This window comes from Streptomyces telluris, from assembly GCF_024519335.1.
In the GTDB taxonomy this organism is placed as follows: domain Bacteria; phylum Actinomycetota; class Actinomycetes; order Streptomycetales; family Streptomycetaceae; genus Streptomyces; species Streptomyces telluris.
Genome location: NZ_JANIID010000025.1, coordinates 57,672 through 115,342, shown reverse-complemented (window position 1 = coordinate 115,342; position 57,671 = coordinate 57,672). Strand labels below are relative to the sequence as shown.

Below are 57,671 nucleotides of genomic sequence, written 5' to 3'. Positions count from 1 at the left end.
GGGCATTTGCGCCGTCTGCGGGGGCGGAGTCGGAGTCGGAGGCGGTTTCCGGGCCCGGGGCGGCTGCGAGGTCCGGGGCGGCGGCCTTGAGCCGGGCGCGGTCCACCTTGCCGCCGCTGGTCACCGGGAAGTGACCCATGGGCACGAGCACCGGGACGGCCTGCGGCGGCAGCCACTGCGCACAATACGCGCGTAGATCCGGCAGGGGGAGAGGCTGACCGAGCTCGGCAGGAGTGACGTACGCGGTCAGCGCCCCCTCCTCCGCCTCGACGACGGCCTCGCCGACCGCGGGGTGGGCCCGCAGCCGCGCCTCGACCTCGTCCAGTTCGATGCGGATGCCGCGCAGCTTCACCTGACGGTCCAGCCGTCCCCGGTATTCCAGCAGGCCGTCGGCCGTCCACAGCACCCGGTCGCCGGTCCGGTACAGCAGGCCGTCCGGCTCCACCGCGGGTATCGATACGAAACGCTCGGCGGTCAACTGCGGGTCCCCGAGGTAGCCCAGGGCCAGCCCGTCCCCGCCGACGTACAGCTCGCCTTCCTCGCCGCGCGCCGCGGGCGTGCCGTCCGCCCGCAGGACGTGGCAGACGGAGGCGCCGAAGGGGCGGCCCAGGGGGACGTGCGCGGCGTCCTCGGGCAGCGGGCGCAGCACGTGGGCGGTGGAGACCACCGAATTCTCGGTCGGACCGTAGAAGTTGACCACCGTGGTACCGGGGCAGGCCGCGAGGACGGCGTTCGCCAGCCGCGGGTCCATCGCCTCGCCGCCGGCCGAGACGAACCGCAGCCCGGAGAGCGCCTCGGGGCGGGTGCGGGCCACGAGGTGGAAGACACTCGTCGTCAGGTAGGCGATCGTCACGTCCTGCGTGCGGAGCAGCCGCTCCAGGGCGTGGGGCGAGAGGAGTTCCTCCCGGTCGGCGATGACCAGGCACGCGCCGGTGATCAGCGCGCCCCAGATCTCTATCGTCGAGGCGTCGGAGGACAGCCCGTAGGCGTGCAGGACCCGGTCGTCCGGACCCGTTGGCGGCAGCTCGGGCTCGGACAGGACGAGGCGGACCACGCCCCGGTGCGGTATCGCCACCGGCTTGGGCCGGCCGGTCGTGCCGGAGGTGAAGACGACGTAGGCGCGGTCGGTCGCGGACCGGGTGCGGGCGGGCCCGGCGAAGGGCCCCGGGGCGCCGTTCCCGTGCCCGTCACCGTGCCCGTCGCAGTGCCCGTCGCAGTGTCCGTTCCCGTGCCCGTCCCCGCCCTTGTCCCCTTCGCCGAGCCCGATGTTCACGCGCAGGCCGCGCACCGGGCGTGCGCTGCCCGGCAAGGTCACGGCGGCGCGCAGTCCGGCGTCCTCCGCCATCGCCCGCAGCCGGGCCGGCGGCAGGTCCTCGTCGAGCGGTACGTACGCACAGCCGGCCTTGAGGATGCCCAGGAACGCCACCAGCGCCTCCAGCGAGCGGCTGCCGCGCACGCCGACCAGGTCGTCCGGCCCGACACCCTGTGCGAGTAATCGTTTCGCCAGAGCGTCCGAACGGGCGTCGAGCTGCCCGTACGTCAGGGTGCGCTCCCCGTGCCGGGCCGCCGGTGCGTCGGGCCGGGCGGCCGCCTGAGCGGCGAACAGTTCGGTCAGGCTGCGGTCCCGGGGGTAGCCGGCCGGGGGCGTGCCGTCCGCCAGGGATGTGGGGCGGGGGAACAGGGATGGCGAAACGGTGGTGTCGGTCATCGGGTTCTCGGGTCCTTCTCGTTCGGACTGTGTACGGGGTGTGCAGGGGTGTACGGGACGACGTGCGGGGTCACGCGGGACGGCGGCGGTCAGCCGGCGTCGGTCCCGGCCTCGGCTCCGGCTCCGGCACCGGCACCGGCATCGGCACCGGCATCGGCGAAGTCGGCGGCGAAGGCGGCGAAGTCCGCGGTGCGCCAGCGCTGGGGACGCATGCGGAAGGCGATGTCGTGCTTGAGCTGGTCCGAGGTCGCCGCCAGGTAGTCGCGCGCCTCGTCGGGGTCCAGATAACGCTGGGCCAGCGCCTCGCGCACGGCCGGGTCGATCGGGTCCTCGATCGAGGTGACGGGGCCCTCGACGCTGACGTAGCGGTACGGCCGTCGCTCGTCCTGCACGCAGAGGCTGAACCGGCCCGCGGCGCGCAGCAGCCGGGCCTTGACCGTCTCCCGGCCCGTCTCGACGACGATCTCACCGCCCGGCTCGTAGCCGTACCAGACCGGCACCACCAGGGGCGCACGGTCGCCGCCCCGGGGATCGGTGACGCCCAGGACGCCGACGTGAGGGGCGGCGAGGAATTGTTCGCGTGCGTCGTGCGGCATTGCGGGCAGCATGAAGTGAGCTCCTGTTCGGGTGATGGGGGTGGGGATGGTGATGGGATGGTGATGGGGCGGTGACAGCAAGGGGTGAGGATCGCGGAGGCGGTCCCCGCCGCTGTCCGGCTGAATGCCTGTAAATGCGGGGCGAGGGACGGGTTCTCGAAGGCGCCTCCGGCCCGGGCCGGAGCGGGGCGTCGTCTGCCGGCCGGTACTCCCGCCCTGGGTGAAGCCAGGCTCGCGTACGAGTTACGGAGCCGGCTCGGCCCGGTCCCGCCGCCCCATGGGGCGCCGGCGGTTCAGCCGCCGGCCCTGTAGGGCCTGGGGCTCAAGGTCCGGCATCTCTGTACGGCGGCGGGCCGGAAGGCGGGGTGACGGTGCGCGGCGTCCAGGCTTGCGGACAGTGCTCCCGCTCGTCCCGCACCTGCCCCTCGTACTGCCTGCTCAGGGGGTCTCCAGCTGCCACCTACACGTACTCTCACAGAAGCCTAGCCTTCGAACTACAACAGACAGGGAAGAATAGGGAGGATGCTCGACGTACTTGAAGGAACCTCTCATACCTGACGCGGCCCTGATCCACTCTGCCCGGCGTGCGTCGCGTCGCACAACCACGCCTGACGGGTATGGCTGACGGGCTACGGGTCGCGTCCTGGCGGCCTTGCATAATCGACCGTGATCGGTTCCACGGGGAAAACCGCCCTGCCGGTGACCGTGCGTGTTCGCTGGGGATGCCGGGGCAAAGGCCGTGCGCGGGAAGTGATCGCGGGAAATGATCGGCCCGCGTCGCTACAGGCCGTTCCACTCCGCCTTACGGACCGTCACCACCCCTTCGGGGTGCTGTCCGTTGTTCGGTCCCGGTTCCGGTTTTGCGGAGCGATCATGGTGAGTCAGTTTTCGGAACGAGCCGGTGCTCATCCGCAGTCGCCGCCACCCCAGGTAGCGCCGGGCGTGTGGGCCATCGCGAGGGACACGAGCCCGAACGGGATCGCCAGGACGTTGAGCCACACGCTCACATAAGCGAGGAGACCGGGCCCGGTCGACCACAGTCCTGCGGCGCACTGCCGGCGGATGCGCTTTGCGGCCGGAACGCACACGATGACGGAGGCTACGCCGAGGACCGGGCCGCGGGGCGCTCCGCTGCGCCGTCGTCGAGTGGGGCGGAAGCCGGGCAAGCCCTGACGGCGTGCACGTGTGCTCCGACCTGCACGTGTGCTCCGGCCGGTGCACACGTGGAACCGGCCGGACGAGATCCGCAGGGCTTCTCAGCCGCCGCGGCGGACCCGGGCCGCCCTGCGGGCCTCGGCGAGCTTACGGGCCTCGGTGGCCTTGCGGGACTTGCCGCCGGTGCCGCGGGAGGTGTCCTTGCTGCTGCCCAGGCCGCGGAAGGGGGTGTTGGTGTTCTTGGCCCGGGGCACGGCCGGCCCGCCGTCGAGCGGGGTGCCGGAGGGGGCCTTGGCCCCGGTGATCCGGCTCAGCTCCGCCTCACCCGAGCGCACCTTGGTGGTCTTCGCCTCGATTCCGGCGCCGGCCATCAGCTCGCTCACCTCGCGGCGCTGACCCGGCAGCACCAGCGTGACGACGCGGCCGGACTCGCCGGCCCGGGCGGTGCGCCCGGCACGGTGCAGGTAGTCCTTGGGGTCGGTGGGCGGGTCGACGTTGACCACGAGGTCGAGGTCGTCGACGTGCAGGCCACGGGCCGCGACGTTGGTGGCCACCAGGACGGTGACCTCGCCGTTCTTGAACTGCGCGAGGGTCCGTGTGCGCTGCGGCTGGGACTTGCCGCTGTGCAGGCCCGCGGCGTGCACCCCGCTGGCCCGCAGGTGCCGGGTGAGCTGGTCGACCGCGTGCTTGGTGTCCAGGAACAGCAGTACGCGGCCGTCGCGGGCGGCGATCTCCGTGGTGACCGCGTACCGGTCGGGGCCGTGGACGACCAGCACGTGGTGGTCCATCGTCGTGACCGCGCCCGCGGAGGGGTCGACCGAGTGGACGACGGGGTCGTGGAGGTAGCTGCGGACCAGGTGGTCGACGTCACCGTCCAGGGTGGCCGAGAAGAGCAGCCGCTGGCCGTCGGGGTGCACCTGGTCGAGCGCCTCCGTGACCTGCGGCAGGAAGCCCATGTCGCACATCTGGTCGGCCTCGTCGAGGACGGTGATCCGTACCCGCCCCAGGCGGCAGGCCTTGCGCTCGATGAGGTCGTGCAGGCGGCCGGGGGTGCCGACGACGACCTCGGCCCCGTCGCGCAGCGCAGCGGTCTGCCGGCCGATCGACATGCCGCCGACGACCGTGGCCATCCGCAGCCGCAGGGCGTCCGCATACGGCGCGAGCGCCTCGCTGACCTGCTGGGCCAGCTCCCGGGTGGGCACCAGCACCAGGGCGAGGGGCTGCTTCGGCTCCGCGCGCCGCCCGGCCGTCCGCACGAGCAGCGGCAGGCCGAAGGCGAGCGTCTTGCCCGAGCCGGTGCGCCCGCGCCCCAGGACGTCACGTCCGGCGAGAGCGCTCGGCAGCGTGGCCGCCTGGATCGGGAAGGGCTCGCGCAGACCCCGCTCGGTGAGCGTGCGCAGCACCGCGGCCGGCAGCTCCAGCTCGGCGAAGGAGGCGGCCGGGGCCACGGGCGGGGTGGGGGCCACGGTCCGGGCGAGGTCGTCGTGCGAGGTGTCGAGGCGGTCCGGGTGGTTCATGAAGAGCCTTCCGTAGGGGGAACGTACCGAGGAAGGCCCGGCAGGAACGAGGAACCGACGATCAACAGCCGACTGACAGCCGACGATCAGGAACGTGCAAACGTTTGATGGTAACACAAAGTGACAGCCTGCCCCGGTGCTGTGGCGTGGATCGCTCCGTCTGCACGTCTGCACGTCTGCACGCCGGGACACCGGAAAGCTCCGGAAGGCTCCGGAAGGCCCACCCGTCCGGGGAGCTGCTGGACGATCTTTGACCCTAAGGAAGAGCAGAGCGGTTGCCCGGGCCGGTCACAAGCCGGACGTCCTGCTGGTGGAGGAGCTCGGTGAGATGCCTCCCCGTGTTCCGAAGGCCGCGGGGGACGCAATGGCCCCGGTTGATGATGTGTGTGGCACGCATGAGCGAGTTGAGGGACCGCACCGAGCCCATCTGCGGCACGGTCTCGACGAGGGGCGACAGCCATGTGTCCGCTTCCCGCCAGGCGCCGGCCCGAGCCAGCGTGGCCGCCAGTTCGGCGGAGAAGAGGGAGCGGTAGGCAGGGGCCTCGCTGGTTGCCGTCGCATCGTGAAGATGGGAGGCGGCAGCTTCGAGGTCGCCCAAGTCGGCCAGGGCCAGCCCTCGGTGACCGGTGAACTCGGTGCGGTCGAACCACCAAGCCCAGGAGGGGTCACGGTCGGAGGGGCCGTCGCCCAAGAGTTCCTCGGCTGCGCTGAGGGACCGAAGAGCCTCCTTCTTCCGCCGCAGCTGGGCGTAGGCACGCGCCTCGCGCACGTAGAAGATCGCTGCTACCCGCTCCGGGAGGTCCTGCCGGGCCAGGACGGCTGACGAGATGCGCAGGGAGTTGCCCGGATGACCCAGATGCGCCTGCTGGAGACACAGCACCGAGCGAATCAGCAATTCGATGGAGCGTCGTTCCCCGGGAAGTCGGCGGGACAGTTTCAGTGCTTGGTGGTTGAGGACATGGGACAGGCGGTGCTGTTCGGCGTCGAAGAGGATCCATGCAGCCACCTGGAGGAGCTCAGTCAGCGCCTCGTGGTGGAGCGTGTGCGAAGCCTCGACGTGACGCCTGGCAGAGTTGACCGCCCGCAGCGCCTCGGGGGCCGCTCGGCGGGCCCCGGATATTCGGTCGGTCCGGAGGAGCTGTGCTGTCAATGCGGCGACGTCGAGCGAACCGGCGTCATCGCCTTGATGCGACCCGCCGGAGCTGACCCCCTCGGCCTTGGCATGGAACAGGCCCTCATCAGCATCCGACGTGTCGCTTGAACTCGCGCTTGCGTATGCGCCCGCACGGCCGTCCGGAGCGCACACGACGCGCAACGGTCCGCTCAGGCCTCAGCTGCGGCCGCGGTCGCCTCCGCGGCTGCTTCGGCCTCAGGCTCCGCTGCAGGGCCTGCTGTGTCCGGCGCCGCGTTTCCCTCGGTCGCGGGCGCGGTGTAGAACACGGAGCCCTGCTTGCGCTCGCGCTCCAGGCGGCCCTTGGCGACGAGGGCTTCCACCGTGCTGCGCACCACCGGGCCGCTCACGACACGCTCCGGGTGAGCCTGATCCAGCTCCTTGACGATCTCGCTGACCATACGCGGCTGACCGTGCCGGCCGAGAACGCCGAGAATCAGTTCACCCAGCGTGGGTCCGTCGCCCTTCCTGGCGCGCACCGCCGGTGCTGCCGGTGCTGCCGGTGCGGCCTGCTCCGTGCCTGCGCTTCCGGCCTGCGCCGACTTCTTCCGGCGGCCCGGGGAAGCAGCCGGCTTCTTCGCCCGACGTGCCCGTGGTACGGCTCCTGCAGTCGCCGTGCTGCCGGTCTTCTCCGGTGCCTCGGCCGCCTCTCCCGAGCCACCCTGCTGACCAGCGACCGTGCTCCGCATGCCGGACAGCCACGCGTGCTCGGTCTCCAGCGTCTGAAGGCGAGCGCGGAGAGCTTCCTGCTCCTTCTCGTTCTTCTCCAGGTCAGCTGCGAACTGCGCTGCGTACTGAGCCTGGATGTTGGCGCCGTCCATCTCGTCGGTCATGACCGCTCCCTCACCTGGACTGGTGTATTGCTGCGGGATGTTACCCACCCGGGCGCGGTATCAGCACCACCTGCCGCACAAGTAGACCCGTCGCCACGTCTCACCACGTCCCCAATTGGGATACAACGAGGGCATGTCGGAGCCGTACCGGAGCGGGTTGGCGGGGTTCAAGTGCTCACCGCACCGAGTCCGTACGGTGTGTGTGGTGTTGACGGTCCGCCCATGACGGATCTCGGTGGTGGGCAGGCAGGCAGGCAGGTGAGGCCGGGTATGGCGCCCGGGGCCGGGGTCAGGTTGCGGACCAGACCCGTTCGATGCGGTCCTGGCCCACCTCGTACATGACGGTTGGCGATCGGTGCGGTCGGCCGCTGGTGCGATGCCGGTGGGAATCACCGGCATCGCACGCGAGTCCGGAATCGATGATCACACCGGCCTGTCGTTCAGTAGAGCTTGTTCACCGCAGTGCGGGTCGTGTTCCTGAAGCCGCTGACAGGGGCGTCCTTGAACGTGCCCATCTGCCCCCAGTGCACGACGGTCACCGTCCGGCCGTCCCGTCCCACGGAGAAGAGGTGGACGTCGCTGCCCGTCTCGGCGCGTGTCGTCTGCACCCCTTGGACGTGGGCGCCGTCCGCCACCTGAACCCTGCCGAGGTCGCGCCAGGTGGCGCGCGTCCCGGGGTCCTCCTGCTCGACCTTGCCCGCGCAGTCCTTGACCGCCTTGTCGAGCAACCCGGCCAGCGCCTCGGCGCGCGACGCGTCGCGCTCGACCACGGTCACCTGCACGGCGCTCGTGTCGAGGTCCGTCCAGAACGCCCGGTGCCGCGAGGTCGCACCTGGCAGCGCCTCACCCACGCAGAACGGCAGCGGGTCCGGCACACCACTCGTCACCGCGCCGCCGTGCCAGGCTGCCCCCGCCCGCGGAGGCAGCTCCGCCGGGTCGAGGAACGCCGGCACACCCGGTGCCGCGGAAGCGGTCGGCGCGGCCACGACGACCGCAGCAGCAGCCGCCAGGAGGGCGAAGGCAGGACGACGACGTCTCATGAGAACTCCTCGGGAGGAACGAACAGTTGGTCTCCGATTGTCGCAAAGAAATGCCGTCCGCTCCGGCGCGACTGCGCCTGGGGCCTGTTGCCAATGCGGGAGCCGGTGCATTGCGGGGTGCGAGCAGGGGGGACCGCGCGCCGAGCGGGCCGGACGGGCGTCCGGCGATAGGTTCCGGTGCCATGACGGAACCCATCTACTACGTTGACCGCTCGTACATCCGCGAGGGCAAAATCGCGGAGGTCAAGAACGGCATGCGCGACCTGGCCACGTTCGTCGAGGCGCGCGAGCCCCAGCTGATCGCCTACCACTTCTACATCGATGACTCCGAGTCCACGATGACCGTCGTAGCCGTCCATCCTGATTCGGCGTCGATGGAGTTCCACATGGAGCTCGGCGGACCGAAGTTCCGCGAATTCGGTGCACTCATCCGCATGAGATCCATCGACGTGTACGGCCGGCCGAGCCCGGTGGTCGTGGACCAGCTCCGTCAGAAGGCCGAGATGCTTGGCGGAGGCACCGTCACCCTCCACACCCTGGAGGCGGGCTTCAGCCGGCTACATACGCCCCGGAACACCGGCTAAGGGTCTATTGCGAAAGTGGATCTTGGTCGTGAATGATCACGTCTCGTGGGACGTGGTGATCTGACAAACGACCAGTGGGCCCGGCTTGTGCCGTTGCTGCCGCAGGGCATCAAGTCGGACCGTCCGCCGGTATGGACTCGGCGGCAGTTGACAGACGGCATTCGGTGGCGGACCCGGACCGGTTCCCCGTGGCGTGACGTGCCGGAACGGTACGGGCCGTGGGACCGGCCTATGACCTGTTCCGGCGCCGGCAGCGGGACGGGACGTGGGCCCGGACCGTCACTCAACTCCAGGCGGAGGGAGATGCGAAAGGCTTGATCAGCTGGAACGTGAACGTGGACTCCACTGTCTGCCGGGCCCACCAGCACGCCGCCGGGGCGGTGAAAAGGGGGACCTCCAGAAGGAATCGCCCGGCGGGGTGTTCGTCGAGCCGGTCGGCCATGGGCTCGGTCGCTCCCGGGGTGGGCTGACCAGCGAGATCCATCTCGCTGTCGAGCAGGGGCAAAAGCCCCTGGCTATCGTGATCACGGCCGGTCAGCGAGGTGATTCCCCTCAATTCGAGACAGTCCTGGAGGCGATCCGAGTGCCCTGGCTCGGCCTGGGACGACCGCGCAAGCATCCGGACAGAGCTCGGGCCGACAAGGCGTACGACTCCCGCAAGAACCGCACCCACCTGGGCAGACGTGGAATCAAGGCGACGATCCCGGTCCCTGCGGACCGGGTCCGAAACCGGGAGAATCCCGGCTCCGCAGGTGGTCGGTCGCCGAAGTTCGACAAGACCGACTACCGCGAGCGTCACGCGGTTGAATGCGGAATCAATCGACTCGAACGTCACCGCGCGGCCGCCACGAGATACGACAAACTCGCCGTCCGCTTCGAGGCGACCGTGCTGGTCGCAGTCCTCAACGAGTGGCTGTGACCAGCACTTTCACACCAGGCCTTAGCCCCGACTGCGGATCATCGACATCAGCAGGCTGTGAGTCTCGGCGTCCGCGGCCGCTACGAGCCCACGCCCCACCTGCCCCTGACCGCTCTGGTCCGCCTCCCCGCCCTGCCCGATCGGCGCGCCGTCGACTCCGGTGACGACGCAGCCGGCGGCCCGGCACAGAGCGATACCGGCGGCGAAGTGCAAGTTCCCGGCCAGGTCGCCGCCATCGGTGACGTACGCGGCACGCTTGCCGGCCGCGACCCAGGCCAGCGCCAGCGTCGTCGACACGACGCGCGGCCGGAACCGTTCGACGAAGCCGGGGTGGGCGAGCAGGTCCACGGCCCTGAATCCGGGCGCGCCCGGAAAGGGCGGATCCAGGTTCATGTCCACCAGCCGGGTGGCCGCCGTCGGGGCCAGTCGGCTGTCGCCCTCATCGCTCCGCACCCAAGCGGTGTCACCATCGGTGAAGAAGACCTCGCCACTGAACGGATCGGCCGCCGCGGCCGGACCGTTGCGCAATGCCACGTTGACGGCGACGAGCATGTTGCCGACGGCGTAGTTGAGCGTGCCGCACAAGGGGTCCACCAACCACTGGCGCACCGCGTCGGCCGCACCGTGCTGCCCGCCTTCCTCGCCGAGCACCGCGTCCTCGGGCCGCGCGGCACGGATGACGTCGAGGATCGCCGCCTCGGCCGCCACGTCGGCGTCAGTGGCGAAGTCCCCGGCACCTTTGTCCATACGGCTGAGACGCTGCCCGTACCTGGCGTGCACGGCCTCTGCACCGGCACGCGCGGCGGCTATCGCAACGTCAACATCGTCGGCATCGTCAAGTCTCGCAGTTGAGTTGATCACGGAGGGCAGAGTAGCGGGGCCACGTACCCGGAGCTGTTGCAACCGACAGGTACGGTTCGGCCATGGATATATCCCGATCAAGTACCACCGATGAGAACGATGAGAACACCGGGCTGTCGACGGCGGGCCTCAAGAGCACCGCACGACAGCTGCTGCTGAAAGTGGGCGCAGGAGGACTGTCCCTGGAGGCCGTTGCCGAAGGCAGCGGACTTGACGTCACCGACGTGGAAGCCGTCTTCCCGCATCGCGACGACCTGCTGACCGCGCTGGTCATCGATGCCTACAACGAGTCCGGCGCCGCGATGGAGCAGGCCGACCGGACGGCCGGGGACGCCGGGGCGTCGGCGGGTGCTCGGCTCCTTGCGGTCACTCGCGCACTGCGGAAGTGGTCCTTCGACAACCCCGCAGAGTTCACGCTGATCTACGGCTCGCCCGTGCCGGACTACCACGCCCCGCAGGACACGGTCCCGCCCGCGTCCCGCACCCCTGTGGTACTGGCCGGGATCGTGCGGTCGGCGCTGGAGGCCGGTGAACTCACCCCGCCCCGGCGCACGGTGGCAGGCCCGCCACTGCTCCTCCCGGAAGCCGTGGAGCTCTTCGGCGGCGTGCCCGACGCACCGTTCTCGGACGTCATCGAACGCGGCATCGTGCTGTGGAGCAACCTGATCGGGCTCCTGGTGTTCCAGGTCTTCAGCCGCACCCACGACAGCGTCCGGGACGAGGCCGCGTTCTTCGACTTCGCCGTCGCCGTGGCGGCCGAAAGCATCGGACTCGTGGTTCCTGTGGGCGAGAACACCGACTAGATCCGGATCGTTCGCCGTGTACGCGGCCCCGTCCGGGGCCGCCGACCGCGGACCGTCCCGCGGCGAAAGGCGGCCCGGAAGCCGTCTGTTAACATGCATGCGTTCGCCTCCGGCGCCCCATCGGGTTCGCCAGGAGGCTTTTTTCATGCCTTCTGACACATCCGAACCTTCTCAAGCCCCCGAAGCCACAGAACCCACCGAACCTGCCCCCCTCCCCACCCCCGGTTACCGTGCCCTGCTCCGCAACCGCGAGTTCGCCGGCCTCTACGCGAGCTTCACCATGACGGCCGGAGCGAGCACCTTGTCGGGCTTCGCACTCGGGACGCTGGTCGACCACCGAACGCATTCCCCCTTCCTGACGGCCGTGAGCATGTACGGCGCCACGTTCGCGACGGTGTTCGGTGCGCTGACGCTGATGTCGGTCGCCGACGGCAGCCGGCCCCGCCGGACGCTCCTGGCACTCCAGGGCGTCTCGCTGGCGGGCGTTGCCGCACAGGCGATTCCGGGGCTGCCGCTGCCCGCCAGATTCGGGCTGCTCCTGATGCTGGGCTTCTTCCAGTCCTTGGGAACGGGCACACGGATGGGACTGCTCGCCGAAGTCGTGCCGGCCTCCACCTACGCGTTGGCGCGATCACTGATGAACATCACGTCCGGCGGCATGTCGATCCTCGGCTACGCCATGGGCGCCGTGCTGCTGCGGTACCTGAGCCCGCACGGAGTCTTCGGCATCGCCGCAGCGCTGACCGGACTCGGGCTGGTGGTGGTCGCCGCCACCGCCCGGGAACACTCGATCCGACTGACGCGGCGGCCCGGCCTGCGACAGACCTGGGCGACGAACGTCGCGCTCTTCTCCCACCCCGGCCAACGGGTGCTGCTGCTGAACCTGTGGGTTCCCAACGGCCTGATCGTCGGCTGCGAGGCCCTGTTGATCTCCTACTCCCCGGACCACGCCGGAGTCCTCCTGGCCGCCGGGTCGGCGGGCATGCTCATCGGGGATCTGACCGTCGGGCGACTGCTCACCGCCGACCAGCGACGCCGCTGCGCGTTCGCCCTGCGGCTACTGCTCGCCGCCCCCTACCTGCTGTTCGGCCTCCACCCGCCCGCACCGGTGGCGACGGCCGCGGTGTTCGTCGCCGACGCCGGGTTCGCCGCCACCCTGCCCCTGCAGGAGCAGCTCATGAGACTGACCCCCGACCCGGTCCGCGGCCAGGTCCAGGGCGTCGAGTCCGCCGGCCGGATGACCTGGCAGGGCATCGGCGCCGCGATCGCCGGCAGCGTCGCCCAGTACCTCACACCCGGCGTCGCGGTCACCGCTCTGGCCGCGGTATCCGTGGCCGTCACCGTTCTCTCCCGGCAAGCCCAGGATCCGGCGCGGCGGCGCTGACCGCTGCCGCCGCACTCGCCGTCTCCGCGCTGCCCGCGAGCGCGGCCGACATCCGGGACCGGGCCGGCCACGGCTGCTGAGGTCCGGCCGGCGCCGGGTGTCCGTGGACGGTCCGCATACGCGTGCTCCCTCCGCCCGTGAGCCCTTCGCGCGGTAGGAAATCCACGTGATGCCCATGGGGGAGGGAGCAAGTCCGGCAGTTGACCGGCCCGGTCCTCCGTGGTCGCCGCCTCGGAGGACCGGGTGCTGCCGGTGGCGTCAAACCAGTTCCGGCTGCGGTTCCGGCTGCGGTGCCGGTGCGGTCTTCGGTTCCCACGCCTTGGTGGCCCGTACGTAGCCGTATATCACCGAGAGCATCGCCAGAATGAGAAGCGGCCCGAATATCCACGGATTTTCGGCCATTTCCATCGGCAGATAGCGGTAGGACACCAAGAACGCGGTGAAGACCACCGCACCGTAGGCGACCAACTGGATTCCCGCCCGGTCCCAGCCGCGTACCTGCGAGCGCAGTGCCGCCTCGATCGTGAGGGTGAACACCACACCGGCGATGATGTCCGTGCCGTAGTGGTATCCGAATCCCAGCGTCGCGCCGAGCGTGGCGATCAGCCAGAACGTGCCTCCGAACCGGAGCAGGCGCGGGCCCTTGCGGGAATGAATGAAGATCGCGGTGGCCCACGCCGTGTGGAGGCTGGGCATGCAGTTGCGCGGGGTGATCTCGTCGAACGGCATCGCGTGCGGGGCGCTGAGGGGCGTCGGCGTGTTCGGCCACAGGTCGGCCACCGCCCAGTGCCCGCCGTCGGCGCCGTACGCGAAGATCGGTCCGACCACCGGGAAGATCATGTAAATGCCCGGCCCGAGGAGGCCGATCACCAGGAATGTGCGCACCAGGTGATGGCTCGGGAAGCGGCGCTCGGCCGCCACGTTGCGCAGCTGGTACAGCGTGACGAGGACCGCGGCCACCGCGAGCTGGATGTAGACGTAGTCGAGGACGTGCTCGCCGACCGTGCCGGTGGCCTCGACGATCTTGCCCGCCACCCACGACGGGTTGCCCAGCGCGTGATCGGCGACCGCCACGTACTGGTCGAGCACCGTCGGGCGGGTCTTCGACGTGATGAGCAGCCAGGTGTCGCCCGTCTTACGGCCGGCCACCAGGAGCAGGCCCAGTCCGACGGCCTTCAGCAGCAGGATCCGTTCCCGGCCGGTGCGGCGCGTGACAGCGATGACGGCAAAGCCCAATATCACCCACAGCGCGCCGTTGCCGAACATCATCTTGGCGTCGACGGCCCACCGCACCAGAAAGAAGATGATGTCGATGCCGACTGCGACCCCGGCCGCGATGAATCGCTCCCGCCAGGTGAGAACCACCATCATCAACGCCATGCTGGCGTACAACAGCGGTCCCGATTTGGGGGCGAGTATCACCTCTTTCGCCTGGTTGGTCATCGGCCCCGGAAGGCCGTAATGACGTGCGGCGATCTCCAGCGTGATGAAGAATCCGAGGGCCACCACGACCACCGTGGCCCACAGTATCGTCCGTGGTCGACGCCAGGCGGCGAACGTCATTCTGCTGTTTATTCGCGAAAACACCCGCGATGCTATAGATATCAATTATTTGGCCGATTTGTTAGTTGTCAGTTAAATATGTCACTCTTCGTGCCGGATAGCCTGTTTTCCGGTGAAGGACGGGCGATGGGCTGCTCGTCATGAGTCGGATCATGCTATCGGAGTGGTGCGGGTGGTTTTCGGGGGTTACGGGCGGTGGCCGGTTGACTGCGCTCAACTGGCCGGTGGCCTTCGTATGGCCGTGAAGTGCTCGCGGTCTTGACGGTTGCGTGATGCAGGCGTCCTTAATATCCGGCATATCGGATACACCGGATATATCGGACTCAAGAGAGGTGTCGAACTCAAGAGAGGTGGTGCAGCTGTGGTGGTTCCCCGGGCGCACGTCGACCGACGGCCGACGAGATCCGGATCCCGGCGCGGCCTATTTCCGCGGATGTAGCGGATGTAGCGGATGTAGTCGTACAGTCGCCGGAAGAGCTTGGGCAGTGCCGAGTGGAACGTGGGACAGGTGAGGCCGAGTTTCAGCAGGTGGTAGTTGAGGCTCGACCGCAGCAGATCCACCGGGACGCCGATCCTCACGATGGTGGTTCGTGATGCGGGTCACATCCACAAGTGCCCTCACGGAGCCGCCCGCCGGGCTCCCCGGGGCGCTCTTCTTCCGGTACGCGCCGTGGGGCAGGGCCTGTCAAACGGGCCGCTGCCCGGCAGCCGACCGGCCAGTGGTCCAGTTATCAGCCTGGTCGTCGGCCCGGTCCGGCCCGGCGAGGAACCCGCCCCCCCCGGAAGCCCCGGGTGGGCCAGCGCGGCTCGCCCGCCGGACACCCACGTACCACGCTGGGTGAATGGCCCGCAGACACGCCGCCGTCCTGACCGGATGCATCGCCCTCCTGAGCGCGCTGCTTCCCGCTTCTGCCACTGCTACTGCCACGGCCACCGCCACCGCGACCACCGGGCCGTCCGCCTCCCGGACCTCGGAGCAGCGCACCGTCTCCGCCTGGCTGCCGTTCTGGGAAGCGGGCGCCTACCAGGACGCGCTCGCCCACGCCGATCAGCTCCACACCGTCAGCCCCTTCTGGTACGAGGCCACCGCCGCGGACCGCATCGAGGAGCACGCCGGCGCAGGCGACCGAGCCGTGCTCGACGGGCTGCACCGGGCCGGGATCAAGGTGGTGCCGACCGTCACCGAGAGCCTGGACGCCGCCGCCATGGCACGCCTGACGGGCGACCCGGAGAGCCGCGCTGCGCACGTCGAGACCCTGGTGCGCCTGGCCACCGGCCGCCCGTACGACGGCCTCGACCTCGACTACGAGAAGATGAACGAGAAGGGCCTCGCCCCGGCCGTCGTCGAGCAGGTGCGTACGGGCTTCAACTCCCTGGTCACCGAGGTGTGCGGTCGCCTGCACGCCCTGCACAAGGAGTGCACGGCCGCCGTCTTCCCCCGTACGGCGACGCGCGACGAGGGCCCGGTCTACGACTACGCGCACCTCGGCCGCACCCTCGACCGCCTGCGGATCATGGGCTACAACCTGCACAACGCCCTGGACCCGCCCGGCCCGCTCTCCAGCCCGGCCTGGTATGAGGACATCCTGCGCTACGCGACGGCGCGCGTACCCGCGCGGAAGATCGAGATGGGCATCCCCGCCTACGGCTGGGACCACCGCGTGGGCGACTCCGCCCGCGCCACCCACCGCACGTCCCGCGAGGCGGAGGCGCTGCGACAGCGCGTCGGCGCGCCCTACGCCCTCGACCCCGGCTCCAGAACCCCGCACTTCACCTACGCCGAGGGCGGCCGGGAGCGTGAGGTCTGGTACCAGGACGCGCGGGGGATCGCCGCCCATCTGCCCGTCCTGCGCAAGTACGGAGTCGAGCACACCGCACTGTGGGCCCTGGACTTCGAGGATCCGCAACTGTGGCCCACGCTCGCCGGGTTGCCGTTCGCGTAACGCAAAGGCGAACGGGGCTCAGTCTCCGGAGGGGTTCATCCCGTGAAGGCACTCGGGGAAGCCCTTCAGCTCCGGAGTGGCTGCTGCGGGAAGGGAAGAGAGCTCCGAGGGAACACGGACGAACAGCGTCGGCCCGAAGGCATTGCAGGTCACGCCGACGGCCTGCCCGACGGCGGACGAGTGCGCCGGTGCCGGCGGGGCGGGAGAGGCGGGAGACGCGAGGGCGGCGGCAGCGGAGGCGGCCGATGCGGCCACCACGAGCAGGCCGATGCCGATGCCGGCGCGGACGCGGGCCGGCGGAGGCCGGTGGGACGAGATCATGGAGTCGAGCATGCAGCCGGGAACCGGTACGAAGCCGTAGGCGCACAGTGACACCCCTCAAGTGGGTGACGGCCCCGCCCTCTTCACCCTCCCGCAACTTTTCGGTCGCCCGGGCGCCCTCTTACGGTGATGATCTTGCCGACGGACATGTTGCACCCCGGAAGACCGGAAGGAACAAGGTTGATGTTCGTCGGGAAGCTCCGCACTGCCGCCTTCGCCGCCCTGGCGGCTCTCGCCCTGCCGGCCGCGCTACCGGGCACCGCTTCGGCGTGGGCCTCGGCTTCGGCTTCGGCTTCGGCCTCCGCCTCCGAAGCCCCCTCGCAGCGGGCCGTGCCCGGATACGAGACCTGGCAGGCCGACGTCCGGAAGGCCACCGGCCCGGCCATCCCGTGGCTCCAGGACCGCGTCGGCCGGGGTGGCGGAAGGCTCGCCGTCGTGCTGGACATCGACAACACCGCGCTGGAGACCCACTACCACCCGGGACAGCCCAACAAGCCGGTGCTCAAGGTGGCCCAATGGGCGAAGGAGCACCGGGTGTCGGTGCTGTTCGTCACTGCCCGCACCTCCTCCTCGTCCGCCCGGAAGGAGCTGAAGAACGCCGGCTACCCCGTGGACGCCATATGCACGCGCGAACACGGGGAGAGCAAGGAGGAGGGCAAGGAGCGCTGCCGCGGGGAACTCACCCACGACGGCTATACGATCACCGCCAACATCGGCAACCGGTCCACCGACTTCGCGGGCGGCTTCTACGAGAAGGCCTTCAAGCTGCCCGACTACGACGGCCGGCTGTCCTGAACTGCCGCCCGTCTCATCCGCCCCATCCGCCCCATTCGCTGTGCCCCGCTGGAGCGACGCTGCCCGTGGCTACGGGTGAAGCCTGACCGGAAGTACTTCCGTGCTGTTGCCCACGAAGCTCGGGTGCCGAGGTAGGTCGTGGTCGGGGGCGGCCAGCGCGAGGCCGGGGTAGCGGTCGAACAGGGCCTCCAGGGCGGTCGTCGCCTCCAGCCGGGCCAGCTGTGCGCCCAGGCAGTAGTGCGGGCCGTGACCGAAGGAGAGGTGGCGGGCCGCGGGCCGGCGGGTGACGTCGAAGCGGGCCGCGTCCGGGCCGTACGCACGCTCGTCACGGCCCGCGGCGGTGTACGAGGCGAGCACCGGGACGCCCCGGGGGATGACCGTGTCACCGACCTCCAGGTCGCGGGTGGGGTAGCGGAAGGGGAAGAAGCTCACCGGGCTGTCGTAACGAAGGGTCTCCTCGACCACGTCGCCCCAGCCGGACTTCCCCGCGCGTACCGGCGCCAGCTGCTCCGGGTGCGTGCACAGGGCCCGTACCGCGTTGGCGATGAGGTTGAGCGTGGTCTCGTGCCCGGCGATGACCATCAGCAGCAGGGTGCCGACCAGTTCGCGGCCGGTGAGCCGGTCGCCGTCCTCGGCCTGTGCGGCCAGGAGGGCGCTGGTGAGGTCGTCGCCCGGGGCCGCACGGCGCCGGGCGACGACGAGGCCGAGGACGTCGGCCATCTCGCGGTTGGCGGCCAGGGCGCGCTCCGGGGTGGTCGTGGTGCTCACGATCAGACTCGACAGCCGGTGCAGGCTGCCCTGCAAGTCCGTGTCCACGCCGAGCAGTTCGCAGATGACGGCCATGGGCAGGGGAAGGGCGAAGTGCTCACGCAGGTCGACCACCCCGGAGGTCCCCGTTCCACGGTCCTGCGCGGCCTCGCCGAGCGTGTGCAGCAGCCGGGCCGTGAGCTCCTCGACGCGAGGCCGTAACCCCTCGATGCGCCGAGGGGTGAACACCTGGGTGACCAGCCCGCGCAGCCGCCGGTGGTCGTCCCCGTCCGCAGTGGTCATGCCCTCGACGGTGGCGAAGGTGGCCAGCGGCCAGCCCGCCGGTATGCCGCCCTCGCGCAGCGCCGTGAAGTGGCGGGCGTTCTTGGCGACGTCGGGGTGGGCGAGGAACGCCTTGAGCTCCTCGTGCCGGGTGACCGCGAAAGCGGCGACCTCGCCGGGCAGCACCACGGGAACCGCGGGGCCCCGTGCGCGCAACCGCTCGTTGGCCGCATGCTGGCCGGCTCCTGTCGGGTCGAGGCGGTGCGGGGCGTCGGACCGCTCCGGCATCTGAGGCTCCTCGGGGTGCGGGGTGCGGAGCGCGCTGAGGGCTGCAGCGAAGGCATCGGCTGTTGCTGTTGCTGTTGCTGTTGCTGTTGCTGTTGCTGTCGCCCCAGCCCCCTTGTGCGTACCCGGTACGCCCGTGCGGCTACGCCGGTGACGGCGGACGGGATCGGCGACGCATCGGCCGGATTGACGTCTTTACACCCCTCTCCCCGGCAAGAAGAGTGACCTCTTCCATCCCGGTTGCGGGATACCGCCCGTACTGACCCAGTGCCTGGTCCTCCGGGCCGGGCCAGGCCCTCCAGGAGCCGATGTGTTACTCAACTCCTTCCGCAGATCCAGACACCACAGATCCAAACGCCGCAGATCCAGCCTGCTCAGCCGTTCCCGTCTCAGATCCCAAGGGCTCGTCCTGATCGCCCTGGTGGCGGTCATCGTCGCGCTGCTGCCCGTACTGGGCGCGCGCGGCGGCGGGGCCGCAGCCGAGGACCACGGCACCCACGGCACCCACGGCGACCGCCCGCCACGCCCGCACCACGCCGCCGCCCCCGCCTCGGCCATGGAGCCGGCGGCGCCCGTCCTCTCCAGGGCGGGCTGGACCGCCTCCGCGAGCGACGAGGAGACGGCGCAGGCCGACAACCGCGCCGCCAACGTCCTGGACGGCAGGGCCGACACCCTCTGGCACAGCCGGTGGTCGGGGAGCGCGGCGCCGCTGCCGCACTCCCTCGTCATCGACATGCACCGCACCGAGGTGGTGTCCGCGCTCCTCTACCAGCCGCGCACCGACAGTCCCAACGGCCGCGTCGGCGAGTACGCCATCCACCTCAGCACCGACGGGCAGAACTGGGGCGCGGCCGTCGCAGGCGGCACCCTGGCCGACGACACGACCACCAAGACGCTGAGCTTCGCCGCCCGCGGCGCCCGGTTCGTCCGGCTGACCGCCACATCCGAAGCGGGCAACCGCGGGCCCTGGAGCTCCGCCGCCGAGATCCGGCTGCTGGGCGACCCGGGGCTGCCCGCCTCCGTCGTCGACCTGCCGACCACCGGCTGGACGGCCGCCGCGAGCGACGAGGAGACGGCGCAGGCCGACAACCGCGCCGCCAACATCCTGGACGGAGACGCCGACACCATCTGGCACAGCCGCTGGTCGGGGAGCGTGGCCCCGCTGCCCCACTCCGTCACCATCGACATGCACCGCACGCAGACCGTCTCGGCGCTCACCTATCAACCCCGGAAGTCCGGGTCCGGGGCCAACGGGCGCATCGGCGCGTACTCCGTCGCCACCAGCCTCGACGGGGCCTCTTTCGGAAGCCCCGTGGCCAGTGGCGTGTGGAAGGACGACGACACCGTCAAGAGCACCACGTTCGCCCGGCCGGTCCCGGCCCGGTTCGTCCGGCTGACCGCCACCACCGAGGCCGGCAAGCGCGGCCCGTGGAGCTCCGCCGCCGAGGTCCGGCTGAGCGGACCCGCCGATCCCTCCGTCTCGGGTGCCTGGGACCGGGTCACCGGCTTCCCGCTCGTCCCCGTGGCCACTGCCGTCCTGCCGAACAACAAGCTGCTGGCCTGGTCCGCGTACGCCATCGACCGGTTCGGGGGCAGCAACGGGTACACCCAGACCGCCATCATGGACCTCGGCACCGGGCAGGTCACCCAGCGCCGGGTCGACAACACCGGCCACGACATGTTCTGCCCCGGCATCGCCGTGCTCTCCGACGGCCGGGTGCTGGTCACCGGCGGCAGCAACGCGTCCCGCGCCAGCATCTACGACCCGCGCACCGACACCTGGTCCGCCACCGGCGAGATGAACATCCCGCGCGGCTACCAGGCCATGACCCTGCTCTCGAACGGCGACGCGTTCGTGCTCGGCGGATCGTGGAGCGGTGCCCGCGGGGACAAGGACGGCGAGGTGTGGTCCCCGGCGACCGGGAAGTGGCGGAGGCTTCCCGGCGTATCCGCCAAGGGCACCATGACCGCCGACCCCGCCGGCCCCTACCGGGCCGACAACCACCAGTGGCTGCACGCCACTTCCCGCGGCCGGGTGCTGCAGCTCGGGCCGAGCAAACAGCTGAACTGGATCGACACCACCGGCAACGGCACCGTCACGCCTGCGGGGACGCGTGCCGACAGCCCGGACGCCATGAACGGCAACGCCGTCTCCTACGACATCGGCAAGCTCCTCACCCTCGGCGGCGCCACCGCGTACGAGAACGCGAACGCCACCCGCCGCGCCTACACCGTCGACCTCGGTGACGGCACCCGGCCGGTGAGCAAGCGTACGGGCGACATGGCCTACGCCCGCTCGTTCGGCAACAGCGTCGTCATGCCGGACGGCAAGGTGGCGGTGTTCGGCGGGCAGTCCTACCCCGTCCCCTTCAGCGACGCCACCTCGGTGATGACCCCGGAGATCTGGGACCCGGCGACGGGCGCCTTCACCAAGACGGCCAGCATGGCCGTCCCGCGCAACTACCACAGCGTGGCGAACCTGCTGCCCGACGGACGGATCTTCTCGGGCGGGGGAGGGCTGTGCGGTGACTGCGCGACCAACCACGCCGACGGGGCCGTCTTCACCCCGCCGTACCTCCTCAACCCGGACGGCAGCCGGAAGCCCCGCCCGGCCTTCACCAGCACTCCGCCCGCCAGGGTCGCCAACGGCGCCGTCCTGCCGGTGACGACCGACAAGCCGGTCACCGCCTTCTCCCTGGTACGAGCCGGAGCGGCGACCCACTCGGTCGACAACGACCAGCGGAGAGTCCCGCTGACCTTCCGGCAGACGGGCGGCACATCGTACGAGCTGAGCGTCCCGGGCGATCCCGGCGTGGCCCTGCCCGGCACCTACATGCTCTTCGCCCTCGACGCGGCGGGGGTTCCGAGCGTCGCCAAAATGATCACGATCGGCTGACCTCACGGGCGCAGGCGGCGCACCCCGAGCGGGTGCGCCGCTTCCCCACGGGACGCCGGCCGTCGCGGTGCGCCGGCTTCCTTGTGAGCAGGCCGGATCCGGACGTCGGCCGGTCAGTGGTCGGCCCGGTCCAGCACGCTGCGGCAGTGCGCCCAGGCCCGTTCGGACAGCAGCGGCCGCCATCGGGTGAACAGCGCGAGCAGGTGCGCGCCGTGAAGGGCGCGCATCTGCGGGCTGACCGCGGCGATGTCCAGCTCGTTCGCGGCGGTGAGCTCGGCGAAGTCCCGACAGGCTTCGGGGCTCGGACGCGTCCGGTCACCGGTGAACCGGTCGGTGAAAAGGCCGGTGCACAGGCCCGTATCGTCGATCAGCCCGCGGTAGGAGGACTTCCGGTCGCAGGAGGCGTAGAAGTAGACGATCGCCTCGGCCTCCGTGCCGATCGCCTCGGCCAGCTCCGCCCGGCGCCCCAGGTCCAGCAGCGCGACCGGGAAGCCGTCGGTCCCGTAGAACGCATGACACAGCCCGGCCGACACCAGCGCCGGGCGGGCGCTCCACGACGAGAGAAGGGCGCTGACCCACCCAAGGTGTGCCAGTAGCGTGCCGCCGGGGTGTTCGATCCGTTCGGCCCCGGCCGCCTGCAACATCGCCAACGCTCGTGCGGTCACGTCAACACCACCTGTCCGGATGGTCGTTCAGCCGGGTGGCCGGGCTGCGGCGGGAGGAGGTCGCCGTGCTGGCGGGCATGAACACCGACTACTACGCCCGCCTGGAACAGGGCCGCGAGCAGAGCCCGTCACCCCAGATCCTCGACGCGATCAGCGGCGCCCTGCACATGGACCCCGAGGCACGCGACCACTTGTACCGACTGGCGGGCACCCTGCCGGACGGTCACCGGGCACAGCCGAGAGAGACGGTCAGCCCGGTGCTGAGCCAACTGCTGAGCGGGTACACGAACACCCCGGCGATCGTCCTCAACCCGGCGCTGGACCTCCTGGCCGCGAACGACCTGGCCGAGGCGCTCTTCTCCCCGTTCGGGAAGGCGGACAACCTGGCCCGCATGACCTTCCTCGACCCGGCAGGCCGCAGCTTCTACGCGCAGTGGCACCAGGCCGCCGAGGCGGTCGTCTCCAGCCTGCGCCGGGCCACCGGCCTCGAACCGCACTACCCGCGCCTGCACGACCTGGTGCGAGCCCTGACCGGGACGAGCGAGGAATTCGCCGGGCTCTGGCACTCGCACACCGTCTACGGAAAGACGCACGGTGCCAAAGAACTCGTCCATCCCGAGGTCGGGCGCCTCTCCCTCGCCTACCACTCCTTCGACGTCCGCGGAGCGCCCGGCCAGCAGGTCGTGATCTACCACGCGGAACCGGGAAGCCCCAGCTCCCAGGCGCTTTGCCTGCTCGGCAGCCTCAACGCCACGCGCCGGTCGGCGGGGGCCGCCGGCTAGTCGCCGCCCCCACCGCCGCCGTCGCCCCCGCCTCCGCCGTCCCCGCCCCCGTCGCCGCCTCCTCCGCTGTCCCCGCTGTCGCCGCCGTCCGCACCCCAGCCGTCGCCGCCGCCGGGCTCGTTGTCGTCGCTGCCCCTCCCGAGGTTGGTGAACCAGGGACGGTCCCATCCCGCGTCGGTGGCGATCGGCTCGCCTCCGTGCACCGGACGCTGCCGCTCCGCCCGGAACCGCGCGTAGCCCGTCGTGTCCCCGAGCCCGAAGGCCACGGCGAAGACCTGCGCCATGACGGCATCCAGCGGGTCGGGGCTCTCGTATTGCACGTGGGCCAGCGGCAGCAGCACCGCGCCCGGTTCGAGCACCGGGCGGCGCGGGGGACGCGTCAGCAGGGCGACACGCTGTTCGTTGCGCAGCAGCCACGAACTCGCCGTGTTCTCCCGCCGCAGCACCCAGTGCTGCCCGTGCAGTCGCACCTCCACGGAGCTCTTGGACTTGCGCAGCTTCTTCTTGAGGCTGAGCTCCGCCGAAACGTCGCCGACCGTCAGGTGCAGGCCGTTGGACGGTCCGGGGGACTCGCGGTAGAAGCCGTGCGGCGCCCGGATCCGTACGGCGGGGGCACCAGGACCCCAGACGTCCACGCGCACCAGACGCCGGTCCACGGCGACGGCGACCGGCCCGGCGGGCCCCGGCGCGTACCGCCGCGCGATCCACAGGGGTACGCCCTCCGCCCGGGCCCGGGCTTCCAGGGCGGCCACCTGCCCGGGCCCACCGCACTGCCGTACGGCCAGCTCTCCCAGCGTGCGGGCGAACACGGCGGCCTCCCGCACCTTCACCGGCGTGGACGTACCGGTCACGCGGATGACCGGTACGATCCCGGGCCCGTCGGCGAACCGCTCCAGCGGGCGCTCCGCCCCGCCGGCCCCGAGCCAGCACGAGCGCAGGAACGCTTCGGCCATGGCGCCGAGGTTCAGCTCGCTCAACGGCGTGGCCCTGCCGCCCCTCCGCAACTGCTCCTCGGTCAGCTCCACGGTCCGCGCCAGCGGATTCCACGACCTCTCGCTATAGAGCACCTGACTCACGACATCCCCCATACGTACACGGCCCTGCTCGGCAGAGCCCACCTTCACACATGGCGGCCCTGTACCGTCACCGGGGTGGCCGACCGGGACCGAACCAGTACACGGGCTCCTCGTGCACGGCAGGCTTCCGCCGAACTGGGAAACCTTGGTCAAGTTCGAATCCTGTCCGAACGGGCAGGGGTAGGGATCGGACACCGAACTGTGGAGGTTGGCATGGCTGGATTCCTCGACCGGGCCAAGGAGCAGGCCCAGAGCGCCCTCAACCAGGGGAAGCAGAAGGTGGACGAGGTCCACCAGAAGCGAGCCGGAAACGACCTGCTCCAGAAGCTCGGCGCGGCCTATTACGCGGAGCGGAGCGGCTCGGGCTCACCGCAGGCGACCCACGATGCGCTCGCCGCCCTGGAAGCCCATATCGCCATCCACGGGGACGGCTTCCTGCGCGGGTAACGGGAGCGGGTAGCGGGAACGGAGAGCGGGTGGCGGCAGTCCCTGCCGCCTGGAAATGGGAGGGCGCCCCGAAGAGGGCCCGAAGACGACCCCGAAGAGCGCCCCCCCATTCCGTGGACCCCGGCATTAAACGAGTAGAGGCGAGACGCATCGTCTTGCTACGGTGGGGTCCATGCACTTCTTCTACTTTCTCTGAGTCCGGGCACGGCCGACGCCGCCGTTTCTGCTGCCCGTAGACCCTTCGTATCCCCAGGGAAAGTCACATGCGCGAACGCGCTCATACCGCTGCGCCCGCTGCCGTGGCGCAGCTGTCCGTCAAGGACGTCACCAAGTCCTACGGCACCCGGACCGTCCTCGACCAGGTGTCCTTCACCGTCCGCCCGGGCGAGAAGGCCGCCGTCATCGGTGAGAACGGCTCCGGCAAATCCACCCTCCTGCGGCTGCTCGCCGCGGCCGAGGCGCCCGACGCCGGAGAGATCACCGTCAGCTTCCCCGGCGGCACCGGCCACCTCGCCCAGACCCTCGACCTCGACCCGGATCGCACCGTGCAGGACGCCGTCGACCTCGCCCTCGCCGGACTGCGCGACATGGAGCGCCGGCTGCGCACGGCGGAGGAGCGCCTCGGCGAAGCGTCGGAGGGCGAACTCGCCGCGTATGGCGAGCTGCTCCTCGCGTACGAGGAACGCGGCGGATACGAGGCGGACGCCCGTGTCGACGCCGCCATGCACGGGCTGGGGCTCGCCGGGATCACCCGCGACCGCGTGCTCGGCTCGCTCTCCGGCGGCGAGCAGTCGCGGCTCGCGCTCGCCTGCGTGCTGGCCGCCGCCCCCGAACTGCTGCTGCTCGACGAGCCGACGAACCACCTCGACGCGACGGCCGTCCACTGGCTCGAGAAGCACCTGCGTGCCCACCGCGGCACCGTCGTCGCGGTCACCCACGACCGCGGCTTCCTGGAGCGCATCGCCACCACGATCCTCGAAGTGGACCGGGACGCGCGCACGATCCATCGGTACGGCGACGGCTGGGCCGGTTACCGCGCCGCGAAGGCCGCCGCCCGACGCCGCGCGGAGCAGGAACACGCCGAGTGGCTCCAGGAGGTGGCCCGCACCGAGGAACTGCTGGAGGCCGCCGGGAGGCGGCTGGCCACCACAGGCAAGGACCCGCAGCAGGGCTTCGGCAAGCACCGCCGCTCGCACGAGGCGAAACTCGGCGGGCAGGTGCGGTCGGTCCGCGAACGCCTGGCCCACCTGCGGCGCAACCCGGTGGCGGCGCCGCCGGAGCCACTGCGGTTCGCAGCGGCGCTGTCGGCGGCAGGCGGCGAGCTCCCTGCCGACCGCCCGCTCGCCGAGCTCGACGGCATAGCGGTCGGCGAGCGGCTGCACCTGGACGGACTGCTGGCGATCGCGCCCGGCCAACGGCTGCTCGTCACCGGCGAGAACGGGGCGGGCAAGACGACGCTGCTGCGCGTCCTGGCGGGCGACCTGGAGCCGGACGCGGGCGCGGTACGCCGCCCCGCCCGGATCGGCTACCTGGCGCAGGAGCTGCCCGCGCGCTCCACGCGGCTACCGCTGCTCGCCGCCTTCGCGGCCGGACGGCCCGGACTGCCGGAGGAATACGCCGAACGGCTGCTGGCTCTGGGCCTGTTCCGTGAGGACGACCTGCACGTTCCGGTCACGTCGCTGTCCGCGGGGCAGCAGCGGCGGCTGCAGATCGCGAACCTGGTGACCCGGCCCGCGGACCTCCTCGTCCTCGACGAGCCGACCAACCACGTCGCGCTCGACCTGGTCGAGGACCTGGAGACGGCGCTCACTGCGTACCCGGGAGCGGTGGTCGCGGTCTCGCACGACCGGGGCTTCCGCGAGCGGTTCCCGGGGGAGCGGCTGGAGCTGCGCGGCGGCCGGAGGCGCTGAACCTCGCCGGCCCGAAGCGAAGCGATTCCTGGAGGGGCCAGAGCCCCGGCCCCTCCGGAAGGGCTTCTCTTACGCGTCCAGGCCGGTGCCCACGAGGTCTTCGCCGAAGGCGGCGGCCAGGGCCTTCGCGATGAGGTCGGGCAGCTCTGTCCGGCCGTCGTCCTCGGCCCAGCGCATCAGCGCCGTGTGCATGGCGGCCAGGCAGGCGCCGGCCGCCGCCTGGGCGCGGAATGCAGCGTCGGGATCGGCGGCGTCGCCGGCACCGGCTCCGAGGGCCTCGACGATCGCCTGCTGAAGGGCGTAGTGGTTGTCCAGGTGCCTGGCCCGCAGGGCCGGTGTCGAGATCATGAGCCGGAGCCGGGCGAGCAGGAACTGCTTGCTCGCCGTGGGCTCGTCGCCGCGACCGCTGCCGGTCAACGTCGCGGCCGAGTCGACGAGCGCATTGCCGATGCGGCGGACCAGGGGCTGCGCGGCGGACGACGCGGCGATGCGCTCGGCGACCAACCGCCCGTTGTGGTCGACGAGCACGAGGTCTTCCTTGGTGGGGAAGTGCCGGTAGACGGTCATGGGGGACATGCCCGCGGCTTCGGCGACGTCGGTCACGGTCGTGGCGTCGTATCCGCGCTCGGTGAACAGCCGTACCGCATGGGCCTGAAGCGTGCGTTGCGTCTCAGCTCGCCGTTGTGCTCGCAGTGTTGAGTGCTGGTCGGGCATGTGGTAGACCCTACCGTAGTGGTAGTGACTACCAGATTGTTAGCTGCTGCCAGATCGGTAGTGGCTAACAACACGGGGGTGGGCAGGGTGGACATGAGCGATCTGACCGGCAGGACGGCCCTCGTGACCGGAGCGTCGCGCGGCATCGGGCAGGCGATCGCCGCCCGGCTGGCGGCCCGGGGCGCTGTGGTCATCGTGCATTTCGGCACCGACGAGGACGGCGCCAAGGCGACGGTCGGCGAGATCGAGCGCGCCGGCGGAACCGCGTTCGCCGTCGGGGCGGAGCTGGGCGGGGACGACGACGTCGAGACGCTCTTCGCGGGAGTCGAGGCCGGCCTGGCCGGGCGGCCGCTCGACATCCTCGTCAACAACGCGGCGGCCGCGCCCGCCGGCCCGCTGGGAACCACGACGCGGAAGGAGTTCGACCACCTCTTCGCGGTGAACGTGCGAGCGCCGTACTTCATCATCCAGCGGGCGCTGCCCCTGCTCCGCGACGGCGGCCGCATCATCACGATCTCGTCCGTGGCGACCCGGATGGCCAACTCCGCCCAGACGTCCTTCGCCATGACGAAGGGTGCGGTCGAGACCATGAGCATGACGTTGGCCAACGAGCTCGGGGCCCGGGGGATCACTGTGAACGCGGTCGCTCCCGGCGCCACCCGGACGGCCGCCAACGGAGCGCTCTTCGAGGCGCCGGGCCTGGCCGGACTCATCGCCGGATCGACGGCACTCGGACGGCTGGGCGAGGCCGGCGACGTCGCCGACATCGTCGTGTTCCTCGCCTCCGACGCGGCGCGCTGGGTCACCGGGCAGGTCATCGACGCAAGCGGTGGCCTGTTCCTGGGGCCGCGGACCTGATCGTCCCGGTCGGCTCAAGTCCCGTCCGGAGGAGCCGGATTACGGCGATATTCGGCCACGCAGTCACCGGAACGCACCGTCCGCAGCCGCCACCTGTGCCAACCGCATCCCGCTCAGCTCCGCGCCGACGAGTATCGGACATTCATTCGGCGCCTCCCGTGGGGATTCGATCAGGTGGGGAGTATCTGTGTGTTTCCTATGGGGGGTGTGTGACGAGTGTTGCGATCTACGCGATCTACACGGCCTGCGTGGCCCACGCGATCTACGGGGCCCACACGGCGAAGAGTCGCCCGACTGCTGTCCTGTCTACTGGCCTTCGTCCTCCTGGCCCTGGCCGGAGTGACCGGGACGGCCTGGGCCAAGGACGTTTTGCCGCCCGTACCGGGCCGGACCGCACCACCCCCCGTACCGCCGTCTCCCCTCCTGACCCGTACCGCGAAGGACCTGCCCAAGCCTCCCCGGCCGATGACGCTGCCCGAGCGGCGCAAGCAGCTCGACGCCAACCGCGGCGCGACCGGCCCGATGCGCGAGTTCGTCCGGCCCCGCCCGCCGGCCCGGCCGGCGCAGCCCGAGAGCCCGCCTCCCGGCGCCCTGCAGAAGGGCCCGGCGGCCTCCGCCAAGGGAACCAGGGGCGCACCGGGCCTCAAAGCGCCCGCGGGCACGGCGCCCAACCCGGACTGGGTGTCCGCCTACGCCTCCGCCTACCCCGGCATGCTGTCCATCGGCGGTCAGGTGAAGTTCTCCGGCATCGAAGCCTCCAAGCTCTCCGGCATGTGGCTCTACGTCATGGACGAGGAGAAGAAGCCGGTCCTCCAGCAGGAGATCAAGAAGGCCGACGCCGACCCCCAGGGCAGGTACCTCGAGAGCGGAGCCTGGTGCTACGGCTGGTGGCCCAAGAACTCCTACCCCGCCGACCAGTGCTTCTGGTGGACCTCCAGCCTGCTGAACGGTCACCTGAAGGACGGCAAGAAGTACTACGCCTGGATCTTCCTCACCGCCACCGACGGCTCCTCCAGCCCCGGCGGCACCACCTCGCCCTCCGTCGAGGCCTTCTACACCCCCGACATCCCCGGCGCCCAGGCCGGACTGTGCACGTGCTACGCCCAGGAGCACCGGGCCGACCCCATCAACACCGCCACCGGCATGTACTACGAGAAGATCACCGATGCCGCCCTCGCCGGCGCCGGCAAGCCCTTCTCGCTCGACCGCTACTACCGCTCCGACTCGGCCGCCACAGGATTGCTCGGCCGCGGCTGGTCCACCCCCTTCGACAGCAGACTCACCCTCGCCTCCGACAGGGCCACGCTCCAGACGGACGACGGCGCCCAGGTCGTCTTCAAGCTGTCGAACGGCGCCTACACCACCCCTGCCGGATCGGTCCTCAAGCTCGCCAAGCCGGGCTCCTCGTACGTCCTCACCTCGATCGACCACACCCGGCGCACCTACAACGCCTCCGGTCAGCTCACCGCCGTCACCGACGCGAGCGGCCACGGCCTCACCATCGGCTACGCCTCCGGCCGCCCCGCGACCGTGAAGGACACCGCCGGCCGCACCGTCGAGTTCACCGTCGACGGCGCCGGTCTGCTGACCAAGGCGGCCCTGCCCGACAACACCACGGTCACCTACGGCTACACAGGCGGCCTGCTCACCTCCGCCACCGACCAGCTCGGCCGGACCACCGCCTACACCTATGACAGCGCCAAGCGCCTGGCCACCTTCACCGACGCCGAGGGCGGCAAGGTGACCAACGCCTACGACGCCGCCGGCCGGGTGAAGTCCCAGACGGACAGTGCGGGCAAGACCACCACCCTCACCTGGGACAACAAGCGCGAGTCCCACGTCACCGACCCCAACGGCGGCGTCTGGACGGACGTCTACTCCGGCAACGTGCTGATGGAGAGCACCGACCCGTACGGCAAGACCGTCTCCTACAGCTACGACCGGCAGCTGCGCCCGGTGTCCATCACCGACCAGCTCGGCAACACCACCGAGATGACCTACGACGGCGCCGGGCGGATGCTCACCCGCAAGGCCCCGGCCTCCGCGGGCTACACCGAGAGCTGGACCTACGACGGTGCCGGCAACGTCACCAGCCACACCGACGGCCGCGGCAAGACGTCGAAGTACACCTACACCTCCGGCAACCAGCTCGAGACCAGCACGGACCCGGACGGCGGCACGGTCACCTACACCTACGCGCCGCTCGGATCCGTCGCGAGCGTGCGCACCCCGCGCGGCAAGACCGTCGTCTACGACCACGACGCGGCCGGCAACCGCACCGCCGTGACGACCCCCCTCGGCGAGAAGACCACCTTCCGCTACGACACGGCCGGGCGGATCACGGAGAAGACCGACCCCCGCGGCAACGCGCAGGGCGCGAACCCGGCCGACTTCACCACGACCTACACCTACGACGGGCGCGGCCTGCTGCGCACCGCGAAGGACCCGCTGGGACACACCACCGTCTACGGCTACGACGGCGTGGGGCGGCTCACCTCCGTCAAGGACGCGACCGGCCGCACCGCCGCCTACGAGTACGACGGCGAGAACCGCCTCACCAAAACCATCAACCCGGCCGGCAAGGCCGTCACCCGCGGCTACGACGCCAACGGCAACCTCACGGCCGTCACCGACGCCCTCGGCAACAAGACGACCTACGCCTACGACAAGGCCAACCGCCTGATCGCCGAGGTCTCGGCCCGCGGCAACGCCCAGGGCGCCGACGCCGCCGCCTACACCACGAGCTACGGCTACGACGCCGCAGGCAACCGCACCACGGTGACGGATCCCGGCGGGGCCGTCACGACCACCGGCTACGACGCCCTCGGCCGGCCCGTCTCGGTCACCAACCCGCTCAAGCAGGTCACCAGGACCACCTACGACGCGAACGACAACATCGCCACCGTCACGGACGCGCTCGGGAAGGTCACCCGCTACACGTACACCGGCACCGGCCTGACGGACACCGTCACCGACCCGCTCGGCAACAAGACCGACTACGGATACGACGCCGACGGCCACCGCACCAGCGAGACCACCCCGCTGGGCCGGAAGACCACCTGGGCGTACGACGACGACGGGCGCACCGCCGCACAGACCGACCCGCGCGGCAACGCCCAGGGCGCGAACCCGGCCGACTTCACCACGACCTACACCTACGACGAAGCCGGCAACGTCACCAAGGTGCGCGACCCCCTCGGGGGGACCACCGTCACCGGCTACGACGCGCTGGGCCACGTCGTCTCCGCCACCGACGCGCTCGGCAAGGTCACCAGAACCGCGTACGACGAGCTCGGACGCGTCGCCAAGGTCACCGGACCCGACGGAGCCGTCACCGCCTACACGTACAACACGGCCGGTGACCTCGCCACCCGCACCGACCCCAAGGGGCACACCACCAGCTTCGCCTACGACGACGCGGGCCGCCGCACCGGGATCACCGACCCGCTCGGCCGCAAGAAGTCCTTCGGCTACGACGCCGACGGCAACACCAACCGGATCACCAACGCCCGCGGCACCACCGCCACCGTCACCATCGACCCCCGGGGCCTGCCCACCGCGACGGCCTTCACCGACGACACCCCCGGCACCACCCTCGCCTACGACACCCTCGGCCGCCGCAAGTCCGTCACCGACGCCACCGGCACCCGGGCCTACTCCTACGACCCGGCCGGCCGGCTGACGGCCGTCACCCCGGGGGCCGGCAAGGGCGCCTACGGCTACACCTACGACGACGCCGGACGCCTGACCTCCCGCACCGTCGACTACACGGCTCCCAAACCCCTCGACTGGAGCGGCGCGGCCCTCACCGCCACCGCCGACCTCGACGGCGACGGCACCAGCGACGTCATCGCCACCGACGCCAAGAGCGGCGTGCGCACCGTCCTCGGCCGCGCCGACGGCACCTTCGCCGCGGGCAGCACGCTCACCGGGTCCGGCACCGGCTTCCAGCAGGTCCTGACCGCCGAGTTCACCGGCGACGGCAAGCCCGACCTGCTGGCCGTCGACAAGGCCACCGGCCACCTGTGGCGCTACACCGGCGACGGCAAGGGCGGTTTCGCCGCACCGGCCGACCTCGGCGCGAGCTGGGGACCGATGACCCTGACCGCCGGGGACTTCAACAAGGACGGCAAGCCGGACCTCCTGGCCGTCAGCTCCGGCGCCAACCGGCTCTACTTCTACCCCGGCGACGGCAAGGGCGGCCTCGGCGCCCGCACCGACCTCGGCAGCGGCTGGGGCACCTTCCGTATCGCGCTCCTGGAGTACACCGGCGACGGCAAGCCCGACATCCTCGCCGTCAACCCCGGCGACGGCCACCTCTACCTCTACCCCGGTGACGGCAAGGGCGGCTTCGGCGCCCGCACCGACCTCGGGGCGGGCTGGGGCGCCATGCACCTGGTGCCGGGCGAGTTCAACGGCGACGGCAAACAGGACTTCCTCGCCGTCGACACCGCCGGGCACAAGCTGCGCTTCTACCCGGGCAACGGCACCGGCGGCTTCGGCACGTACATCCTGCAGCCCGACGACTGGGCCCCGTACGGCATCCCGCTCCTCGCCCGCACCGGCCCCTCGGACCGGACCGGCATCGTCGCCGCGGCGGGCTCCCGGCTGCGCACCTGGAAGGGCGACGGCAAGGGGCGCTTCACCGACGCGGCCGACGCCACGACCGCCGGCAGCGGATCGAAGGCCGGCTACGGCTACGACGCCGACGGCCGCCGGACCTCCCAGACCGGCGCGGCCGGCACCATCACCTACGACTACGACCCCGCCGGGAACCTCGGCACCACCACCCTTCCCGCGGGCAACGGCCACACCGAGAAGCGCGCCTACGACAACGCCGGCCGCCTCACCTCCGTCACCAGCGCCAAGGGCGGCACCGTCCTGTCCGGCCGGCAGCTGACCCTCGACCCGTCCGGCCGGCCCACCCGGATCGCGACCACCCGCGCCGGACAGCCCGACAGCTACCGCTACTACAGTTACGACCCCGCCGGCCGCCTCCTCACCGACTGCGCCTCCGCCACCAAGGCCGACACCTGCCCCGCCGCCGACGCGGCCACCACCTACACCTACGACCCCGTAGGCAACCGCAAGACCCGGAGCCGCAACGGCACCACCACCTCGTACACCTACGACGACGCCGACCAGCTCACCTCGGCCGCCGCCGGATCCACCACCCGCGGCTTCACCTACGACGCCGACGGCAACCGCACCGGCGCCGGGGACGACACCTTCCGCTACGACGCGGCCGGGCGCCTCGCCTCGGTCACGTCCGGCTCCTCCGGCTCCGAGACCTACACCTTCGGGTACGACGCCGACGGCAACCGCGTCACGGCGAGCAAGGCCGGCAAGCGGCTGCGCACCACGACCTGGGACGTCAACGGCCCGCTCGCCACCGCCGGCGCCGAGTACGACGCCGAGGGCGCGCTGAGCACCGAGTACCAGTACAACCCCCTCTCCCAGGTCCAGGCGCAGACCGGCCCCGGCGGCACCCTCTTCCACCACCACGACCAGCTCGGATCGGTCACCGACACCACCGACGCGGCGGGAGCCGCCCAGAGCAGCTACACCTACGGGGCGTTCGGCGAGACCGAGCGGACCGACATCGCCGAGAACCCGCCCGCCAACCCCTTCACCTTCGCCGGCGGCTACGCAGAACCCGCCACCCCGGCCGCCGGCCTCTACCTCAGGGCACGCGACTACGACCCGGCCACCGGCCGCTTCACGGCCAAGGACCCGGCACCCGCAGCCGTCCACGACCCGTACGTCTCGACATACGCCTACGCCAACAACACCCCCACCCGCTTCACCGACCCCACCGGCCTCAAGGCCGGCGACCCCGACGACGACCACATCGACTCCTTCGGCGAGGGCGTCGAGGTCTTCGGCGACGGCTTCGTCCAGGGCCTGAAAATGCCCTTCGAGTTCGTCGGCGACCTCTACAACGCCTTCACCGGCAAGAACGGCGGCGCAGGCGGCTTCTTCGACAAATACGTCCCCGTACGCCCGGCCTACACCCTCTACCGCGCCTCGTACCACTTCTCCAAGCAGGGCTGCGAGGAGCTCTCCGAGGTCTACCGCAAGGCCGCCGACGAACTCGCCGCACAGGTCGCCCTCGTCGGCCTCGGCGGACTGCGCGGCTGGCAGCGCAAGGTCGCCCAGGAGGAGACCAGCGTCCTCGGCTCCGAGGGCATCGCGCCCAAGCCGGGCAAGGGCAACGGCGGACCGCCGCCGCTGCGCCAGGCGTACATCAACGAGGTCGAGGCCCTCTCCCAGCAGGCGGCGTCCATGCGGGCGGCCGGCGCGAGCCAGGAGACCATCGCGCGCACCCTGCACAAGGCCCGCCGCGACCTGGGCGTGAAGTACAAGGACCTCACCCCCGAACCGCTGCGGAGCGAGATCTACCAGCGCAACCTGCAGAAGTACGGTGACAAGCTGGGGCCGACGATCGACTGGCTCCGGGCCAAGGGCAAGACGTGGGAGCAGATCATCGAGAGCGCGACCCGCACCGGCGGGCAGGACCTCGGACTGGGGAAGAAGCAGGAATGAGCATCACGGTGCGGTCCTTCGACCGCTTCGACGAAGTGGCCGCGTTCGATCCGGCGAGCGGAGAGCTCGGCCCCCGCACACGGGCCGGCTCCCCGCCCCCGGGAGGGGCGCCCGCCGGTCACTACGGCGAGCTGGGCGGGGTCCCGGTCGTGCTCTACCGCACGGGCGGCGGCCTCCGCCTGCGACTGGGGGAGCGGGACGTCGCCCTCGACGGCCGCTTGGAGGTCCGCCACGAACGGTCCGCCGACCGCTGCCTGCTGACGGTCGGCACGACCGCTGTCGCCTACTCCGCTCCGGACACCCTGACCGACCCGGAGGACGACCCCACGGCCTTCGCCGAGGCGGAGGACTTCGACATGGGGTTGTTCGTGGCCAACGTGGCCGGTGATCCCGGCCGCAGGGAAGCGGTCTACCGGTAGGGAGTTCCGGGGAGCCGGACACGGGCCGGCTCCCCGTTCGCTCCAGTTCCCCGTTCGCACCGGCGCCCTGTTCGCACCGGCGCGCTGTTCACTCTTTCGGGGAGAACTGGTACGGAGGTCTTTGATACGCGTGTCTTTCGGTAACGGCTGTGATGCGACGTCCCCCTGTCACCGGCCTGTCAAAGGGAGCCTCCCGTGCCCGTGCCCACCACGATCGACCACAAGGCCCGCACCTACAGCCTGGCGCACGCCTACTGGCTGGCGCAGGCGGCCGACCTCTCCTACAAGGACGAGGCCACCATCGAGAAGCAGGCGCGGAACTGGGGCTTCGACCGGGTGCGGCACCACATGACGCGGTTCACGCCGCCCTTCCCGCTGGAGGACACCCAGGCCTTCACGATGGCCAGCGACGACATGATCATCACAGCCTTCCGGGGCACGGAACCCGCCCGGATCCGCGACTGGCTCTCCGACGCGACGACCCCGCCCTGGCCGGGCCCGGCGAAGACGGGCTACGTCCATTACGGCTTCGGCCAGGCCCTGGAATCCATCTTCCCGGACGTGAAGAGCACCCTCAACGAGTACCGGACGAACGGTCAGACTGTCTGGTTCACCGGCCACAGCCTGGGCGGCGCACTCGCCATGCTCGCCGGCGCACGGCTGTACCTGGAGGAGCCGAAGCTGCTGGCCGACGGCGTCTACACCTACGGCCAGCCCCGCACGTGCGACCGGCTGCTGGCGGCCGCGTGCAACAAGGGCTTCAAGCAGCGCCTCTTCCGGTTCGTGAACAACAACGACATCGTGCCGCAGCTGCCGCCCGAGCCCGCGTACACCCACGCCGACGCCGTGCGGTACATCGACTCCGCGGGCAAGGTCCACGAGAGCATGTCGCTCCTCGGCGGCCTCGCCGACCGGGCGAAGGGCCTGACGGCGGACGCCTTCGCGCCCGCGAGCGACGGCGTGCGCGACCACTCGATGCGCAAGTACGTCGCCGCGCTGGAGAAGAACCTGGCCTGACCCGGTCCGGCCGGCTTGAACGGGCCGGACGTACGAGGCCGTCAGAAGGACGAGTGCGTGAACCAGTGGGCGATCAGGTCCTGGTCGCCCAGCAACTGGAAGGCGTCGCTGTTGCGGTCCAGGCGGCCGTACAGGAGCAGGAGCAGATCCGCGGCCGTGCCCTGGACCGTGGCGTCCGCCGTGCGGGGCCGGTCATCGCCGGTCACCAGCCCGAAGCCGTCGGGGCGCAGGCGGACCAGCCAGTCGTCGTCGCCGTCCGTGCAGCCGAAGCGAAGGGTCCGGCCGGGGCCGCGCAGTTCGGCGGTCCCGGGTGCGAAGAAGGAGGCGAAGGGCAGGTTGGTGAGGAACTCGTCGACGCCGTCCACCGCCGGGACGCGGTCGATGTGCGGCGAGAGCCCGAGTGCGAGCTCGGCGTCGGTCCGGTGCACCAGCGTCTCGAAGAGCATGCGGCGGACCCAGAACCGGGCGTGCTGGTCGAGCCCCCAGGCCCACATCGGCGCGTCCAGGTCCGTGTCGGCGAACACCTGGGCGGCCTCCGCGGCACCCGTGGCCAGCCAGTCCGGATAGCCGTCGGGCTGTTCCGGCAGGCGCAGGTCCACCTCGCGACTGGCCGGCGGCTGCTGGATGCGCCGGCTCAGCAGCACGGTGAACCAGCGGTGCACGCTGCCGGTGTGGCGCGTCAGGTCGGTCAGGGTCCAGCCGGGGCAGGACGGCACCGGGGTGGCGGGGTCGGCTCCCTTCACCGTGGCGATGAAGCGGGCGGTCTCGGCCGCGACGGCTGCGGCGTGCTGGGCTGGGTTCATGTCTGAGGTCCTTCGGGTCGTGCAGGTGGCAGGTGGCAGGTGGCAGGTGGCAGGTGGCGGGGGAGCGAGGCAGTGGGGCGGTGGAGTAGCGGGGAAGGGGTCAGGCCAGCGGCTTGTCGAGTACGGCCTTGGTGTGGCTGAAGGTGTCGATGGAGTATTCGCCGTGGTATCGGCCCATGCCGCTCTCGCCCACACCGCCGAACGGCAGGTCGGGCACGGCCAGGTGGGAGACGGGAAGGCCGAAGGCCAGGGCGCCGGAGGAGGTCTCCTCGGCCAGCCGCTGCTTGGTCCGCGCCGATTCGGTGAAGGCGTACAGGGCGAGCGGCTTGTCACGCTCGTTGACGAAGGCGATCGCCGCGTCCAGGTCGGGCACGCCGATCACCGGCAGGACGGGCCCGAAGATCTCTTCCTGCATCACGGGTGCGTCCGGGGAGACGTCCGCGAGAACGGTGGGGGCGAGGTAGCGGGTGGCCCGGTCGTGCACCCCGCCGGTGACGACGCGGCCCTCGCCCAGAAGCCCGGTCAGCCGGTCGAAGTGGCGCTCGTTGACGATCCGCCCGTACTCCTCGTCGGCCGACGGGTCCTGTCCGTACTGCGCCAGGACGGCTGCGGCCAGGTGTTCTTCGAGCGCGGCGGCGATGTCGCCGATGGCGAGTACGTAGTCGGGCGCGACGCACGTCTGACCGGCGTTGAGGAACTTGCCGCGGACGAGCCGCTCGGCCGTGGCCGCGAGGTCGACGCCGGGCTCGACGAGCACCGGGCTCTTGCCGCCCAGCTCCAGCGTCACGGGAGTCAGGTTCCGGGCGGCCGCGGCCATCACGATGCGCCCGACCGTGCCGTTGCCGGTGTAGAAGATGTGGTCGAAACGCTCTTCCAGCAGCGCGGTGGTCTCCGCGACGGCGCCCTCCACGACCGCGACGGCCTGCGGGTCGAGATAGCGCGGCAGCAGCCGGGCGAGGGCCGCCGAGGTCGCCGGTGCCAGCTCGCTGGGCTTGACCACGACCGCGTTGCCCGCGGCCAGCGCACCCACCAGCGGGGTCAGCGCGAGCTGCAGCGGATAGTTCCAGGGCGCGATGACCAGCACCACCCCGAGCGGGTCGCGGACCACGCGCGCTTCGGCCGGCCGAAAGGCCTTGGGAACGGGGGCCGGCCGGGGAGCCAGCCACTCCGCGAGGTGCGCGACGGTGTGGTCCAGCTCGTTGAGCGTGAAGCCGATCTCGGTGCGGTAGGCCTCCTTCGGGCCCTTGCCCAGGTCGGCACGGAGGGCGGCCAGGAGGACGTCGGCCTGTTCCGTGAGCAGTGTGCGCAGTGCCTGCAGCTGGCCGAGCCGCCAGGCCAGGGGCTTCGTGCGGCCGGTTGCGAACCCGGCCCGCAGCCGGGCCACAGTGGTGGCCGGGTCGGCGGCGGGCGCGGTCTCCGGCGCGGTGTCCCGGCCGGCGATGCCTCCGGTGGCCAGTGCGGCGACCAGGGTGCGGGCCAGTTCCGCTGAGGAGGCCGGGTTCTGGCCCGTGTAGAGGTTGCGGTCGGCGACGATGTGCGGGGTGAACGGCTCCGCGGCGACGAACTCGGCGCCGAGCCCCTTCAGACGGTCCTCCAGCAGCCAGCAGGCCCGGTCGGCGAAGCCTGCCGCGGTCTCTTCGGCGTTGCTGAACGCGGTCATCCGGTACCCGGCGAACGGCCGGCTGCCGTCCTCGCGGCGGGCGGCGAGCAGCGCGGCGGGCGCATGACAGAGCAGGGCGAGCGGCTTCCCCGAGTCGAGCGTGCGGGTGAGGATCCGGCCGGAGGCGGAGTCGAGGGCGAGGTCCTCCATCGGACCGTGGCCGCCGGGGTAGAAGACCAGGTCGTACTCGTCCGGGTCGACTTCTTCCAGCACCGCCGGGGTGCCGAGCTCGGCCTTCATGGCATCGAGGCAGGAGGCAAGACGGCCGGCCCGCTCCTGGCCGCCGTTGGCGTCGGCGCTCAGGCTGACCGGGTCGACCGGGGCGGCGACGCCGCCGGGCGTCGCGATGGTGATCCGGTAACCCGCTTCACGGAAGATCCGGTGGGGCTCGGCGAGCTCTTCGGCCCAGAATCCGGTCGGGTGCAGGGTGCCGTCGGCCAGCGTCCAGTGGCGGGAGCCGGTGACGACGAAGAGGGCGGAAGGCATGCAGGGCTCCAGAGGGCGAGCAGTAGAATTTAAGGGCATAGATGATTCATGCACTCAAGTAATGTGGTGAAGGTAGACCTCAATGGTTGACGTTGTCAACCGATCCGCCACCCTGTGCTTGGATACTGCACACGGCATGCGGCCTGCGGCACAGGCCGAGGCCTGGTGATGAGGGGGAACGTTGACGCGCACGACACCGCCGCGCCCGCTGGACGTGGCGGCCGGGCTTCCGGAGCTGGCGGGCCTGGCCAGGACGGCCACCCGCCTGCATCCGCGCCGCGGCACGCCCACCGTCCATGACAGTTCGGTGGGCGGTCCGCTGCTGTGGCCGGCGGGTGAGCCCTGGCCGGAGTTCGAGCCGGAGTACGGGGCCTACGGCCTGACGACCACGCTGGCGGACATCCGCAAGGCGCGGGGGATCGGAGAGGAGGGGCTGACCGGGCGGGAGTGGGAAGCCTTCAACCGGAGCAGAGTCTGGACCCCGGCGGAGCTGCTGCCGGACGGGCCGCTGCCCCTGATTCCGCTCGTGCAGCTCTATGCCCGGGACGTGCCCGGACTTCCGTGCCCCGAGGGGACGGACATGCTTCAGGTGCTGTGGACCACGTCCGACGAGTTCGAGCAGTTGGGTGCCGTGCAACTGAGGTGGCGGCAGTCCTCGGATGTGCGGGACATTCTGGCCGGTCCACCCGAGCCCGCCTACGTCGAGATGGTCGACCAGGTGCCCACGCCCTGTGTACTGCATCCGGAAGAGGTCCGGGAATTCCCGCCGGTGCATCTCCTCACGGACGAGCAGGCGAAGCGCGTGGAGGTCTGGGCGGAGGAGCGGTCGGCGGACTACCGGAGAGAGCTGTCCGTCGCTCCCGGCTGGAAGCTGGGCGGCTGGCCCTCGTACTTCACCTACCGCCACCCCGCGGGCCCCGACGAACTCCGATGCGGTGAGTGCGGCGGCCCCGTGGAGGCACTGCTGACTGTCGACAGCAGCGAGTGGCACGGATTCAGCCGCAGCTGGAGTCCGGTCGAGGACGTGGACGAACATCCCTACGCCATCAGCGCGCCCACGATGGTGTCTGTCGGCCGCGGCTGGACCCTGCAGATCTACGCCTGCGTCGGCACCCCGTCCCACCTGCCGCGGTCGATCATGCAGTAGCGGGCGGGGACCCGGGCCGGGACGGCACTGGTTCAGTACGGCGCGAGAGTCAGGCGCAGGAACCGGGGCCGGTAGATGTCGGCGCGGCGGATGACATCGGCCGGGACGAGACTGTTGACGTTGTAGGAGATGACGATGTCACGGCGGCCGCGTTCGAGTTCCGGGTGCTCGTGGGGGTTGTAGGCGATGACATTGGGGTTGCGGTAGGTGCCGTTCGGTCCGGCTTCCGGTGCGGTGTAGACGGTCCGGGGCCGGGTGAAGGGGCCGGCGGGGGAGCGGGACCAGGCGATCTGCGTCTCGGCGCTGAACGCCAGGTCCGCGCGCTGGGTCACCAGCGCGTACCAGGACCCGTGCCGCACCACGCTGACCTCGTCCGAGGTGAACAGCGGGCCCCCGGGACCGGCCAGCCGGCCGGCGTCCTCCTCGCGACCGGACCAGGCGCCGCGCGCCGTCCAGTACTGCCAGGGGCGCCGCAGGTCGCGGCCGGCGACCCGGGCGAGCCGCAGGTGGCTGCGGCCTTCGGGGGTGCGCTCGGTTCCGTAGACGTACGTGTAGCCGCCCTGCCCCGGTTCCAGCCAGGCGCCCCAGGCGATACCGGCGGAGGACGGCAGCGGGGTGACGGACGCCGGCCGGCTGTAGGCGCCGGCGCGAAACCTGGCCAGCACGTTGCCTCGCCAGGCGATGTCCAGGGGACCGCTTCCCGTTCGCGCGTAGCGGGCGTAGACCACGCTCACGCCGTGACCGTCGGGGATGCCTGCGCGCGCCCAGTACCAGGACTCGCGGTCCGGGCCGGTCACCGGGGAGGCGGGCTGCCCGGCCCGGTCCCGGCCGGTCACCGTGCGCGGGCCGCTCCCGGTCCACAGCACGAAGCTGTTGTTCAGAAACGGGGTCGTCCCGCCCTCGCCGACCGTGGGGGAGCGCGAGCCGTCGGGCCTTACGGTGCCGAGGAACGTGTCGGAGAACACCCATAGTTCACCGGCCGGGGTCGGTACGGAGTACGTGCTGTCCCCGCCGGTCCAGTGGTGCGGTGAACGGTCGTGGTCGGCGTACGTCCCGAAGGCCGTGTTGAGGGTTCCGGCGGGGCGTGCGTCCACTACGCGTGGAGGTCCGGCGGCCGGGGCGGCGGATTCCGGGGGCAACAACGCGCAGAGCACGGAGAGTACGGCGGCCGCGGCGTACTTCTTCACGACGAAGGTCCTCATGATGCAGGGTCCAACGAGTCACCGGCGCCGGAGTATCCCGGGCGGTGGGACGCAGGCTGCAGGTGGTCGGCCGTCGACAGTCGGCTGCGGGGTTACAGGGAGGCCGAGGGCGCGTGACCGGGTCCTCCGGCCCGGGCCTGCCCCTGTCCCTGCCCTGCCTGTCGCCTCAGCCCCGGTAGGCGTCCTCCAGACCCTGAATGTCGATCTTGTGCATTCCCAGCATGGCCTGCATGACACGGTTCGCCGCGGCCCGATCCGGGTCGGCCAGCAGTTCGATGAGCCGGCGCGGCGTGATCTGCCAGGACAGGCCGTACTTGTCCTTGACCCAGCCGCAGGGACCTTCCTCCCCGCCCTCGCTCAGCCGCTCCGAGAGCCGGTCGACCTCCTCCTGGTCCGCGCAGTCGACGCTGAAGGAGACGGCCTCGGTGAAGGTGAACTCCGGACCTCCGTTGAGGGCGACGAAGCGCTGGCCCGCGAGCGTGAACTCGACGGTCATGACGGAACCCGGCGCACCCGGCCCCACCTCGCCGTAGTGCTGTACTCCGACGATGCGCGAGTCGTCGAAGACCGAGACGTAGTGGGCGGCGGCCTCCTCGGCCTGCCCGTCGTACCAGAGGAAGGGCTTGATCTTCTGAGTGATCTGCACGGTGACGAGTAGACCCGACCCCGGGCCCGGAAGCCCGCCTGACGCGCGCGGGGGCACGAGAGCGCTGGAAGGGGCCTTCGCCGGCGAGCGTGGCCGCCGCGTAGTGTCGCCCTTTCGGCCTTCTCAGGCCCGGCCCGTCTCGTCCGCCGCGTCGGGGAGCAGAGGGAACAGCCGGGTGATGAGAGCTACCGGTCGGGCGCCGTCGGGCCGGGCCAGGGGCCGCTGCTCACGGTCCTGATAGGGGGCCAGTGCCCGCCGGACGGTGTCCGCGACCCGGCTCATCTCTTCGGGAGTCAGGTAGGCGATGGCGCTGAAGGCTTCGTCGTGACGCCATTCGCCTGGCGCGTGGTCGCGCTGGGCGAGCCACCGCTGCCAGCTCTCGTCCTCCAGCCCGCGGGCCAGGTCGCCGAACTGCTCCTCCGCGGAAGCGCCGTGGTCGGGGTCGTGCCGCCGCAGGCGCCAGGGACGGGCGCGCCCCCCGTGGTGAGGGGCTTCCTCGATGTGCCCGTGGCGTGCGAGCTGGCGAAGGTGAAACGAGCAGAGCCCGGAGCTGTAACCCAGCCGGGCGGCGGCTTCGGTCGCCGTGACGGTGCCGACTTCGGCGAGCAGGTCCAGGAGCGCCGTGCGGACCTCGTGCTCGCGCAGTGCGTCGCCGGTGTGCCGGGTCCGGTCGGGCGGGGAGTTGAGGTCATCTTCAGTCACTTTGCAAAGTCTGCTACTTTGCAAAGATCTTGGCAAGCGGTTCTTGCCCGGAGACATCAGGCCGCGGTGACGACCGCGGCGTATGCGGCGTGCGCAAAAGGGGAGACAGAGATGTCTGTTGGTCACGACCGGTCCCGTCCCGTGGACCGGCGAGTCCGTGTGCAGGGCCAACCGGTCGACTCGTACCCGGCTCTGTCACCGGAGGCGGAACGGGGATCGGTGCGCCGGGTCACGGTGGTGGGCGAGGAGGTCCTGAGCCGTCCGTGCCGGGAGGTGACCGAATTCGGCTCTCCGGAGCTGTCGGCGTTGATCGACGACATGTTCCTGACCATGCATGTGGCCGACGGCGCGGGCCTGGCGGCCAACCAGGTGGGCGTCGACCTGCAACTGTTCGTCTACGACTGCCCGGACGAACTCGGGGTCAGGCACGTCGGCCACATCATCAACCCGGTCCTGGACCTGCCCGATCCGGCCGGCCGCCGGCTCGTCGACGACTCCGAGGGCTGCCTGTCCGTACCCGGCGCCACCATGATGGTCCCTCGCACCGATCGTGCCGTCGTCCGCGGATTCGACAAGGACGGCAACCCCCTCGTCATCGAAGGAATCGGCTACTTCGCGCGGTGCCTGCAGCACGAGACCGACCACCTCTTGGGGCACACGTACCTCGACCGGCTGTCGAAGCGGGACCGCAAGGACGCCCTGCGGCAGATGGCGGACCTTCGTGAGGACGTCTTCGCGCGACGCGAGACCAAGGCCGCCCGCCTGGGCCGGTGAGACACGTGCCCGGCCGGTGGGGGATCCGCCGGGCCACGGCGCACGGCGGCGGCGCACGGTCGGCGGGACCCGTGATCTGTGATCCGTGATCCGCGCCCGTGTGCAGTCGGCTCTACAAAAGGGAGTTGCCGGTGTCCTCACGCGACGCATCCGAGCGCATCCCAAGGTGCCGGGTGAAGAACTGCAGCGCGTGGCCGGTTTCGAACGCGGGTGTTTCCCCGTGGTCGCCCGGGTTGGCGTGCAGCGTCTTGTCGGCCGAGCCCAGGGCGTCGAACAGCGCCAAGGCGCGGTCCCTGGGTACCCGCGTATCGTCCCATTGGAGCAGGAACTGCACCGGCACGGTGACCCGGGCGGCGGTCGCGGCCAGCCCGTGCACGCCGAGCAGGCCCAGCACCGCGGCGCCGATCCGGGGCTCGGCGGCGAGCAGGGGCAGCCCCAGTCCGCAGCCCATCGACACACCCCAGTAGCCGACCGGGCCCGCGCCGACGTGGTCGAGGCCCTGCAGCGCGGTCAGGACCGCCTGCCAGTCGGCGACGGCCTGCCCGGCCAGCAGGTCGTGCATGGCCGAGACCAGCTCGGCCGGATCCTCGCCGGCGGCCATGCGGGCCCGCATGTCGCCCGCGAACCGAAGGAACCGTTCGTCCTTCGGCCGGTCGCCGTGATGAGGGGCATCGATCGCGGCGACGGCGAAACCCCCCTCGGCAGCGAACCGGTGCGCGCCGGCCAGGACGCCGGGAGCCTTCTTGTGCTGACCGCCGCCGTGCCCCATCAGGATCAGCGGGCGGGGGCCGGTGGCGTCTTGCGGCGTGAACAGCACGCCGGGGATCTCACCGAGGGTGAAGGACTGTTCAGTGACGCCGTCGGCCGACGTCTGAGGGGCCAAGCTGAAGGGCATAGCGTTTCAAAGCCTTTCGGGGGTGCCTCGTGCGGGTGCTCCCCGGACCGGGGAGCCGTGCTGGGCGGTGCAGGTCGGTGCTGGTCAGCCGTTTCCGTTCGCGCTCGCCATGAGTTCGTCGAAGGCCGCGAAGACGTCCGCCGCCTGCAGGGTGGTGAGCTCTTCCCGGGTCAGAGGCCGGCCGTCGTCGCGGGTGGTGGACGAGAGGCGGAGGTCGCGTTGGGCGGCGGCCTTGTGGCAGAGGTTGCGGATGAAGCGTCCGTTGCCGAGCCCGTCGATTCTGTCCGCCGCCGCGTCCAGGCTCTGTGCCAGGGCGCTCTCGCCCTCCGGGGACAGGACGTCGCCGTTGTCGTCCAGCAGCACGGCGGCGATCTGCCGCAGTTCCTCCGCCGCGTACGAAGGGAAGTCGACGTGAGTGGTGAAGCGTGAGGCCAGTCCGGGGTTGGAGGCCAGGAGGGTCTCCATTTCCCGCTGGTAGCCGGCCAGGACCACGACCAGGCGCTCGCGGTCGTCCTCGGCGCGCTTCAACAGCACCTGCAGCGCCTCGTTGCCGAACGCGTCCCCGCCGTTGTACCCGTCGTTGACCAGGGCGTAGGCCTCGTCGATGAAGAGAACGCCGTCCAGGGCGGAGTCGATGACCGCCGACGTCTTCAGCGCGGTGGAGCCGAGGTGCTCGCCGACCAGGTCGACGCGCTGCGTCTCGACGACGTGACCGCGCTCCAGCAGGCCGAGCCCCGCGAAGACCTTGCCCACGATGCGGGCCACCGTGGTCTTTCCGGTACCGGGCGGCCCGGCGAAGACGAAATGCTGCGGCCGGGTACGGGTCGGTATGCCCTGTTCCGCGCGGAGCCCGGCCATCTCCAGCTGGGCGATCAGGGTGTGGACCTGGCGCTTGACCGACCCGAGACCGATCATCGCGTCGAGCTCGGCCCGCGCCTCGGCGAGCAGGCCCGTGCGCTGCTGCTCCACCACGGCGGCGGAGCCGGCCCCGGCCCGGACCACCTGTGCCCGCTCCTCCACGTCGTAGAGCGCGGGCCAGTACCGGAAGGAGTACTGGTAGTCCTTGAGGGCCTCCTCCTGCGCCCCCAGCCCCTCATGAGCCCGGCCGCTCCAGTAGGCGAGCTCGGCGTCGAAGGGGCTGCCCGCCTCGGCCTCCTCCGAGAGCCGGTCCAGGGTGTTGAGGGCCTCGTGCCAGACCTTCTGCGCAATGAGCGCCTGCGCGGCGTAGAGCTGCGCCTCGGCGCTGAGCATGGGGTCGTCGATGCCGGTCGAGCAGGACAGCACCCAGTCCCAGTCCTCGGAGAGGTAGGCGTGCCGTGTGGCGACGAAGCGCGTTTCGTCGCAGTCCAGCTCGGCCTCCGCCAGCGTCTGCCACGCCTCGTCGAGGGCACCGGCGTCCAGGAGAGCGCTCTGAGTGGCCAGCCACAGGTCCCGGCCCGTCTCCAGGGCGAAGCTGACGAACACGCCGATCGGGAACTGGGACGCCAGGGTCTTGTTGTGCTTGGCCCGCAAGGCACCGAACTTCGCCGCGTGCCGGTCCATGGCGGCCAAGGCCTCGTCCTGGCGCTGCCCCGTCGCGTGCAGACCGAGCCAGGCGTCGGCCGCGGTCGGATCCTCGCGCACCGCGTCCGCGAAGCGCGCCGCCGCCTTGCCGGTGTCCCCTTGCCCGAGCAGCCCGACGGCATCCAGCCAGGCCCGCTCCGCACGTCTTGCCGCCAGCCAGGACGTGGTTCCACGCGACACGGTTCCGCCCTCCTGGCTGCGCCCTGACCTGCACCGGAGCAGAAACAGGACCAGCCGATGTGATCATCTACGGAGGGCTGATGCTACTGCGTGCCCCTGGTGCCCCGAGTCGCTGATCCCTCGCCGCATGCTGCCGGCGGATCCCTGATTCGCGACGCTAGAACGCCGGCGGCCCCTGTTCGACGCGGCGCAGCACGGGTGACAGCAGGTCGACCCCGTCGTCGAAGGTGCGGCGTTCGTCCCACCAGGTGCAGCCCGCCTCGATGAGGGGGCCGAGCAGGTCTCGTGCCCGGGCCGGGGCGGCGGGGCTGGCACCGCCGATCACGATCTCGAACGGGTCGTTCCGCTCGGTTCCGCGGTGCTTGCGCACGTAGTCGACGAGGTCGCGGACCTCCTCGACGGGCGGAGTGCGGCCGTGCCAGGCGGACTTGAACAGCGGGACGGCGCCGTCCCAGCGGGCGGCCCGGCGCATCGGGCGGCGGTTGGGCCAGGCCCCGGCGATCCAGACCGGCACCCGGGGGCGCTGCACGGGCGTGGGCAGCAAGGTGACGTCCTCCACGCGGTGGTGCCGCCCTTGATGGGTGACCGGCTCGCCCGACCAGTAGCGGGCCAGCAGGTCCAGCCCCTCGTCGAGGAGTTCGGCGAGGACGACGGGGTCGGTGGGCTCGCCGAAGCTTCCGTACTCGTCCTCGACCGGCCCGCCGAGCCCGGCGCCGAAGATCACGCGGCCCCCGCTGATCCGGTCGAGCGTGGCCACCTGCCGGGCCACCTGCTGCGGCCGCCGCCGGGGGACCGGGGTGACCAGGGTGCCCAGCCGGATGCGGGTCGTGGCCAAGGCCGCCGCCGTCAACAGCATCCACGGGTCGCCGAAGGACTTCCCCGTCCGCTTGGTGTGGACGACGTGGTCCCAGACGAACAGGGCGTCCCAGCCCGCCTCCTCCGCGGCCGCAGCCAGCGAGGCCACGGTACGCGCATCGGCGAAGTCTCCGAAGTTCGGAATGTTCACAGAGAAGCGCATCCGGCCATGGTGCGGGGTGGAACCCGGCCCGAACAACCGTTTTTCGGCGGCGACTTGGATGGCCATGGAGGGCCCGGCCCGTTGGCGGAGGCGGGGCCCCGGACCGGTGAGCAGTCGGTCCGCGAGCCTTGATCGTCGGCGAGCCTGCTGGTTAGGTTGGCCGGCATGACTGAGCTCGGACCCGTTGCCTGGCCACCCGCCCCGATCAGGACCGAGCGGCTCGTGCTCCGTGAACCCGAAGCCCGGGACCGGGCGGCGTTCATCGAGCTGTTCGCCTCGCCGGAGGTGGGCACGTACATCGGCGGCCCTCGACCGCGCGATGAGCTGGAGCGCGCGGTGCCGGAGGTGCCCGGGCGGCGTCCCGGCCTCTTCGTGATCGATCTCGACGGAGCGATGATCGGCATGATCACGCTCGATCGGCGCGACGCGGAGCGCCCGGGTCACGTCCGTCCGGATGCCGGGGAGGCCGAGCTCGGTTACATGTTCCTGCCGGAGGCGTGGGGATACGGGTACGCCGCCGAGGCGTCCGCAGCCGCACTCGGCTGGTTCGCCGACGCGCTTCCCACCGAGCCGGTGGTGCTGTGCACCCGGGCAGCCAACGACCGCTCGATGCGCCTGGCGGCGAAGCTGGGGTTCACCGAGGTGGAGCGGTTCGAGGAGTACGGGGCCGAGCAGTGGTTCGGCGTGCGGTCCCCGGTCACGCCGTCCGGTTGAGTTCGTGCTCGACAGCGCGGATCCACGGGGCCACTGACCGGGTACCGCGTCAGGCCCCTTCGCACGTACGGTCCCGCGGCCCGGAGCGTTCCACGCGGGCGTTCCAGGCCGCTCGCTTCTCCGCCGGCCAGAGCCCACTTTCGCGTTCCGGCGTCCCAGAATCTCCGGCCTCCCTGGCGGCAGGGAGGCATGACCCCGCAAGCTCGGGTGGTCCAGGCACCACGTCCAAGGATCTGGTGCGTACGGAGAGATTCAGGGTGTGCCGGGCAGCGGCACCGACGTGAAGGAGTGCCTTTCTTGACCACTCACCTTCGACATGGCGCAGGCCCGCGCATGGTGCCGGCGCTGATAGCGGCGCTGTGCGGGATCGTCGGCGGCACCGCGCTCGGTACGAGCCCGGCGGCAGCGGCCGATCAGCGTCACGCGATCTACGCCATCGCCCACCGGGTCGACACCGTGGACGGCGTGGACGCCGCGCTCGACCACGGCGCCAACGGCATCGAGATCGACGTCTGCGCCTGGTGGAACCCGAACGAATGGCGCGCCTACCACGACTGTTCCTCGGCCGGTGACAACAGGCGGGGCCCCAGCTTCGACAGCATGGTCGACCGCATCGTCTCCAACGCCGAGGCAGGGCGCCGGCTGGGCCTGGTCTGGCTGGACATCAAGGACCCGAACTACTGCGGAGAGCAGCAGAACCGCGGGTGCAGCGTCGCCGGACTGCACGACAAGGCGCAGCGGCTGACGGCCGCCGGGATCCAGGTGCTCTACGGCTTCTACGAGTACCACGGCGGCGCCACTCCGGACGTCGGCGGCAGGGGCTGGAAGAGCCTGGAAGGCACGCTCGGCCCGCTGGAGGGAATCACGACGACCGGCACCCGCGACAAGGTCCGCGACGCCTTCAACCGGTCCGGTTCCGGATTCCCCGCCGGCCACCGGGTGATGGACTACGGCGACGGCAACATCCCCAACGGCTTCGGCAACTGCACGGAAGCCACCTACAACACGTGCGCGGAACTGAAGAAGGGCGCCCAGGACCGTGCAGCCGGACAGCTCGCGGCCACGCTGTCCTGGACGACCACCTACAACGACCCGTGGTACGTCGACAAGCTGCTGGGCGACGCGCGTGTGGACGGCATCATCGCGGGTTACGGCAACTTCACCGGCGAGCACGAGTACGACAACGGCTGGCAGTGCGCCAACGCCGTCAACCTCATCCGTGACTGGGTGAACCGCCACGGCTCCACCCACCGCATGGCCACCAGTGGCGACCGCATGTTCAGGTAGCGGACAGCCTCGGGCGGCAGCCGTCGTTCGCACGCCCTCACGCCGGGCCCAGAGGGTCCCGGCGTGCCAGGATCCGGTACGCGTCGGTCACGCGGGCGCCGGACGGCAGGAGCCCGGTGAGCAGGTCGGCGGCCTTCGCCCCGAGGAGCAGGGGGGTCGCGCCGAGGAACATCGCCTTGCGCACCGTCGTCCGCAGCGGTGCCGGTGCCGCGGGGAACCAGGGCGCATCGGGGGCGGGGGCGGTGTTGTGCAAGCGGAGGTAGGTGGAGTACAGGAGGTTGACGGGCCCGTTGAAATTGCAGCGCTCCTGGGCGACCACGGTGAACCCGAGGTCCTCCAGGCGGCGCCGGAGGTTCGCCATGGGCATCAGGTGCAGGTGCTGCGGCTGGAACCAGGGCATCCACCAGCGGCCCAGGATGCGGCCGAACCGGCATTCGGGGTCGGGAACTTCGATGAAGAGGTGACCGCCGGGACGGACGACCTGGGCCGCGGCCTGCAGCTCGCGCAGCGGATGGACAGTGTGCTCCAGGTAGTGCTGCATGCTGACCACGTCGTACGCGCCGGCCAGTTCGGCGGCCAGATCCGGGAACAGGCCGCGGTGGGCGCGCTCGATCCATCCCCGCCGGGCGGCCAGTTCGACGCAATCGCCCCGGTCGAGGCCGTCGAAGACCGTGTCGGGGAACCGGTCCGCGGCGGCTGCGCAGAAGTGACCGTGCCCGGTGCCGACGTCCAGCCACGTCTTCGGCCGGACGTGGGGGGCTGCGAACGCGGCGCGCTGCTCGTACGCCTTCCGAAGGCTCGCCCAGGTCTCCCCGGCGCGGTCCTCCCAGTAGCCGTCGTAGAAGTCGCGGTAGTAGAAGTCCAGGCCGTCCTCGTTCAGCTGCGGGTTCTGGAAGATGTGACCGCAGTCCAGGCACTGGTCGAGGGTGAAGGCACCCGGCTTGCGCTGCAGGAGGTCCGTGGTGCGCAGGCGTTGCCGGAGGCGACCGGCGTCGCACCAAGGGCAGGTGGTCCGGGGCGGGTGCAGGAACCGGTCCACGCCCTGGGCGAGGGCGTCACGGTAGGAGGCGCGCTGCTCGGGAGCGGGGGGCGGCGAGGAATGGAGCACGGGGGAACTCCTGGGGGAGGAGGGATGGTTCAGGGATGGTTCAGGGATGGTCGGAGTCGCGTTCACAGAGCCCGGGCCCGTACCACCGAGGTACGGGCGGCGAGGTGTTCGAGGTGGGTCGCCGCGGCGGCCGCGCCTCCCGCCGCGCGGAAGGATTCCCCCACGCTCCGGGCCGCGGCCCGGTACCGCGGCTCGCCGAGGACGGTGTCGAGGGCCGCGCCGATCCGGTCGGCGTTCGCGTGCCGGAACCGGATGCGCAGCCCGGCCCCCGCCCGGACCACCTGGGAGGCGATCACCGGCTGGTCGTACCGGATGGGGGCGACGACGAGGGGCAGCCCGTGCCACAGGGCCTCGCAGACGGTGTTGTGCCCGCCGTGGCAGAGCACGGCCGAGCACCGCTCCAGCAGGGCGAGCTGGGGCACGCGCGGCAGGACGAGGATCCCGTCACCGGTGTCGCGCACGGCGCCGGACGGGTCGGCGATCACCGCCTGGAGCACGTCGGACCGGTCGCGGACCGCCGCGGCGCAGGCGGGCAGGAAGTGCGCCCCGGCGTCGCCGCTCACCGTGCCGAGCGTGATCAGAACGGTGGGGCGCGCGTCGTCCAGGCGGTGCCAGGGGAAGCCGTCGGGGGAGGGGCGCGGGGCGATCGACGGTCCGACCAGCCGAACCTGCGGGCCGAACTGCCAGGCCGGGCCGGCCAGGGCCTCGGTGGTGAACACCAGGACGAGCCGGTCCGACCGGCGCGGATCGGATCGGCTGCCCCGCGCACCCGTGCGTTTCCGCAGGCTCTGGAGCTGCTCGTCTGCCCACGCCCGTAGCTGTGGTGTGCCGGTGAGCGCCGTGAACTCTGCCGACGTGGTCGCCGAAGTGGCCCAGGGGATCCCCAGCTGGTCTGCCACCAGGCCTCCCGCGAGGGCCTGCTGGTCGGCGACGAGCACGTCCGGCCGGAACTCCCGTACGGCTTCCCGGACCCCGGGTGCCATGGCCTCGGCGAGCGGCTCCAGGCAGTCCTCCCACAGGGATCTCAGCGCCGCCGCGCCCCGTTGCTCCCCGGGCGGAAACGACGCTCCTGGCGTCGGCGTCCCCGGCATCGGTGTCCCCGGATCCGGATTCCCTGGCTCCGATGCTCCCGGAACGGCGGCGCCGACGGATGCCGGTGCCCCCGGGGCGGCGCAGGGAAAGACGGTCGCATCAGCCCCCACCAGCGGCTCCACGGCGTACGGCGGGCCTGCCCAGGCGACCCGGTGGCCGCGCCGGACCAGTTCCGCCGCGACGCCGACGGTGGGGTTGACGTGTCCCGCGAACGGGGGCACGACGAACAGGAAGCCGCTCATGGCCTGCCGCTCCTCATCCCCGGCGCCCCGCCGCCCCGGCCGCGTCCCCGTGGAGACACGAGACGACGTAGTCGACGATGTCGCCGACCTTGAGGTACATGATCTGGCTGAGGTCGAGTCCCGCGAAGTAGTCGGCCAGGTTCACCCTCTCCCCGTACGCCGCGGCGAGCCGGCCGCCCAGGTCCGCGAAGTCGATGCTGACCATGTCCAGGTCCTCGTGGAGCATGGTCTCCCGGGTGATCTCCCCGTCGTGGAAGTCGTCCAAGGGGCCCCCGAGAATGGCGCCGATCATTTCGAGGACCTCCTTGAGCACCAGGGCCTCGTCCTCGGGAGCTGCCGGACCCGTCCGTTCGTCGTTCATGCCGTCCCTCTCTCCTGGATCCCTTTTCGGATCGCCTCGCCGACTGCTTCTCCGGTCACTTCTCCGGTGGCTTCCTCGGTCGTATCCCTGGTCGCCTGCCCGACCACCTCGTCCGTCGTGCCGGTCGTCCACGCGACGACGTAATCCCTGGCGGTCGAGCCGGGAGGGTTGCCGATGCGCCGGCACCGCACGGACCAGGTATGTCTCCCGGCCGCCGTCACGAGCCCGTCCGGGCCGACGCCGAGCACCGTGAAGTCCCGGGGGCTGCCCCGCAGGCCGGTGCCCTCCGCCTTGGCCACCGCTTCCTTCGCCGCCCAGAACCGGGTGAACCACAGGGCCTCCGGTTCACCCGTCTCTGCGCAGGCAGAGGCGAGCAACCGGCGTTCATCCGACCCCAGGGCGAACTCGTGGAGGTGTGCCGGCCGTTCGGTGACCTCTTCGACGTCGATGCCCACGCCGCCCGGTCCACGGGTGCTGCGGTGCCGTACCAGGGCCACGGCGGTCCCGGCGCAGTGAGCGAGCGACACATCGAGTGCGGGCAGGATCCGGCCGTGCACTCCGGTGACGTACGGTCTGCCGCGTTCGTCGTTGCTCACCTGGATCTCGGCGGGGAAGACCGGGCCTTCGCCCTCCTCCCACAGCTGCTGCCGCACCGCGTCCTTGACCGCGATCCGGCCGAGCAGCCACTGTCCCCGGCCGCGCGGGGGCTGCCGCTCGTAGGCGTGCCGTTCGGCGCGGGCCAGGTGGTTGCGCATGACCAGGTCGCGGGAGGCGCTGTCGGTCCACCACTCGTGGAGCAGGCTCCAGCCCCCGGGCTGCGGGCGGGAGAGGGTGTGACGTTCAGGGAAGCGTTCCACCTTGCGGGTCTCGGGCAGGTTGTCGAAGCGCCGGTCCTGCCAGCCGGTGAGCTCGGCCCACACCCGGCCGCCCGCGACGAGCCGCGCGTCCGCTTCGAGCACGGTGTCCGTCAGTGAGACGATCCTGACGAGGCACTCCACCGGTGTGCCGGGTGCGGGGCGGGGGCCGGCGAAGCGGATGTGCCGGATGCCCACGGGGAGCACGGCGACCCGCTCGGCCCGGCTCGCCATGATCCAGTAGCCGATGAGCTGACCGACGTTGTCCAGCAGCGCGCCCGGCGTGGCCGAGGCGGAGATCACGCCGCGCACATGCTGCTCGCCGATGGCCGTGATGTCGGTGAGGCCCTGGAACGACGGGCCGTGGAACATCCAGCGCTCGTCGTAGATCCGGGCCGCCGTGTGCTCGGGGATGCGTTCGGCCGCCGGGTCCGGGTGCTGTACGCCCCGGCCCTCGCCGGCCTCCGGGTACCGCGGCGCGAGCTCGACGGTCGCCCGTGCACTCCGGCCGAAGGAGACGTCGAACCTGTCGGCGTCGTCCGGCGACGGCGTCCCCGTGATGGGTACGTCGACGGGCTCGGCGGCGGCCACCCACTGGTCGAAGCGCACGTGGTGCACGGCGACCACCCGCATGCCGGGGACGGCCCGTTCCGCCGCATCCATGAGGTGGTGGACGATGGTGGTGCCCGGGACGACGGGCCTCCTGTCGTCCAGATCGGGCCAGCCGGGCCGCTGATGGATGAAGCAGTGGTCGAGCAGGTACGGCATCGCCTCTACGGAGACGGGCAGCACCGTCTGCCATCCGCGGCCCGGCGCGATGGCGTCACCCGGCGTGGCGGAGTCGCCCGACGTGACGGCGTCGCCTCGCGCGGTGGCGTCGCCCGGCGTCGTGGCGTCGATCAGCGCGGCCGCGGTGGCGGCCGTCTCCCGGATGAGCGCGGCGAGCTCGGCGGCAGGAGGGAAGCGCCCGCCGGCCTCCTCCAGTGCGGTGACGCACCGGCCGATGGAATCGGCGCCGGGCTCGCCGGAACCCGTTGCGGCGGCGGTGCGGGCGAGCGCGAGGCCGGGGCGCAGCTCCGCCAGGTCCTGCTCGCTCAGGGAGACGAGCGTGCTGCCCAGGGCGAGCCGGGTCGGCGCCTGGAGGGTGACATCGGCCGGGTGCTCCCGCCTGTGGACCGTGGCGGCACCGGGTGCGGGCGGCAGGGCGGGGTCGATGCCGGCGCCCTGGGTCCACAGGGCCAGGGCCACGCGGCGGAGCTGGGCGAGTCCGTCCCTGCGGGGCGAGTCGGCGGCCACGGCGATGTGGTCCCTGCCCTCCAGGGTGGCGGAGACGAGCGAGGTGAGCTGTCCGGTGCCGACCTGGACGAACGCGCGGAACCCCGCGTCGTGCAGGGCCTCGACGAGCGACCGGAAGCGCACCGGCTCCAGCAGGTGCCGGACGAACAGCTTCCGTACGTCCGCCGGGTCCGTGGGGTACGGGGAGGCGGTCGTCGCCGACCAGAGCGGGACGGAGGGAGGCACCAGCTCCAGACGCTCCGCCTCGGCGGTGATCGGCTCCAGCCACGGGGCCAGCATGGGGGTGTGGAAGCCCGACTGGAACGGCAGGATGCGACCGAACACCCCCTCGGCGCGCAGCGACCGGACGACCTCTTCGACCTGGGGGAGGGGGCCGCAGATCATGCACTGCTCGGGTGCGTTGTCGTGGGAGAGGACGACGCGGCCGTCCCCCAGTGCCGTCAGCGCGGCCCGCGCCCGCCGGGCCGAGGCGCCCAGCACCGCGAAGGCGAGGCCGGGCACGCGCAGCCGGTCGGAGTCGAAGGAGGCCAGGAGTCCGTCGACGGCCTCCCACGCGTACATGCCGGCCATCGCCATGGCGTTCCACTCGCCGACGCTGTGACCGGCGACGGCGTCCGGGAGGATGCCCATCCGCCGCAGCGCGCCGTCGAGGAGGCGGCCGAGGGCGAATACCTCGACCGCATGGCGCCCGAGATCGCCGACGGGCGACCCCGTTCCGGACGGACGGCCGGCGGCGGGAGGCAAGGGCAGGCCGAAGTACTCGGCGACCCCGTCCGCCCGGGGCGCGAACTCGGCTTCCAGACCGGGGAAGACGAACGCGATCCTGCCCGTGGTGCCGGGTCCCAGAAGCGGGGCGGGCGCGTACCAGATGTCGTTGCGGCCGCGCCAGGGACGTTCCCCGGCCACCACGCGTGCGGCCAGCGCGCGCCGCTCGGGGGTCGGGGCGACCATGCCGAGCCGGACCGGGCCGGTGCCTCGGGAGTCCGCCGTCGCGTGGTGCTCCAGGGCCAGCAGGTCCGCGAGTTCCCGCGGGGTGTCCGCGGCCAGGGCCAGGACGCGCTCCGGCTCGCTCACAACGGTCGCGGGCCTGAGGTTCCGCTGATTCTGCTGCATCCGCTGAACCTGCTGAATCCGCTGGTGCCGCTGGTGCCGCTGGTGCCGCTGGTTCCGCGTACCGGTGGCCGGGGGAGCCTGTTCGAGGACGACGTGGGCGTTGATGCCGCCGAAGCCGAAGGCGTTGACGGCGGCGCGGCGTGCGGCCGGGCCGGGGCCGCCCTCCCACGGCTCAGCCGTGCCCGTGACGCGGAACCGCGTGCCGGCCAGCGCCGGATGCGGATCGTCGCAGTGCAGCGTGGGCGGCAGCACCCCGTGATGGATCGCGAGGGCGGCCTTGACCAGCCCGGCCGCTCCGGCGGCCGGCATGGTGTGGCCGATCATCGATTTCACCGATCCGAGCACGGCCCGGTCGCCGTCCGTGGCGGGACCGAACGCCTCGGCCAGGGTGGCGAGCTCGGCCGCGTCCCCCGCCGGGGTCGCGGTGCCGTGGGCTTCGAGGAGCCCGAGGCAGTGCGGTGCGCGCGGGTCGAGCCCGGCGGCTCGCCACGCTTGCCGCACGGCCCGTACCTGGCCGCCCGGGTCCGGGCTGAGGAGCCCCGAGGCGCGGCCGTCGCCGGACACCCCGGTGCCGCGGACGACCGCGTAGACGCGGTCGCCGTCCCGCCGGGCGTCCGCGAGGCGCTTGAGGACCACGACGGCCGACCCCTCGCCGATCAGGAGGCCGTCCGCGTGCCGGTGGAAGGGGCGGATGCGCTGGCTCGGCGAGAGGGCGCGCAACTGGCTGAAGACGCTCCACAGGGTGATGTCGTGGCAGTGGTGGACCCCGCCGGCCAGCATCACGTCGCAGCGGCCGGAGGCGAGCTCGGCGACCGCCTGGTCGACCGCCACCAGGGACGAGGCGCAGGCGGCGTCGATCGTGTAGGCCGGGCCGCGCAGGTCCAGCCGGCTCGCCGTCCGTGACGCGACGAGATTGGGCACGAGCCCGGCCGCGGCATCCGGGCTGTCGGCGCCCAGACGACGGGTGAACGCGGCCCGGACGCGCTCGAGCTGACCCGGTTCCAGGTCCGGCAGCAGCTCCCCGAGGGTGCGCACCAGCTGGTGGGCGAACCCCACCCGCTGCGTGAGACGGGCGAGCCCGGCCCCCATGTAATTGCCGCGGCCCAGCACCACGCCCACCCGGTTACGGTCGGGCAGCCGCTGCTCGCCGCCCGCGTCGGCCACGGCGGCCGCCGCCACGTGCAGCGCGAGCAGCTGATCGGGCTCGGTACCGGGCACGGCGGCGGGCATGACGCCGCACCGGGCGGTGTCCACCACGGCGAACTCGTCCACGAATCCGCCCCGCCGGCAGTAGATGCGGTCGGAGCCGCGGGCACCGCCCGGGTCGTAGTAGCCGGTGTCCCAGCGCTCCGCCGGGACGTCGGTGATCGCGTCCGTGCCGGCCGTCAGGTTCCGCCAGTACGCCTCCAGATCGGGGGAGCCGGGCAGCAGCACGGCCATGCCGATGACGGCGACCGGCGGCGCCGGTGTGTGCGTCATGGTCACCGGCCCGGGGCGGTGTAGACGACGGCACCGGACCGGACCCCGCCCCAGGCGAGTTCGCGCAGCAGGGCCCGCGCACCTTCATGGGGGTCGATGAGGCCGACTCCGCGCCGGGCGTACGCGCGGCCGAGCTCCGGGGTGACCATCCCCGGGTGGGCCCCGGTGGGGGCCCACGGCCCCCAGTGGACGGTCAGGGCCCGGCCTCCCGTGCGGGCCGCCCACCGGGCGCCCAGTTCCTCCAGTGCGTCGTTGGCCGCCGCGTAGTCGGCCTGGCCCCGGTTGCCGAGCGCCGCGGCGACGCTTCCGAAGAGCACGACGAAGGCGGGAAGGGCCGGCAGTCCTTCGAGCGCGCCGAGCAGCGCGGCGGCGCCGTCCGCCTTGGTGGCGAACACCCGCTGGAAGGACTCGGCGGACTTCTGCGCGATCAGCCCGTCCTCGATCACGCCGGCTCCGTGGACGACGCCGTCGAGACGACCGTACTCGGCATGGATCTCCTTGACCGCCCGGCTCACGGCCTCGGGCTCCCGGACGTCCACCGGCCGGTAGCGCACGCGCGCGGCGACGCCCTTGAGCTCGTCCATCGTGGCGGCGATCTCGCGTCGGGCCAGGATGCGCGCGCTCTCCTCGCGGATCTGTGACGGCGTCAGGCCGGCCCGTGCCGCGAGCGCGCCGTACAGCGCCGCCGGTTCGCCCGCTGCGGCGACGTCCGGTTCCTCGTCCGGGCCGGGCCAGGGCGTACGGCCCAGCAGCTCGATCCGGCAGCGGGCGGCGGCCGCGAGGGCGACGGCGAACCGTGCCGTGATGCCGCGGGCCCCGCCCACCAGGACGACCACCGAATCGCGGTCCAGCCCGGCGGCGGCCGTGGCGCCGGCGTCGCCCTCCTGCTCCGCAAGGGGGGCCTCCGGGCGCGCGATCGGGACCTCCTGCAGCTCCAGGCCCTGCCGGCCGGCACCGGTCCGCAGCACGACCGGGGCGTCCCGGTCGTCGAACAGGATCTCCGCGGCGAGGGCGTCGGCCGCAGCGGACGCCGGCAGGCCGGGGGACAGTTCCACGAGCCGGGCCACGGCCTGCGGATACTCCCGGGCCACGGTCCGGAACAGCCCGCGCAGGCCGGCCGTGCGGGCGTCGTGCGGAGCGGCGGCCCGGACGGTCAGGAGCCAGTGCGGGCCGCGCCGCAGGGCGGCCCGGACGACGGGGTACGTACCGGGG

43 protein-coding genes and 2 pseudogenes (2 of these 45 cut by a window edge) are annotated in these 57,671 nt (G+C 71.6%); 18 read left to right on the top strand and 27 right to left on the bottom strand.

Annotation, left to right across the window (positions count from 1 at the left end; genetic code table 11):
• The 6 genes from NQU55_RS24645 to NQU55_RS24620 form a co-directional block, all read right to left on the bottom strand.
• Nucleotides 1-1,708, bottom strand: the 5' portion of a protein-coding gene (locus NQU55_RS24645; protein WP_256791150.1) for an amino acid adenylation domain-containing protein. It extends 1,550 nt beyond the left edge of the window; 1,708 of the gene's 3,258 nt are visible here — the first part of the coding sequence; the start codon lies at nt 1,706-1,708; its stop codon lies beyond the left edge, outside the window.
• 89 nt (nt 1,709-1,797) lie between these two features.
• Nucleotides 1,798-2,304 (bottom strand): pyridoxamine 5'-phosphate oxidase family protein, encoded by a 507-nt coding sequence (locus NQU55_RS24640; RefSeq protein ID WP_240976894.1) that lies wholly within the window; start codon nt 2,302-2,304, stop codon nt 1,798-1,800.
• Nucleotides 2,305-3,560: 1,256 nt separating this feature from the next.
• On the bottom strand, nt 3,561-4,976 hold the full coding sequence (locus NQU55_RS24635) for a DEAD/DEAH box helicase (RefSeq protein WP_256791149.1): 1,416 nt from the start codon (nt 4,974-4,976) through the stop codon (nt 3,561-3,563).
• Between the two features lie 256 nt (nt 4,977-5,232).
• The gene (locus NQU55_RS24630; RefSeq protein WP_168096130.1) at nt 5,233-6,282 is read right to left on the bottom strand and encodes an NsdA family TPR-like regulatory protein; all 1,050 of its coding nucleotides are present in this window, start codon (nt 6,280-6,282) and stop codon (nt 5,233-5,235) included.
• A 17-nt stretch (nt 6,283-6,299) separates the two neighbouring features.
• Nucleotides 6,300-6,980: a hypothetical protein gene (locus NQU55_RS24625; RefSeq protein ID WP_256791148.1), complete on the bottom strand. Its 681-nt coding sequence runs from the start codon at nt 6,978-6,980 to the stop codon at nt 6,300-6,302.
• A 440-nt stretch (nt 6,981-7,420) separates the two neighbouring features.
• A complete protein-coding gene (locus tag NQU55_RS24620; RefSeq protein WP_168096132.1) occupies nt 7,421-8,020 on the bottom strand; it encodes a hypothetical protein in 600 nt (199 codons plus the stop codon).
• 182 nt (nt 8,021-8,202) lie between these two features.
• Between NQU55_RS24620 and NQU55_RS24615 the strand changes: the two genes are divergently transcribed.
• Nucleotides 8,203-8,604, top strand: coding sequence for a hypothetical protein (locus tag NQU55_RS24615; RefSeq protein ID WP_256791147.1), 402 nt, complete (start codon nt 8,203-8,205; stop codon nt 8,602-8,604).
• Between the two features lie 45 nt (nt 8,605-8,649).
• Nucleotides 8,650-9,523 (top strand): annotated as a pseudogene (locus NQU55_RS24610) (IS5 family transposase).
• Nucleotides 9,524-9,544: 21 nt separating this feature from the next.
• Here the strand turns inward: NQU55_RS24610 and NQU55_RS24605 are convergent.
• Nucleotides 9,545-10,384, bottom strand: a complete 840-nt coding sequence (locus tag NQU55_RS24605) for an inositol monophosphatase family protein (protein ID WP_168096308.1) — start codon at nt 10,382-10,384, stop codon at nt 9,545-9,547.
• A gap of 62 nt (nt 10,385-10,446) precedes the next feature.
• Between NQU55_RS24605 and NQU55_RS24600 the strand changes: the two genes are divergently transcribed.
• Together NQU55_RS24600 and NQU55_RS24595 are read left to right on the top strand one after the other, a co-directional pair.
• Nucleotides 10,447-11,187 carry a TetR-like C-terminal domain-containing protein gene (locus NQU55_RS24600; protein ID WP_256791146.1) on the top strand — a complete coding sequence of 247 codons (741 nt, stop codon included), beginning with the start codon at nt 10,447-10,449 and terminating at the stop codon, nt 11,185-11,187.
• A gap of 145 nt (nt 11,188-11,332) precedes the next feature.
• A complete protein-coding gene (locus NQU55_RS24595; protein ID WP_168096306.1) occupies nt 11,333-12,571 on the top strand; it encodes an MFS transporter in 1,239 nt (412 codons plus the stop codon).
• 258 nt (nt 12,572-12,829) lie between these two features.
• Here NQU55_RS24595 and NQU55_RS24590 read toward each other — a convergent pair whose 3' ends face one another.
• Complete coding sequence (locus NQU55_RS24590; RefSeq protein ID WP_256791144.1) at nt 12,830-14,134, bottom strand: phosphatase PAP2 family protein; 1,305 nt, start codon at nt 14,132-14,134, stop codon at nt 12,830-12,832.
• An 842-nt stretch (nt 14,135-14,976) separates the two neighbouring features.
• Between NQU55_RS24590 and NQU55_RS24585 the strand changes: the two genes are divergently transcribed.
• Complete coding sequence (locus tag NQU55_RS24585) at nt 14,977-16,077, top strand: glycosyl hydrolase family 18 protein (RefSeq protein WP_168094237.1); 1,101 nt, start codon at nt 14,977-14,979, stop codon at nt 16,075-16,077.
• 18 nt (nt 16,078-16,095) lie between these two features.
• Here the strand turns inward: NQU55_RS24585 and NQU55_RS24580 are convergent, their stop codons facing one another.
• Entirely contained in the window at nt 16,096-16,398 is a 303-nt protein-coding gene (locus tag NQU55_RS24580) for a hypothetical protein (RefSeq protein ID WP_168094238.1), read from the bottom strand.
• Between the two features lie 183 nt (nt 16,399-16,581).
• On the opposite strand from NQU55_RS24580, the gene NQU55_RS24575 reads away from it, so the two are divergent.
• Nucleotides 16,582-17,193 carry an HAD family acid phosphatase gene (locus tag NQU55_RS24575; protein ID WP_256791143.1) on the top strand — a complete coding sequence of 204 codons (612 nt, stop codon included), beginning with the start codon at nt 16,582-16,584 and terminating at the stop codon, nt 17,191-17,193.
• A gap of 69 nt (nt 17,194-17,262) precedes the next feature.
• On the opposite strand, the gene NQU55_RS24570 is transcribed toward NQU55_RS24575, so the two are convergent.
• Complete coding sequence (locus NQU55_RS24570; RefSeq protein WP_168094240.1) at nt 17,263-18,510, bottom strand: cytochrome P450 family protein; 1,248 nt, start codon at nt 18,508-18,510, stop codon at nt 17,263-17,265.
• Between the two features lie 418 nt (nt 18,511-18,928).
• On the opposite strand from NQU55_RS24570, the gene NQU55_RS24565 reads away from it, so the two are divergent.
• Complete coding sequence (locus NQU55_RS24565; RefSeq protein ID WP_256791142.1) at nt 18,929-21,403, top strand: discoidin domain-containing protein; 2,475 nt, start codon at nt 18,929-18,931, stop codon at nt 21,401-21,403.
• A gap of 113 nt (nt 21,404-21,516) precedes the next feature.
• Here the strand turns inward: NQU55_RS24565 and NQU55_RS24560 are convergent, their stop codons facing one another.
• Complete coding sequence (locus NQU55_RS24560) at nt 21,517-22,068, bottom strand: DUF6817 domain-containing protein (protein ID WP_372504797.1); 552 nt, start codon at nt 22,066-22,068, stop codon at nt 21,517-21,519.
• On the opposite strand from NQU55_RS24560, the gene NQU55_RS24555 reads away from it, so the two are divergent.
• Nucleotides 22,059-22,850, top strand: coding sequence for a helix-turn-helix transcriptional regulator (locus NQU55_RS24555; RefSeq protein WP_256791141.1), 792 nt, complete (start codon nt 22,059-22,061; stop codon nt 22,848-22,850). The two genes, NQU55_RS24560 and NQU55_RS24555, sit on opposite strands and share 10 nt — an antisense overlap.
• Here NQU55_RS24555 and NQU55_RS24550 read toward each other — a convergent pair.
• Nucleotides 22,847-23,926 carry a hypothetical protein gene (locus NQU55_RS24550; RefSeq protein WP_168094241.1) on the bottom strand — a complete coding sequence of 360 codons (1,080 nt, stop codon included), beginning with the start codon at nt 23,924-23,926 and terminating at the stop codon, nt 22,847-22,849. The two genes, NQU55_RS24555 and NQU55_RS24550, sit on opposite strands and share 4 nt — an antisense overlap.
• Nucleotides 23,927-24,139: 213 nt before the next feature.
• Between NQU55_RS24550 and NQU55_RS24545 the strand changes: the two genes are divergently transcribed.
• Nucleotides 24,140-24,373, top strand: coding sequence for a hypothetical protein (locus NQU55_RS24545; RefSeq protein ID WP_256791140.1), 234 nt, complete (start codon nt 24,140-24,142; stop codon nt 24,371-24,373).
• Nucleotides 24,374-24,636: 263 nt separating this feature from the next.
• Complete coding sequence (gene abc-f / locus NQU55_RS24540) at nt 24,637-26,283, top strand: ribosomal protection-like ABC-F family protein (RefSeq protein ID WP_168096173.1); 1,647 nt, start codon at nt 24,637-24,639, stop codon at nt 26,281-26,283.
• 69 nt (nt 26,284-26,352) lie between these two features.
• Here abc-f and NQU55_RS24535 read toward each other — a convergent pair whose 3' ends face one another.
• Nucleotides 26,353-26,997: a TetR/AcrR family transcriptional regulator gene (locus NQU55_RS24535; RefSeq protein ID WP_168096174.1), complete on the bottom strand. Its 645-nt coding sequence runs from the start codon at nt 26,995-26,997 to the stop codon at nt 26,353-26,355.
• A gap of 93 nt (nt 26,998-27,090) precedes the next feature.
• On the opposite strand from NQU55_RS24535, the gene NQU55_RS24530 reads away from it, so the two are divergent.
• From NQU55_RS24530 to NQU55_RS24510, 4 genes are all read left to right on the top strand, one after another.
• Nucleotides 27,091-27,855, top strand: coding sequence for an SDR family oxidoreductase (locus NQU55_RS24530; RefSeq protein WP_168096175.1), 765 nt, complete (start codon nt 27,091-27,093; stop codon nt 27,853-27,855).
• A 465-nt stretch (nt 27,856-28,320) separates the two neighbouring features.
• A complete protein-coding gene (locus tag NQU55_RS36575) occupies nt 28,321-34,401 on the top strand; it encodes an FG-GAP-like repeat-containing protein (protein WP_284702606.1) in 6,081 nt (2,026 codons plus the stop codon).
• Nucleotides 34,398-34,820 carry a hypothetical protein gene (locus tag NQU55_RS24515; RefSeq protein ID WP_256791139.1) on the top strand — a complete coding sequence of 141 codons (423 nt, stop codon included), beginning with the start codon at nt 34,398-34,400 and terminating at the stop codon, nt 34,818-34,820. The genes NQU55_RS36575 and NQU55_RS24515 overlap by 4 nt, the downstream gene beginning before the upstream one ends.
• A 195-nt stretch (nt 34,821-35,015) precedes the next feature.
• Complete coding sequence (locus tag NQU55_RS24510) at nt 35,016-35,837, top strand: lipase family protein (protein WP_168094947.1); 822 nt, start codon at nt 35,016-35,018, stop codon at nt 35,835-35,837.
• A 41-nt stretch (nt 35,838-35,878) separates the two neighbouring features.
• Here the strand turns inward: NQU55_RS24510 and NQU55_RS24505 are convergent, their stop codons facing one another.
• From NQU55_RS24505 to NQU55_RS24495, 3 genes and pseudogenes are all read right to left on the bottom strand, one after another.
• Nucleotides 35,879-36,640, bottom strand: coding sequence for a maleylpyruvate isomerase family mycothiol-dependent enzyme (locus NQU55_RS24505; protein WP_168094948.1), 762 nt, complete (start codon nt 36,638-36,640; stop codon nt 35,879-35,881).
• 100 nt (nt 36,641-36,740) lie between these two features.
• Nucleotides 36,741-38,081: an aldehyde dehydrogenase family protein gene (locus NQU55_RS24500; protein WP_372504799.1), complete on the bottom strand. Its 1,341-nt coding sequence runs from the start codon at nt 38,079-38,081 to the stop codon at nt 36,741-36,743.
• A 12-nt stretch (nt 38,082-38,093) separates the two neighbouring features.
• Nucleotides 38,094-38,786 (bottom strand): annotated as a pseudogene (locus NQU55_RS24495) (type 1 glutamine amidotransferase domain-containing protein); the annotation flags it as partial.
• A 181-nt stretch (nt 38,787-38,967) separates the two neighbouring features.
• Between NQU55_RS24495 and NQU55_RS24490 the strand changes: the two are divergent.
• Nucleotides 38,968-39,933, top strand: a complete 966-nt coding sequence (locus NQU55_RS24490) for a hypothetical protein (protein WP_240976764.1) — start codon at nt 38,968-38,970, stop codon at nt 39,931-39,933.
• A gap of 32 nt (nt 39,934-39,965) precedes the next feature.
• Here the strand turns inward: NQU55_RS24490 and NQU55_RS24485 are convergent, their stop codons facing one another.
• The 3 genes from NQU55_RS24485 to NQU55_RS24475 form a co-directional block, all read right to left on the bottom strand.
• On the bottom strand, nt 39,966-41,135 hold the full coding sequence (locus tag NQU55_RS24485; protein ID WP_168094949.1) for a DUF5005 domain-containing protein: 1,170 nt from the start codon (nt 41,133-41,135) through the stop codon (nt 39,966-39,968).
• A 166-nt stretch (nt 41,136-41,301) separates the two neighbouring features.
• Nucleotides 41,302-41,781: a VOC family protein gene (locus NQU55_RS24480; protein WP_168094950.1), complete on the bottom strand. Its 480-nt coding sequence runs from the start codon at nt 41,779-41,781 to the stop codon at nt 41,302-41,304.
• A 123-nt stretch (nt 41,782-41,904) separates the two neighbouring features.
• Nucleotides 41,905-42,483, bottom strand: coding sequence for a helix-turn-helix domain-containing protein (locus NQU55_RS24475; RefSeq protein ID WP_168094951.1), 579 nt, complete (start codon nt 42,481-42,483; stop codon nt 41,905-41,907).
• A gap of 111 nt (nt 42,484-42,594) precedes the next feature.
• On the opposite strand from NQU55_RS24475, the gene def reads away from it, so the two are divergent.
• Complete coding sequence (gene def / locus NQU55_RS24470) at nt 42,595-43,257, top strand: peptide deformylase (protein WP_256791137.1); 663 nt, start codon at nt 42,595-42,597, stop codon at nt 43,255-43,257.
• Between the two features lie 112 nt (nt 43,258-43,369).
• Here def and NQU55_RS24465 read toward each other — a convergent pair whose 3' ends face one another.
• The 3 genes from NQU55_RS24465 to NQU55_RS24455 all read right to left on the bottom strand — a co-directional run bounded on the left by NQU55_RS24465 (nt 43,370) and on the right by NQU55_RS24455 (nt 46,913).
• A complete protein-coding gene (locus NQU55_RS24465) occupies nt 43,370-44,140 on the bottom strand; it encodes a dienelactone hydrolase family protein (RefSeq protein ID WP_372504796.1) in 771 nt (256 codons plus the stop codon).
• A 96-nt stretch (nt 44,141-44,236) separates the two neighbouring features.
• On the bottom strand, nt 44,237-45,895 hold the full coding sequence (locus NQU55_RS24460; protein WP_256791135.1) for an AAA family ATPase: 1,659 nt from the start codon (nt 45,893-45,895) through the stop codon (nt 44,237-44,239).
• A gap of 157 nt (nt 45,896-46,052) precedes the next feature.
• Nucleotides 46,053-46,913 carry an LLM class flavin-dependent oxidoreductase gene (locus tag NQU55_RS24455; RefSeq protein WP_256791133.1) on the bottom strand — a complete coding sequence of 287 codons (861 nt, stop codon included), beginning with the start codon at nt 46,911-46,913 and terminating at the stop codon, nt 46,053-46,055.
• Nucleotides 46,914-47,078: 165 nt separating this feature from the next.
• Between NQU55_RS24455 and NQU55_RS24450 the strand changes: the two genes are divergently transcribed.
• Nucleotides 47,079-47,627, top strand: coding sequence for a GNAT family N-acetyltransferase (locus NQU55_RS24450; protein WP_168097086.1), 549 nt, complete (start codon nt 47,079-47,081; stop codon nt 47,625-47,627).
• A 297-nt stretch (nt 47,628-47,924) separates the two neighbouring features.
• Nucleotides 47,925-48,914 (top strand): PI-PLC domain-containing protein, encoded by a 990-nt coding sequence (locus NQU55_RS24445; protein WP_256791132.1) that lies wholly within the window; start codon nt 47,925-47,927, stop codon nt 48,912-48,914.
• 37 nt (nt 48,915-48,951) lie between these two features.
• On the opposite strand, the gene NQU55_RS24440 is transcribed toward NQU55_RS24445, so the two are convergent.
• The 5 genes from NQU55_RS24440 to NQU55_RS24420 all read right to left on the bottom strand — a co-directional run.
• On the bottom strand, nt 48,952-50,022 hold the full coding sequence (locus NQU55_RS24440) for a class I SAM-dependent methyltransferase (RefSeq protein ID WP_168096155.1): 1,071 nt from the start codon (nt 50,020-50,022) through the stop codon (nt 48,952-48,954).
• 62 nt (nt 50,023-50,084) lie between these two features.
• Nucleotides 50,085-51,356, bottom strand: coding sequence for a glycosyltransferase (locus NQU55_RS24435; RefSeq protein ID WP_168096154.1), 1,272 nt, complete (start codon nt 51,354-51,356; stop codon nt 50,085-50,087).
• Between the two features lie 13 nt (nt 51,357-51,369).
• A complete protein-coding gene (locus tag NQU55_RS24430) occupies nt 51,370-51,717 on the bottom strand; it encodes an acyl carrier protein (protein ID WP_240976954.1) in 348 nt (115 codons plus the stop codon).
• Nucleotides 51,714-56,459, bottom strand: a complete 4,746-nt coding sequence (locus NQU55_RS24425) for a type I polyketide synthase (RefSeq protein ID WP_256791131.1) — start codon at nt 56,457-56,459, stop codon at nt 51,714-51,716. The genes NQU55_RS24430 and NQU55_RS24425 overlap by 4 nt, the downstream gene beginning before the upstream one ends.
• A gap of 2 nt (nt 56,460-56,461) precedes the next feature.
• Nucleotides 56,462-57,671, bottom strand: partial view of a type I polyketide synthase gene (locus NQU55_RS24420; protein ID WP_256791130.1) — the 3' portion only. It continues 5,759 nt past the right edge of the window; 1,210 of the gene's 6,969 nt are visible here — the last part of the coding sequence; the start codon falls outside the window, past its right edge; the stop codon is at nt 56,462-56,464.

What these genes read in the sequence shown, in the direction of transcription:
- NQU55_RS24640 (WP_240976894.1), bottom strand. Translation starts at nt 2,304, where the DNA reads ATGCCGCACGACGCACGCGAACAATTCCTCGCCGCCCCTCACGTCGGC.
- NQU55_RS24635 (WP_256791149.1), bottom strand. Translation starts at nt 4,976, where the DNA reads ATGAACCACCCGGACCGCCTCGACACCTCGCACGACGACCTCGCCCGG.
- NQU55_RS24625 (WP_256791148.1), bottom strand. Translation starts at nt 6,980, where the DNA reads ATGACCGACGAGATGGACGGCGCCAACATCCAGGCTCAGTACGCAGCG.
- NQU55_RS24620 (WP_168096132.1), bottom strand. Translation starts at nt 8,020, where the DNA reads ATGAGACGTCGTCGTCCTGCCTTCGCCCTCCTGGCGGCTGCTGCTGCG.
- NQU55_RS24615 (WP_256791147.1), top strand. Translation starts at nt 8,203, where the DNA reads ATGACGGAACCCATCTACTACGTTGACCGCTCGTACATCCGCGAGGGC.
- NQU55_RS24600 (WP_256791146.1), top strand. Translation starts at nt 10,447, where the DNA reads ATGGATATATCCCGATCAAGTACCACCGATGAGAACGATGAGAACACC.
- NQU55_RS24595 (WP_168096306.1), top strand. Translation starts at nt 11,333, where the DNA reads ATGCCTTCTGACACATCCGAACCTTCTCAAGCCCCCGAAGCCACAGAA.
- NQU55_RS24590 (WP_256791144.1), bottom strand. Translation starts at nt 14,134, where the DNA reads ATGACGTTCGCCGCCTGGCGTCGACCACGGACGATACTGTGGGCCACG.
- NQU55_RS24585 (WP_168094237.1), top strand. Translation starts at nt 14,977, where the DNA reads ATGGCCCGCAGACACGCCGCCGTCCTGACCGGATGCATCGCCCTCCTG.
- NQU55_RS24580 (WP_168094238.1), bottom strand. Translation starts at nt 16,398, where the DNA reads ATGATCTCGTCCCACCGGCCTCCGCCGGCCCGCGTCCGCGCCGGCATC.
- NQU55_RS24575 (WP_256791143.1), top strand. Translation starts at nt 16,582, where the DNA reads ATGTTCGTCGGGAAGCTCCGCACTGCCGCCTTCGCCGCCCTGGCGGCT.
- NQU55_RS24570 (WP_168094240.1), bottom strand. Translation starts at nt 18,510, where the DNA reads ATGCCGGAGCGGTCCGACGCCCCGCACCGCCTCGACCCGACAGGAGCC.
- NQU55_RS24545 (WP_256791140.1), top strand. Translation starts at nt 24,140, where the DNA reads ATGGCTGGATTCCTCGACCGGGCCAAGGAGCAGGCCCAGAGCGCCCTC.
- abc-f (WP_168096173.1), top strand. Translation starts at nt 24,637, where the DNA reads ATGCGCGAACGCGCTCATACCGCTGCGCCCGCTGCCGTGGCGCAGCTG.
- NQU55_RS24535 (WP_168096174.1), bottom strand. Translation starts at nt 26,997, where the DNA reads ATGCCCGACCAGCACTCAACACTGCGAGCACAACGGCGAGCTGAGACG.
- NQU55_RS24530 (WP_168096175.1), top strand. Translation starts at nt 27,091, where the DNA reads ATGAGCGATCTGACCGGCAGGACGGCCCTCGTGACCGGAGCGTCGCGC.
- NQU55_RS36575 (WP_284702606.1), top strand. Translation starts at nt 28,321, where the DNA reads ATGACGCTGCCCGAGCGGCGCAAGCAGCTCGACGCCAACCGCGGCGCG.
- NQU55_RS24515 (WP_256791139.1), top strand. Translation starts at nt 34,398, where the DNA reads ATGAGCATCACGGTGCGGTCCTTCGACCGCTTCGACGAAGTGGCCGCG.
- NQU55_RS24505 (WP_168094948.1), bottom strand. Translation starts at nt 36,640, where the DNA reads ATGAACCCAGCCCAGCACGCCGCAGCCGTCGCGGCCGAGACCGCCCGC.
- NQU55_RS24485 (WP_168094949.1), bottom strand. Translation starts at nt 41,135, where the DNA reads ATGAGGACCTTCGTCGTGAAGAAGTACGCCGCGGCCGCCGTACTCTCC.
- def (WP_256791137.1), top strand. Translation starts at nt 42,595, where the DNA reads ATGTCTGTTGGTCACGACCGGTCCCGTCCCGTGGACCGGCGAGTCCGT.
- NQU55_RS24455 (WP_256791133.1), bottom strand. Translation starts at nt 46,913, where the DNA reads ATGCGCTTCTCTGTGAACATTCCGAACTTCGGAGACTTCGCCGATGCG.
- NQU55_RS24450 (WP_168097086.1), top strand. Translation starts at nt 47,079, where the DNA reads ATGACTGAGCTCGGACCCGTTGCCTGGCCACCCGCCCCGATCAGGACC.
- NQU55_RS24435 (WP_168096154.1), bottom strand. Translation starts at nt 51,356, where the DNA reads ATGAGCGGCTTCCTGTTCGTCGTGCCCCCGTTCGCGGGACACGTCAAC.
- NQU55_RS24430 (WP_240976954.1), bottom strand. Translation starts at nt 51,717, where the DNA reads ATGAACGACGAACGGACGGGTCCGGCAGCTCCCGAGGACGAGGCCCTG.
- NQU55_RS24425 (WP_256791131.1), bottom strand. Translation starts at nt 56,459, where the DNA reads ATGACGCACACACCGGCGCCGCCGGTCGCCGTCATCGGCATGGCCGTG.